Origin of the sequence: Luteimonas viscosa, assembly GCF_008244685.1 — a bacterium.
GTDB lineage: Bacteria > Pseudomonadota > Gammaproteobacteria > Xanthomonadales > Xanthomonadaceae > Luteimonas > Luteimonas viscosa.
This window is the reverse complement of the sequence record NZ_VTFT01000002.1, coordinates 54,068-111,413: the sequence shown is the minus strand read 5'-3', so window position 1 is coordinate 111,413 and position 57,346 is coordinate 54,068. Positions and strand designations below refer to the sequence as shown.

The 57,346-nt window shown below is 70.1% G+C and carries 46 protein-coding genes and 3 tRNA genes (2 of these 49 cut by a window edge); 23 read left to right on the top strand and 26 right to left on the bottom strand.

All coding sequences use genetic code 11. The features are described 5' to 3' along the window. The 9 genes in view from FZO89_RS15220 to FZO89_RS15180 are tightly spaced (at most 53 nt apart) and all read left to right on the top strand, a layout consistent with a single transcriptional unit that may run on beyond the window. Positions 1-61 carry the 3' end of an oligosaccharide flippase family protein gene (locus tag FZO89_RS15220; RefSeq protein ID WP_149104291.1) on the top strand. 1,490 nt of this gene lie to the left of the window's left edge, so the window shows 61 of its 1,551 coding nt (coding positions 1,491-1,551); its start codon lies off the left edge, out of view; its stop codon occupies positions 59-61. Further along, positions 58-1,413 (top strand): phenylacetate--CoA ligase family protein, encoded by a 1,356-nt coding sequence (locus tag FZO89_RS15215; RefSeq protein WP_149104290.1) that lies wholly within the window; start codon positions 58-60, stop codon positions 1,411-1,413. Before FZO89_RS15220 ends, FZO89_RS15215 begins: the two co-directional genes overlap by 4 nt. Further along, complete coding sequence (locus FZO89_RS15210; protein ID WP_149104289.1) at positions 1,410-2,519, top strand: glycosyltransferase; 1,110 nt, start codon at positions 1,410-1,412, stop codon at positions 2,517-2,519. Before FZO89_RS15215 ends, FZO89_RS15210 begins: the two co-directional genes overlap by 4 nt. Beyond that, positions 2,516-3,673: a glycosyltransferase family 4 protein gene (locus FZO89_RS15205; protein ID WP_149104288.1), complete on the top strand. Its 1,158-nt coding sequence runs from the start codon at positions 2,516-2,518 to the stop codon at positions 3,671-3,673. Before FZO89_RS15210 ends, FZO89_RS15205 begins: the two co-directional genes overlap by 4 nt. Continuing rightward, on the top strand, positions 3,670-4,323 hold the full coding sequence (locus FZO89_RS15200) for a polysaccharide deacetylase family protein (protein WP_222928160.1): 654 nt from the start codon (positions 3,670-3,672) through the stop codon (positions 4,321-4,323). The genes FZO89_RS15205 and FZO89_RS15200 overlap by 4 nt, the downstream gene beginning before the upstream one ends. Beyond that, the gene (locus FZO89_RS15195; protein ID WP_149104287.1) at positions 4,320-5,528 is read left to right on the top strand and encodes a glycosyltransferase family 4 protein; all 1,209 of its coding nucleotides are present in this window, start codon (positions 4,320-4,322) and stop codon (positions 5,526-5,528) included. Before FZO89_RS15200 ends, FZO89_RS15195 begins: the two co-directional genes overlap by 4 nt. After that, positions 5,525-6,727 (top strand): hypothetical protein, encoded by a 1,203-nt coding sequence (locus tag FZO89_RS15190; protein ID WP_262378733.1) that lies wholly within the window; start codon positions 5,525-5,527, stop codon positions 6,725-6,727. The genes FZO89_RS15195 and FZO89_RS15190 overlap by 4 nt, the downstream gene beginning before the upstream one ends. A 53-nt stretch (positions 6,728-6,780) precedes the next feature. After that, positions 6,781-7,560 (top strand): polysaccharide deacetylase family protein, encoded by a 780-nt coding sequence (locus FZO89_RS15185; RefSeq protein WP_149104286.1) that lies wholly within the window; start codon positions 6,781-6,783, stop codon positions 7,558-7,560. A 26-nt stretch (positions 7,561-7,586) separates the two neighbouring features. Further along, entirely contained in the window at positions 7,587-8,588 is a 1,002-nt protein-coding gene (locus FZO89_RS15180) for a glycosyltransferase family 2 protein (protein ID WP_187471212.1), read from the top strand. A gap of 33 nt (positions 8,589-8,621) precedes the next feature. On the opposite strand, the gene FZO89_RS15175 is transcribed toward FZO89_RS15180, so the two are convergent. From FZO89_RS15175 to FZO89_RS18565, 3 genes are all read right to left on the bottom strand, one after another. After that, a complete protein-coding gene (locus FZO89_RS15175; RefSeq protein ID WP_149104284.1) occupies positions 8,622-9,746 on the bottom strand; it encodes a glycosyltransferase family 2 protein in 1,125 nt (374 codons plus the stop codon). Positions 9,747-10,043: 297 nt separating this feature from the next. Next, the gene (locus FZO89_RS18570; RefSeq protein ID WP_187471211.1) at positions 10,044-11,855 is read right to left on the bottom strand and encodes an FG-GAP repeat domain-containing protein; all 1,812 of its coding nucleotides are present in this window, start codon (positions 11,853-11,855) and stop codon (positions 10,044-10,046) included. Continuing rightward, positions 11,852-13,501 (bottom strand): hypothetical protein, encoded by a 1,650-nt coding sequence (locus tag FZO89_RS18565; RefSeq protein ID WP_187471210.1) that lies wholly within the window; start codon positions 13,499-13,501, stop codon positions 11,852-11,854. Before FZO89_RS18565 ends, FZO89_RS18570 begins: the two co-directional genes overlap by 4 nt. Before the next feature lie 120 nt (positions 13,502-13,621). Between FZO89_RS18565 and FZO89_RS15165 the strand changes: the two genes are divergently transcribed. Continuing rightward, positions 13,622-15,010, top strand: coding sequence for a pyridoxal-dependent decarboxylase, exosortase A system-associated (locus FZO89_RS15165; protein ID WP_316247556.1), 1,389 nt, complete (start codon positions 13,622-13,624; stop codon positions 15,008-15,010). A 13-nt stretch (positions 15,011-15,023) separates the two neighbouring features. On the opposite strand, the gene FZO89_RS15160 is transcribed toward FZO89_RS15165, so the two are convergent. Further along, complete coding sequence (locus tag FZO89_RS15160) at positions 15,024-16,319, bottom strand: glycosyltransferase family 4 protein (protein WP_149104281.1); 1,296 nt, start codon at positions 16,317-16,319, stop codon at positions 15,024-15,026. 422 nt (positions 16,320-16,741) lie between these two features. Between FZO89_RS15160 and FZO89_RS15155 the strand changes: the two genes are divergently transcribed. Beyond that, positions 16,742-17,452 (top strand): class I SAM-dependent methyltransferase, encoded by a 711-nt coding sequence (locus tag FZO89_RS15155; protein ID WP_187471209.1) that lies wholly within the window; start codon positions 16,742-16,744, stop codon positions 17,450-17,452. A gap of 60 nt (positions 17,453-17,512) precedes the next feature. On the opposite strand, the gene FZO89_RS15150 is transcribed toward FZO89_RS15155, so the two are convergent. From FZO89_RS15150 to FZO89_RS15100, 11 genes are all read right to left on the bottom strand, one after another. Next, the gene (locus tag FZO89_RS15150; protein ID WP_149104279.1) at positions 17,513-19,168 is read right to left on the bottom strand and encodes a hypothetical protein; all 1,656 of its coding nucleotides are present in this window, start codon (positions 19,166-19,168) and stop codon (positions 17,513-17,515) included. A 389-nt stretch (positions 19,169-19,557) separates the two neighbouring features. Then, positions 19,558-19,634, bottom strand: a tRNA-Arg gene (locus FZO89_RS15145). Positions 19,635-19,712: 78 nt separating this feature from the next. After that, a tRNA-Ser gene (locus tag FZO89_RS15140) sits at positions 19,713-19,805 on the bottom strand. Positions 19,806-19,883: 78 nt separating this feature from the next. Then, on the bottom strand, positions 19,884-20,090 hold the full coding sequence (csrA, locus tag FZO89_RS15135) for a carbon storage regulator CsrA (protein WP_149104278.1): 207 nt from the start codon (positions 20,088-20,090) through the stop codon (positions 19,884-19,886). Positions 20,091-20,243: 153 nt separating this feature from the next. After that, on the bottom strand, positions 20,244-22,898 hold the full coding sequence (gene alaS / locus FZO89_RS15130; RefSeq protein WP_149104277.1) for an alanine--tRNA ligase: 2,655 nt from the start codon (positions 22,896-22,898) through the stop codon (positions 20,244-20,246). Between the two features lie 124 nt (positions 22,899-23,022). Further along, the gene (gene recX / locus FZO89_RS15125; protein WP_149104276.1) at positions 23,023-23,574 is read right to left on the bottom strand and encodes a recombination regulator RecX; all 552 of its coding nucleotides are present in this window, start codon (positions 23,572-23,574) and stop codon (positions 23,023-23,025) included. 333 nt (positions 23,575-23,907) lie between these two features. After that, the gene (gene recA / locus FZO89_RS15120) at positions 23,908-24,948 is read right to left on the bottom strand and encodes a recombinase RecA (protein WP_149104636.1); all 1,041 of its coding nucleotides are present in this window, start codon (positions 24,946-24,948) and stop codon (positions 23,908-23,910) included. Between the two features lie 160 nt (positions 24,949-25,108). After that, a complete protein-coding gene (gene lexA / locus FZO89_RS15115; protein ID WP_149104275.1) occupies positions 25,109-25,750 on the bottom strand; it encodes a transcriptional repressor LexA in 642 nt (213 codons plus the stop codon). A 176-nt stretch (positions 25,751-25,926) separates the two neighbouring features. Then, a complete protein-coding gene (locus FZO89_RS15110; RefSeq protein ID WP_149104274.1) occupies positions 25,927-27,609 on the bottom strand; it encodes an ABC1 kinase family protein in 1,683 nt (560 codons plus the stop codon). Positions 27,610-27,634: 25 nt separating this feature from the next. Continuing rightward, positions 27,635-28,138: a CinA family protein gene (locus FZO89_RS15105; RefSeq protein ID WP_149104273.1), complete on the bottom strand. Its 504-nt coding sequence runs from the start codon at positions 28,136-28,138 to the stop codon at positions 27,635-27,637. Between the two features lie 342 nt (positions 28,139-28,480). After that, positions 28,481-31,141, bottom strand: coding sequence for a TonB-dependent receptor (locus FZO89_RS15100; protein ID WP_262378731.1), 2,661 nt, complete (start codon positions 31,139-31,141; stop codon positions 28,481-28,483). A 427-nt stretch (positions 31,142-31,568) separates the two neighbouring features. Between FZO89_RS15100 and mutS the strand changes: the two genes are divergently transcribed. From mutS to katG, 5 genes are all read left to right on the top strand, one after another. Beyond that, entirely contained in the window at positions 31,569-34,124 is a 2,556-nt protein-coding gene (mutS, locus tag FZO89_RS15095; protein WP_149104634.1) for a DNA mismatch repair protein MutS, read from the top strand. Positions 34,125-34,174: 50 nt separating this feature from the next. Continuing rightward, positions 34,175-37,474: an AAA family ATPase gene (locus FZO89_RS15090; protein ID WP_149104272.1), complete on the top strand. Its 3,300-nt coding sequence runs from the start codon at positions 34,175-34,177 to the stop codon at positions 37,472-37,474. A 59-nt stretch (positions 37,475-37,533) separates the two neighbouring features. After that, a complete protein-coding gene (locus tag FZO89_RS15085; RefSeq protein ID WP_149104271.1) occupies positions 37,534-38,169 on the top strand; it encodes a DUF937 domain-containing protein in 636 nt (211 codons plus the stop codon). 169 nt (positions 38,170-38,338) lie between these two features. Then, a complete protein-coding gene (locus FZO89_RS15080; RefSeq protein WP_425480484.1) occupies positions 38,339-39,472 on the top strand; it encodes a BaiN/RdsA family NAD(P)/FAD-dependent oxidoreductase in 1,134 nt (377 codons plus the stop codon). A gap of 166 nt (positions 39,473-39,638) precedes the next feature. Further along, positions 39,639-41,894 (top strand): catalase/peroxidase HPI, encoded by a 2,256-nt coding sequence (gene katG / locus FZO89_RS15075; protein ID WP_149104269.1) that lies wholly within the window; start codon positions 39,639-39,641, stop codon positions 41,892-41,894. 66 nt (positions 41,895-41,960) lie between these two features. Here katG and FZO89_RS15070 read toward each other — a convergent pair whose 3' ends face one another. The 7 genes from FZO89_RS15070 to ffh form a co-directional block, all read right to left on the bottom strand. After that, on the bottom strand, positions 41,961-42,368 hold the full coding sequence (locus FZO89_RS15070; RefSeq protein ID WP_149104268.1) for an RNA-binding S4 domain-containing protein: 408 nt from the start codon (positions 42,366-42,368) through the stop codon (positions 41,961-41,963). 236 nt (positions 42,369-42,604) lie between these two features. Continuing rightward, positions 42,605-43,027: a 50S ribosomal protein L19 gene (gene rplS / locus FZO89_RS15065; protein WP_149104267.1), complete on the bottom strand. Its 423-nt coding sequence runs from the start codon at positions 43,025-43,027 to the stop codon at positions 42,605-42,607. 420 nt (positions 43,028-43,447) lie between these two features. Next, entirely contained in the window at positions 43,448-44,197 is a 750-nt protein-coding gene (gene trmD, locus FZO89_RS15060) for a tRNA (guanosine(37)-N1)-methyltransferase TrmD (protein WP_149104266.1), read from the bottom strand. 93 nt (positions 44,198-44,290) lie between these two features. Then, a complete protein-coding gene (gene rimM, locus FZO89_RS15055; RefSeq protein WP_425480473.1) occupies positions 44,291-44,803 on the bottom strand; it encodes a ribosome maturation factor RimM in 513 nt (170 codons plus the stop codon). A 35-nt stretch (positions 44,804-44,838) separates the two neighbouring features. Next, complete coding sequence (rpsP, locus tag FZO89_RS15050; RefSeq protein ID WP_149104264.1) at positions 44,839-45,099, bottom strand: 30S ribosomal protein S16; 261 nt, start codon at positions 45,097-45,099, stop codon at positions 44,839-44,841. Between the two features lie 90 nt (positions 45,100-45,189). Next, positions 45,190-45,996, bottom strand: a complete 807-nt coding sequence (locus tag FZO89_RS15045) for an aminotransferase class IV family protein (protein ID WP_149104263.1) — start codon at positions 45,994-45,996, stop codon at positions 45,190-45,192. Between the two features lie 211 nt (positions 45,997-46,207). Next, positions 46,208-47,578 carry a signal recognition particle protein gene (ffh, locus tag FZO89_RS15040; RefSeq protein WP_149104262.1) on the bottom strand — a complete coding sequence of 457 codons (1,371 nt, stop codon included), beginning with the start codon at positions 47,576-47,578 and terminating at the stop codon, positions 46,208-46,210. Between the two features lie 141 nt (positions 47,579-47,719). Here ffh and FZO89_RS15035 point away from each other — a divergent pair, with 141 nt between their 5' ends. After that, entirely contained in the window at positions 47,720-48,508 is a 789-nt protein-coding gene (locus FZO89_RS15035) for a cytochrome C assembly family protein (protein ID WP_149104261.1), read from the top strand. Positions 48,509-48,532: 24 nt separating this feature from the next. On the opposite strand, the gene FZO89_RS15030 is transcribed toward FZO89_RS15035, so the two are convergent. After that, on the bottom strand, positions 48,533-49,156 hold the full coding sequence (locus FZO89_RS15030; RefSeq protein ID WP_149104260.1) for a hypothetical protein: 624 nt from the start codon (positions 49,154-49,156) through the stop codon (positions 48,533-48,535). 207 nt (positions 49,157-49,363) lie between these two features. Between FZO89_RS15030 and FZO89_RS15025 the strand changes: the two genes are divergently transcribed. Further along, on the top strand, positions 49,364-50,524 hold the full coding sequence (locus tag FZO89_RS15025; RefSeq protein ID WP_149104259.1) for a PLP-dependent cysteine synthase family protein: 1,161 nt from the start codon (positions 49,364-49,366) through the stop codon (positions 50,522-50,524). A 59-nt stretch (positions 50,525-50,583) separates the two neighbouring features. Here FZO89_RS15025 and FZO89_RS15020 read toward each other — a convergent pair whose 3' ends face one another. After that, positions 50,584-51,165, bottom strand: coding sequence for a hypothetical protein (locus FZO89_RS15020; RefSeq protein WP_149104258.1), 582 nt, complete (start codon positions 51,163-51,165; stop codon positions 50,584-50,586). Next, positions 51,162-52,538, bottom strand: a complete 1,377-nt coding sequence (gene radA / locus FZO89_RS15015; protein WP_149104257.1) for a DNA repair protein RadA — start codon at positions 52,536-52,538, stop codon at positions 51,162-51,164. The genes FZO89_RS15020 and radA overlap by 4 nt, the downstream gene beginning before the upstream one ends. Before the next feature lie 131 nt (positions 52,539-52,669). Here radA and FZO89_RS15010 point away from each other — a divergent pair, with 131 nt between their 5' ends. The 3 genes from FZO89_RS15010 (at position 52,670) to FZO89_RS15000 (ending at position 55,913) form a co-directional block, all read left to right on the top strand. Further along, positions 52,670-53,749, top strand: a complete 1,080-nt coding sequence (locus FZO89_RS15010) for a glycerophosphodiester phosphodiesterase family protein (protein WP_149104256.1) — start codon at positions 52,670-52,672, stop codon at positions 53,747-53,749. 184 nt (positions 53,750-53,933) lie between these two features. Further along, positions 53,934-55,631, top strand: a complete 1,698-nt coding sequence (locus FZO89_RS15005) for a GMC oxidoreductase (protein ID WP_149104255.1) — start codon at positions 53,934-53,936, stop codon at positions 55,629-55,631. A 206-nt stretch (positions 55,632-55,837) separates the two neighbouring features. Further along, a tRNA-Thr gene (locus FZO89_RS15000) sits at positions 55,838-55,913 on the top strand. A 223-nt stretch (positions 55,914-56,136) separates the two neighbouring features. On the opposite strand, the gene FZO89_RS14995 is transcribed toward FZO89_RS15000, so the two are convergent. Continuing rightward, positions 56,137-56,403 (bottom strand): hypothetical protein, encoded by a 267-nt coding sequence (locus FZO89_RS14995; protein WP_149104254.1) that lies wholly within the window; start codon positions 56,401-56,403, stop codon positions 56,137-56,139. 213 nt (positions 56,404-56,616) lie between these two features. Here FZO89_RS14995 and FZO89_RS14990 point away from each other — a divergent pair, with 213 nt between their 5' ends. Beyond that, the gene (locus FZO89_RS14990; protein ID WP_149104253.1) at positions 56,617-57,279 is read left to right on the top strand and encodes a class I SAM-dependent methyltransferase; all 663 of its coding nucleotides are present in this window, start codon (positions 56,617-56,619) and stop codon (positions 57,277-57,279) included. Positions 57,280-57,290: 11 nt separating this feature from the next. Then, on the top strand, positions 57,291-57,346 hold the 5' end (the start) of the coding sequence (locus FZO89_RS14985; RefSeq protein ID WP_149104633.1) for a YkgJ family cysteine cluster protein. 247 nt of this gene lie beyond the right edge of the window; the window shows 56 of its 303 coding nt (coding positions 1-56); the start codon lies at positions 57,291-57,293; the stop codon falls past the right edge of the window.

The window sequence follows — 57,346 nt, the reverse complement described above, 5'->3', positions numbered from 1 at the left end:
TCCCGCGTTCTTGGCCCGGATCCTCGTCTGGGCGGTGCGCCGTGCGGAAGCCGCCCCATGAGCCTGTACGAACACGCCTTCCGGCGCGCCCTGTACCCGGCGTACGAATCGCTGCGGGGGCGCCGCATGCTGCGCCACCTGGCCGAGTACGACGCCAACCAGTGGCGGTCGCCGGAGGAGCTCTCGCAGATCCAGTGGCGCAAGCTGCAGGCGCTGGTGGCGCACTGCTGGCGCGAGGTGCCGTTCTACCGCGCGCGCTGGGAAGCGGAGGGATTCGAACCCGGCGACCTGAAGTCGATGCAGGATTACGCACGCCTGCCGGTGCTGACCAAGGCCGACATCCGCGCGCATTCCGGGGATCTCAAGGCGCGCTCGCTGCGCGAGGGCCTGCTGTACAAGGCCACCGGCGGGTCCACCGGCGAACCGCTGCGTTTCGGCTACACCCGCGAAAGCAACGAGCGCCGCTCCGCGGTGATGTGGCGCGGCTACGGCTGGACCGGCGCCAGGATGGGACGGCGCACGCTGTTCCTGTGGGGCGGCGCGGTCGGCGAACCGGGACGCGCGGCGCAGATGAAGGAGCGGCTGTACCACGCCGCATTCCATCGTCGCATGCTCAACAGTTTCCTGATGCGCGACGACAACATGGCCGCCTACGCCGACGCCATCGCGGCATACCGGCCGGAAGTGATCGTGTCCTATGTCGACCCTCTTGTCCGTCTATCGAGGTGGCTGCTCGAACAGGGCCGCAGCATCCCCGGGGTGGTGTCCGTTCTGGGCGCCGCCGAGGCGCTGCATGATTTCCAGCGCCCGATCATCGAAGCCGCGTTTCCGGGCGCCAGGGCCTACAACACCTACGGCTGCCGCGAATTCATGCTGATCGCCTGCGAAGCGGAGGATCGCGACGGGCTGCTGATCAACGCCGACCACCTGGTGGTGGAACTGGCGGAGGCATCGCAAGCCGGCGACGGCAACGAGACCGGGGAACTCGCCATTACCGACCTGCACAACTGGGGCATGCCCTTCATCCGTTACGTCAACGGCGACGTCGCCAGCCGCAAGGCCCCGTGGCACAGCGTCGGGCGGCGCGGGCTGCCGCGCCTGAGCCGCATCGAGGGACGCCGCCTCGACGCCATCCGCACGCCCGATGGCCGCGTGCTGCCCGGCGAGTTCTTCCCGCACATGCTCAAGGACGTGGCCGGCGTGCGCCGCTTCCAGGTGGTGCAGGAGAGCCTCGAACGCTTCACCCTGAAGGTGGTGCCGGGACCGGAGTTCGGCGCGCAGCAGGAAGCCTATGTGCGGCGCGAAATCTCGAAGGTGCTGGGCGACGACGCCAGCCTCGACCTGCAGCGGGTCGACGACATCCCGCTCACCGCGAGCGGCAAGCTGCGCGTGACCGTGTCGAGGCTGCCGTGAGGATCAGCCACGTGGTGGAGAACCTCAATCGCGGGGGTCTGGAGCGCGTGGTCATCGACCTGGCCCGGGCGCAGGCGGCCGCGGGTCACGACTGCCAGGTCGTCTGCCTGTTCGAGGCAGGGTCGCTGGCGCCGGAACTCCTGTCCCACGGGATCCGCGTGATCGCCTGCGGCAAGCGAGACGGCGCCGACCTGCGCGCGATCCTGCGCCTGCGCCGCGCGCTCACCTCGCAACGCACCGAGGTGCTGCACAGCCACAACGGCACACCTCACTACTACGCGAGGGTGGCCGCGCTCGGGCTCGGCCTGCGCCGGGTGGTGAACACGCGGCACGGCATGGGCGACTCGAGCCCGGCCAGCCGGCGCGAGTGGCTGTTCCGGCAGTCGATGCGCTGGACGGATGCCGCCGTTGCCGTCTCCGCCGCGGCCGGACGACGTCTGACCGATACCGGCCTGGTCCCCGCGCACAAACTGCACGTGCTGCCCAATGGCATCCATGCCGGCGACTTCCGCCAGCGCGACCCGCAGTTGCGCGCGCAGCTGGCCGCCAGTCTCGGGCTCGCGCCGGACACGCAACTGGTGGGCTTCGTCGGGCGGCTGAACTGGGCCAAGGACCTGGGCACCATGGTCGATGCCTTCGCCCGCGTGCACGCGCAGCGCAAGGACGTGGCGCTGGTGCTGGCCGGCGAAGGCAGCGAGCGCGGGGCGGTGGAAGCCGCGATCGCGCAGGCGGGCATCGGCGACAGGGTGTTCCTGCTCGGCGACCGCAACGACATCCCGCAGTTGCTGCCGGCGTTCTCGATGTTCGCGATGTCGTCGATCTCGGAGGGCTATTCGATCGCGCTGCTGGAAGCCTGCGCCTGCGCGCTGCCGATCGTGGCCACCCGGGTCGGCGGCAATGCCGAGATCGTCGCCGACGGCGTCAACGGCCTCGTCGTGCCGCCGCGCGACCCGGAAGCCCTCGCCGCCGCGATGGTCAGCCTGCTCGACGATCCGCAGCGCGCGGCCGACATGGGCCACGCCGGCCGCGCATGGCTGCTGGCGAACTCGACCTTCGAGGTCATGGCCTCGCGCTACCTCGACGTGTACGCGCACGGACGGACATGAGGATCCTCGCGCTCACCAACCTGTTCCCGACCGCCTGGGATCCGCTTCGCGCCAGCTTCAACCGGCAGCAGTTCGACAGGCTGGCGGAGTTCCACGAACTGGACGTGATGGTCGCGGTCGACTTCCGCGACCGCCTCCGCGGTCCGCGCGGCGAGGCGCCGGCGCTCCGGCACGCGCGCGCGTCGGACTTCACGTTCTGGTATCCGCCGCGCATCGGCCGCGGACTGCACGGGTTGGCGTGGTACGCCTCGCTGGTGTCGCAACGGCGGTCGATGCTGCGCGACGGCCGCTACGACCTGCTGCTGGCCAGCTGGGCGTACCCGGACGCAGTCGGCACCGCGCGGCTGGCCAGGCGCCTGGGCCTTCCCTACGTGGTCAAGGTCCACGGCAGCGACCTCAACGTCCAGGCCGACCAGCCGTCGCACCGCCCGCAGATCGCCGCGGCGCTGCGCGGCGCCCGCGCCGTGGTCGCGGTCAGCGACGCGCTTGCCGGCAAGGCGCGCGCGCTGGGCGTCGAGCCGGGACGCGTGCACCTGCTCTACAACGGCGTGGACGGCGAGCGGTTCCGGCCCGGCGACCGCACAGCCGCGCGGCAGGCGCTGGCCCTGTCGCCGGATGCACCGCTGGTGCTGTACGTGGGCAACCTGAAGCAAAGCAAGGGCTGCCTCGATCTGCTCGAGGCCTTCCCGGCCGTGCTCGCGCGCCAGCCGGACGCATGCCTGGCCTTCGTCGGCGCAGGCGCGGCGGCAGCGACCCTGTCGCGTCGTGCGCAGCAACTCGGGATCGCCGACCGGGTAATGCTCGCCGGCGCACGACCGCATGAACAACTGGCCCTGTGGATGCAGGCCGCGAACCTGCTCAGCCTGCCCAGCCATAACGAGGGCGTGCCCAACGTCGTGCTCGAGGCGATGGCCTGCGGCCTGCCGGTGGTCGCGACCGCGGTCGGCGGCATCCCCGAGGTCCTGCCCGGACAAGCCGGCATCCTGGTGCCGGCGCACGATCGCGCGGCGCTCGGGCAGGCGCTCGGCGAGGCGCTCGGACGCGACTGGTCGCGCGAGGCGATCCTCGAACACGCCGCAGGTTTCCGCTGGGACGATAATGTGCGCCGCCTCGATCGCATCCTGGTCGACGCCGCCCGGCCAACGAACGCATGAATCGAACCATCCAGCCCCGTTCCCGCAAGACCCGCGCGCTCGGCCTGCTGCCGTCGCGCCTGGTGACCACGCGCGTGCGCGCGAAGCGCAAGACCCTGTTCCTGACCTTCGACGACGGCCCGCACCCCGAGTTCACGCCGCCCGTGCTCGACCTGCTGCGCACGCACGGCGCGACGGCCACCTTCTTCCTGATCGGTGAGCGCATCGACCGGTATCCGGAGCTGGTGCGCCGGATCGTCGCCGACGGCCACGCGCTCGGCAACCACTCGTGGAGCCATCCGCGGATGCGCGACCTGCCGCTGCCGCAGCAGCTCGTCGAGATCGAGCGCACCGACGAAGCCCTGTCGCGCTACGACGGCAACCGCACCCATCCGTTCCGCCCGCCTTGCGGTGTGCTGCCAGCGAACCTGCTGCTGCATTTCGCGCGCATCGGCCGCACCGTCGCCTTCTGGTCCTACGACAGCCACGACTACCAGCAGTTGCCCGCGCCGACGCTGTTCGCGCAGATGCGGGCCGATCCGCCGCGCGACGGCGACACGGTGCTGATGCACGACGACACCGGGGCGACAGTGCAACTGCTGGCGGAACTGCTTCCGCAGTGGCGCGACGAGGGCTTCGAGCTTCGTGCCATGCCGGCAGGGCGCGGATGAAGGTCCTCTACCACCATCGCACCCAGGGCCGGCGGGTCGAAGGGGTCCACATCCGCGGCGTGGCCAACGCATTGCGCGAACTCGGCTGCGAGGTCCGCGTGATCTCGTTCCCCGGCGCGGATCCCGAAGCCGAGCCTGCGATGGCATCCGGTCCGGCAACGACGACGGAATCGACCGCGCCCGCGGCACCAGCGGGCGACGAAAAGGGCCGGCTGGCGACCCTCGTCAGCCGCCTGCCGGGCGTGCTGTTCGAGTTCGCCGAGATCGGCTACAACCTCGTCACCTGGTGGCGGATCCGCGCGGAGATCGCGCGCAACCGTCCCGACTTCATCTACGAACGCTACTCGCTGTTCCTGTTCATGACGGTCTGGCTGGCGCGCCGCCGCGGCATTCCGATCATCCTCGAGATCAACGACTCGGCGGTGGTACAGCGCCTGCGGCCGCTGTGGCTGAAGCCGCTGGCACGCCGGATCGAGGCCTGGTGCCTGACCCAGGCGACCGGCATCGTGTTCATCTCCACCTATTTCCGCGAGCTGCTGGCGAGCCACTACGGCCAGTTGCCGCCGTCGGTGGTATCGCCCAACGCGGTCGATGCCCGCTTCGATCCGCAGCGCTACGACCGCGACGCGCTGCGCCGGCGGCATGGGCTGGAGGGACGCGTGGTCTGCGGGCACATGGGCGTGTTCGCCCGCTGGCACGGCGTGCCCGGCTTCGTCGAGACGATCATCGACCGGCTGCAGGAGGCGCCCGCGCTGACCCTGCTGGTGGTCGGCGACGGCGCCGACCTGCCGGCGGTGCGGCGCGAAGTCCAGGCCCGCGGGCTCGAGGACCGCATCCGCCTGCCCGGGCGCGTGCCCCACCACCAGATCCCCGAGTGGGTGGCCTGCATGGACTATGCGTTCCTGCCCGACTCCAACGAGTACGGTTCGCCGATGAAGCTGTTCGAGCTGATGGCCATGGGCGTGGCGGTGGTCGCCCCCGACTACGAGCCCGTGGCCGAGGTGATCGAATCGGGCGCCACCGGCTGGCTGTTCCCGCGCAAGGACCTGGAAGCCTGCGTCGACCAGGTGATCGCTTTGTGCGATCGCGCGGAGGAGCGCCAGCGCGTCGGTGCCGCCGCGCGCGCCTACATCGAACGCGAACGGCGCTGGCGCAACAACGCCGAACAGCTGCTGTCGCTGCTGCCACGGGAGAGTCGGGCATGAACACCTCCGCCCTCTGGTGGCTCGTCGCCATCCTCGCCGCGATCGCCGCCGCCATCGCGCTGGTCGTGGCGCGCTTCATCCGCGCACGCAACATGCAGCTCTGGCTGCCGGACTACGTGCGTCGCAGGCCGCGCCCACAGCACGCTGGCCCGACCCATGTGATGTTCTGCTTCGTCGACCACTACGAACCGATGCACGGCCGCCCCGACCTCGAGGTGCAGCGCGCCCGCGTCGACCGCTGGTGCCGCGAGTACCGCGCGCTCGCCGACCGCCACCGCGACGCCGACGGCCGCCGGCCGCAGCACGGCTTCTTCTATCCCGAGGAGGAATACCTCAAGGAGCACCTGGCCAAGCTCGAAGCGCTGTGCCGCGATGGCTACGGCGAGCTGGAGGTGCACCTGCACCACGACAACGACACCGAAGCCAACTTCCGCGAATCGATCACCCGCTTCAAGCAACTGCTGCACGAACGGCACGGCGCCCTGCCCCGGCATCCCGACACCGGCGAGATCATGTTCGGCTTCATCCACGGCAACTGGTGCCTGGACAATTCGCGCCCCGACCGACGCTGGTGCGGGCTGGACAACGAACTGATCCTGCTGCGCGAACTCGGCTGCTACGCCGACTTCACCATGCCGTCGGCCCCGAGCGACACCCAGACCAGCACGATCAACTCGATCTACTACGCCACCGACGATCCCCTCCGCCCGAAATCGCACGATCGCGGCGTCCGGGTCCGTGCCGGCGGCACGCCGAGCGGCGACCTGCTGCTGGTGCAGGGCCCCGTCGGGCTGAACTGGCGCGACCGCCGGCACGGCTTCGTGCCGCGGGTGGAGAACGCCGACATCCGCGCCAACTACCCGCCGACGCCCGCACGGGTCGACGGCTGGGTGGAAACCGGCATCCACGTCGAAGGCCGGCCGGAGTGGATCTTCATCAAGATCCACACCCACGGCGCGCCGGAGAAGGAAGCCGAGGTCGTGCTCGGCCCGGCGGTGGACGCGATGTTCAGCCACCTCGAGCAGCACTACAACGACGGCGAGCGCCACGTGCTGCACTACGTCAACGCGCGCGAGGTCTTCAACATCGTCAAGGCGGCGGAGGCCGGCCACGGCGGCGACCCGAACCACTACCGCGACTTCATCCTGCCGCCGCCGCCCAACCGCAGCGCGCCGGGTACCGCGCGCGCGGCGTCGTGAGCAGCGGGTACGCCGGCACCGGGCATCCACCACCGCGGGCAGGAGGCGCGCCCTTGAAGATCGCCAGCCTGATGTACCACGACGTGGTCGCGCCCGGCGCCGACGACGAGAGCGGGTTCCCTGGACCCTCCGCCGCCTCCTACAAGCTCCACTGGCGCGAGTACGAAGCCCAGCTCGCGCGCCTGGCCGCCACCGGACTGCGGTTCCCGCGCGTGGATGCCCCGGACGCGTTCGCGCCCGGAGGCTGCCTGCTGACCTTCGACGACGGCGGCGCCAGCACCCTGCCGGCGGCACGCAGCCTCGACGCGCACGGCATGGTCGGGCATTTCCTCATCACCGGCGCCCGGATCGGCACCCCGGGTTTCGTCACCGAATCCGACCTGCGCGCGCTCGCCGCCGCCGGGCACGTCGTCGGCAGCCATTCCCACACCCATCCGGCCGACATCTCGCGCCTGCCCGCGGCGGCGATCAGGACGGAATGGCGCGACAGCGTCGAACGCCTGGCCGACGCGCTCGGCGCACCGGTCGACGTGGCCTCGATTCCCGGCGGCTTCTACTCGCACGAGGTCGCCGCGGCCGCCATCGCCTGCGGAATCCGTTATCTGTTCACGTCGGAACCCACCACGAACGTGGTCGTCCGGGGCCAGGCGCTGCTGATCGGCCGCTACGCGCTGCAGCGCGGCATGGATGCGGAGACGGTCGTGGCCTTCGCCCGGGGCACCGGCACCGCACGGCAGCGGCAATGGCTGCTGTGGAACGTCAAGAAGCCGGCCAAGCGCTGGGCCGGCCCGGCGTACCGGTGGCTGAGGCGGCGCAGCTTCGGCGGAACCTAGCGCGAACCGGAGACAGGAAACAGGCGATGGACCAGGCAGTCACCATCATCATCACCCCACGCGACCGCTATACCGGGCTCGGCGAGTGCGTCGATGCGGTGTACCGGCATACGCCGCAGCCGTTCCGGCTCTGGATCATGGACCTCGACTACCCGGCATCGGTCATCGAACCCGTGCGCAGGCAGTTGCAGGGCCGCCCGGAAGTCCGCTTCTTCGATCTCGGCCTGCGTACGCCGATGGACGCGCTGCGCGAGGCGCAGCCGCTGGTCGACACCGCAGCCGTGGTCCTGCTCGACAACGACTCGCGCGTGACCGAAGGCTGGCTGCCGCCGCTGCTCGAAGCCATGGCGGACGGCCACGCGGTGGTCACGCCGCTGATCCTGGAACGCGAGGGCGTGGACCGCGGCGCGCCGCTGCGCAACCACCTCTACAGCGGCGAGCTGCGCGTGGTCGACGTCGACGGCGCGCCATACCTGATCGAGCACAAGCATTTCCGTCGTACCGAAGTGCCCGACCTTCCCAAGGAGCGCGCCGCGACCGGAACCTTCGAGCTGCACTGCGTGCTGTTCGACGGCGACGTGTTCAGGCGCATCGAACTGCCGTCGATGGTGATCCGCGAGCACCTGGACATCTCGCTGCAGGTCGCGGCGATGGGCCGGACCATGGTGGTCGAGCCGAAGTCGGTGATCCATTTCGACAACCTCGGCACGCGCATGGCGCTGCCTGACATGCGGTTCTTCTTCTACCGCTGGGGGCCGAAGCTCACCCGCCCGTCCTCGCGCCTGTTCCAGCGCCGCTGGGGCTACAACTTCTATTCCGAGCAGTCGATGTACAACTGGGTGGTGCGCCGCAAGGCGTTCCTGGTGTCGCGCTGGCTGGGCGCGCCGATCGGAATCGCCAACCGCGCCACCCAGGTCGCGAAGAAGCTGTTCTGCAGGGACTGGGATCCACTGCCGGATCCGGTTGCGGCCTCGCGTCCCCTGCTCGCCGCCGGAGTCCCGCAGCAACGCAGCCACGAACTCGGTTGAGCCGCACCGCCCAGGCCGCGCCATGGGCGCGGCTCACCAGAGATGCAGTCTGCGGTTCCCGACCCAGGCGAAAAGCGCCTGCGCGGCATACAGGTTCATGTGCGCGAACGCGCCGGCGAGCCTGACCGGCAACAGCCGACCCATCGGCGGCACCAGCCGGGCCATCAGCAGCAATACCACGAACGCCCCCAGGGCGATGCTGGCGAGCATGTAGATGGCGTGCGACCGGGCCAGTGCCACGCTGGCCACCGCGAACGCCAGCAACAGCCACGGCGACAGCAGCCGTAGCAGCTTGTGGCTGACGAAGCGCAGCCACGCAGGGTTTACGCCGGGCACGAGCAGCCACGGCGCCAGCGCCACCAGCTGGAAGTTGCCGGCGAGCGTGCGCAGCTTGCGGCTGCGCTCCTGGGTGCTGCTGTGCGATGGGCGGTCCCATGCCACGGCGCCTTCTTCCAGCACCACGCGATGGCCGGCGCGCAGGACGTGCATCGGCACGTAGACATCGTCCAGCACCGTGCCCGCCGGCAGCGTCGGGAACAGCGCCCGCCGCACCGCATAGAGCGCACCGCTCACGCCGATCGCCGAGCCGCTCGCGCTTTCGGCCAGACGGATCGCCTTCTCGTATCTCCAGTACGCGTCGACGCTGGCCGCGAACCCGGTCTCCGGATCTTCGAAGCGCAACTCTCCGGCGGCGACGCCCACCGCCGGATCGTCGAGGCAGGCCGCCAGCCGCCGCAGCGCGTCCGGTTCCAGGCGCTGCCGCACGTCCACCATCAGCAGCAGCTCGCCGGTCGCCACGGCGACCGCGTCGTTGAGGCACGCCGCCTTGCCGCGCCGCTCGCCGAACTCCAGAACCGTCACCGGGCTTGCCGTGTGGCCGCGGGCGATCGCTGCCGAGGCATCGCTGCAGCCGTCGCAGGCCACGATGATGTCCACGCGTCCGGACGGGTAGTCGAGTGCCGACAGGTTGTCGAGTTTGGCAGCCAGGTCGGCGGCGCCGTTGTGCACCGTCATCACCACGGTCACCGGCGGACGCGAATCCCCGCGCCGGATCGGCCGCGGCCTGATCCGGGACACGGCGATCACCAGCGGCGGATAGCCCACATAGGTGTAGGCAAGCAGCAGCGCGGAGGTCCAGAACACGGCGATGGCGAGCATAGGGTCCGGACAACATCCGTTGTGGCTGGAAACGTGGCCGCCTCCATCGAAGGCGTGCAACCCGCGCGGGTCGACTGGCGGGCGACCGCCGTGTGCAGGTTCGAAGCTGCTTCGTCCCCTGTTGCAGAACGCGTAACGCCACGGAATCCGGACCTTGCCCGTGGCTCGTCAACCTTCAAATCGCCACAGGCAGACGGTTCGATGCCGGAGGCCAGGCCGCTCGCGGCAGGAATCCGGATGCGTGGGTGTGCCAACAAGAAGCGGCCGCAACCTTGCCTGCTTCGCGATCCCCGGCCGCTATTCCCGACTGGAGAAGCCGCTGTTCCACCAGCGCTGGAGCCTGCGCCAGAGCACCAGCGCGGCCGGCGTGATGCGCAACACCTGCGGCGCAGGGGACGAAGCCGGCGCCACCGCGGTGGCGACCGTCGGCTGTGCAGGGGCAGCAGGCGCGGCGACATCCCGCGGCGATGCAGCCGCGGCCTGCGCCGGAGCCGCCACCTGGGCATCGGCGGGCACCAGCGGCGCCCGGCCGTTGCGGCGGATCGGTGCGCTTGCGAAGGAACAGTTGGTCGGCGCCTGCATCGGCCAGCCGCTGCCGGGACGCCAGTTGTCCAGCTTGCAGCCGTTGCGGTAGACGATCACCTCCTGGTTGCTCGCGACGTTCGCGAAACGGTGCGTCGGGCCGCCGTTCGGGAAGCGCACTTCCAGGTCCACGGTCGCGTAGTTGCCGAGTCCGGTGTGCAGGTGGGTCTGCGGGTGCTGTTCGCCCACCAGCACCGGCATGTGCGCGACCAGCTGGCTGGTGCCCGGCCGGTACCAGCGCACGCTGGCGCCGACCCCGTCGCTGTTGCCGGCGGTGCCGCGCACGCGCACCTTCATCCAGCGGTTGCCGTCGGTGTTGGTGGTGTTGCGCCACAGGCCCAGGTTGCTCTGGAACTGGGTCTTGACGATGTCGAGCCGGCCGTCGTTGTCGAAGTCGGCGACGTCGGCGCGCGGCTTGCCCGATTCCCAGCCGCCTCCGGCGTCGCCCGACGCCTGGCCGAAATTGGTGTTGGTGGATGCGGTGAACGTCATGTTGCCGTTGTTGCGGTAGATCCGTACCGATTCGCCCACGCCCGACACCATCAGGTCCTGACGGCCGTCGTTGTCGAAATCGGCGGCGATGATGTTGCCGTAGTCGCTCGCGGCGACGCCAGACAGGCCCGAAGCGGACGAGACATCGGTGAAGCCACCCGAACCATTGTTGCGGTAAAGCAGCCCGCGGTTGCTGGGACTGAACTGCTCGCCGTCCAGGTAGAACAGGTCCAGGTCGCCGTCGTTGTCGAAATCGGCCAGCAGCATCTGCATGAGACTGCCGCCGACGAAGGCCGGGACTGCCACCCAGGTCAACGTGCCGCGGTCGTTGCGCCAGTAGCCACCATTGGCTGGCTGGACGATGTCTGGCCACCCGTCTCCGGTCACGTCGCCGACCAGTTGCTTGGCGCGGTTGCCCGCAGCCGGCCGCAGCCGCTGGCCCGCGATGTTCGCGACCTGCCGCGCATCGTCGACCACTTCCAGATTGCCGCTGCCGGTGATATCGCCGAACGCGCAATAGCCCTCGCAGCCATCTTCCTTGGCTGCGAAGCGCGGCACGAACGCACCATTGGTCGAGCCGTTGCGGTAACGCGCGCCAAGCGCCGAGCCGTGCCGACCCCAGAAATCCTGCTTGCCGTCGCCGTTGAAATCCAGCCGCGTGACCCAGCCGGAGATCAGCGGCTGGCCCGCGATGTAATGACGTGTCTCTTCGCTGGGTATGTGTTCGAACCTGCCCGTGCCGTCGCAACGGTTGTTCCACAAGCGCGTGGTCTGGCCCCAGTCCTCGTGCGAGACGATGAACGCGTCCGGACAACCGTCGCTGTTGAAGTCGACGAACAGCGCGTCGAAGCGGTACTGCGAGTCGGGGATCGAATCGATCCTCTGCGAAGCCTCGTTGACGAAGGTGAGCGGCCCGGCCGCCTTCTCCGCCGGGCCCGCAGCCGCGCGCGCAGGTATCGACTCGCGCTGGTCGGCCAGGCCGGCCCCGGCGACGGTGAGCAGCAGTGCCAGCGCCAGGGCGCGGGATCGGTTCATTGCGCGAGTAGCCATGCAAACTCCGGGTTGCGATTCTGCCAGTTGAACGCGCGCGGCGTATGCGAAACCGCGGCGCAGTCGGGATTGAGATAGAGGGCGAGCCGGTCGGCGCGCGCGGACAGCCTGTCGCGCCATGCGGGATCGGTTTCGAAATGGCGTGCCGCGGCAACCGCCATCAGCAGCTCCGGGTTGTGGGCGTCCGAGCCCCAGCCTTCGCTGTCCTGGATCGCCACGATGCGTTCGCGCGGGGCGATGCCCGAAGAGAAATACCAGCCGATCGTGCCGCCGCGATTGCAGGCCGACCGCCAGTTGCCGGCCAGATCGTCCGGCACGAAGCCGTGCTGTTCGAGATAGCGGCCGAAGTCGCGCAGCATCACCGGGATCCGCTCGTCCCGGGTGACCAGCCAGGCGCGCCACAACCCGCCGACGAGGTTCGCGCTCATCCATGGCGAGGCTCCGCGCACGTCGGTGGCCGGATCGTGGTCGCTGCCCTCGTGCGCCTGCCAGGAATGGGTCCAGGCGCCGGTCACCGGGTCGTCGCCCGGCGGGGTCTGCTGGTGCGCGTGCAGCCAGCCGATCAGGTCGAGGATGTGGCGCCGGGTGTCCGCTGCGCCGGTCAGCTCGTAGGACGACACCAGGTGTTCGAGTGCCAACCCGACCTGCCGCTCGGTCCACGCCTGGCCGCCACCGGTGTAGGGTCCCATGGGCGTGCTCCAGCCGCCCTTGACCTGGTTCACGACCATGTGCCCCACGGTGCCGGGATCGAGACGGGTGTCGTCTCCCGCCAGCGCCACCAGCAGCAGGTGCGGGGTCACGTAGCTGTACTTGGGGTCGCAGGCATTGACGCCGTCGAACTCCCAGCCGCCGGTGCAGTCCGGCCAGCCGCCGCCGTTGCCGCCGCGCTTGATCTTCGACAGATAGAACGTGGCCGAATTGTAGAACTCGGCGAACACGTCGGGACGACCGCTGCGCACGTACTGCCATCCGAGCACCGCCGCGCGGTCGAACAGGAACGAATGCGCGCCGGCGTATGGCGCATCCTTCGCCCAGGCCCACTGCCGGTCCACGTAACGGTCGTAGCGGTGTTCGGGATCGTGCGCCAGTTGCCGGCCGGCGATGCCCGAATGCACCAGCCAGGCCGGATCGAGCGTGGCCGCCAGGCGCGGCACCGGCGCGTCCATCTTGCCCGCACGCGTGCCGCGGTCGTAGGCAAGCTCCTCGATCGATCGGGTACGTGGACCGGCGGTGTCGAAGCGGTAGGACCCTTCCGGGTCCGCCACGAACTGGACCTTCACCGCGCGGATGCTGCCGTCGGTCCAGTGCCAGTGCAGCGTGGGCCGGACGAAGGCCGGCACTTCCTGGTCCGCGGCATCGAGGATGCGGACCCGCGTGGCGTCGGTCAGCGCGCCCTGCGGAAACGGGATGCCGAGGGTTACCTGTTCGGTGTCGGAAACATCGCCGGTGGGTGTCAGCCTGATCGCCGTCGGCAGCGCCGTCGTGGCCGCGGCCGGGGTGCCGGTGTTTGCGGCCATCGCGGCCGCGGCTGCCGGGGACGGCTCCGCGCACCCGCCCAGCGCGGGCAAGGCCAGCAGCACGCACGCCACGAAGACGGACGCACGGCAACGGGCAACGCGGAATGGGGGCATGGCGTGTCTCCGGCAGGCGTCTGAGGCGCCCTGGACAAAGCCGGCCGCTGGGTCGACCCGTGGGCACGGCTGTGTGGCATAGGGTCGCGTCTCCGGCCCCCTGTGGCAGCCAGCGGGGCAATGCGTCACATCCCGCGGTCAGGAACCGGACAGGTGGCGCGTGCCCGGCTGGCGCTCGCCACCCCGGATCCGGCGTATCCTATTGCAAATCAAGGGTTTGTTGTAGACATGTCCGAAACGTCTCCAATCGCGTCCGACAGCGGCGCAGTCGCGCCCACTGCCGCGAAAGGTGATGCAGGTCCGGCAGCGCGCTGGCCCCGCGGGCGCGACGGCGAATGGCTTGTGGCAGGACGGCCGCTGTCGCGCGTGGTCGACGAACTCGGTGCCACCCCCTGCTATCTCTACGATCGCAGCCGCCTCGCGGAACGCGCACGCAGCCTGCGCCAGGCGCTTCCGCCCGGCGTGCTGCTGCACTATGCGATCAAGGCCAACCCGATGCCGGCGCTGGTGGGGTTCATGGCCGGGCACGTCGACGGTTTCGACGTCGCCTCCGCCGGCGAGCTGCGGGTCGCGCTGGACGCGGGCATGGATCGGGAGCACGTGAGCTTCGCCGGCCCCGGCAAGCAGGAAGCCGAACTGCAGCGCGCACAGGCGGCCGGGATCGTGGTGAACCTCGAATCGTTCCGCGAGATCGACATCCTCGCGCGTGCGTCCGAGAGCAACGGCGCGCCGGCGCGGGTCGCGGTGCGCGTCAACCTGCCGTTCGAGCTGAAGTCATCCGGCATGAAGATGAGCGGCGGCGCCAGGCAGTTCGGCGTCGATGACGACCAGGTGCCCGCGCTGCTGCGGCGGATCGCCGCCGCCGGACTCGCATTCGAGGGCTTCCACTGCTTCGCGGGCTCGCAGAGCCTGCGCGCGGAGGCGATCGTGGAGGCGCAGCGGCTCAGCTACGCGCTGGTCAGGCAATGGCAGGCGCACTTCCCCGCGCCACTGCGCTGGCTCAACCTCGGGGGCGGCTTCGGCATCCCGTACAACACCCGCGACCAGCCGCTCGACACCGGCCCGGTGTTCGAATCGCTGCACGATCTCGCCGCGCGGTGCGCCGGCGACTTCGGGCCGCAGGCGCGCCTCGTGCTCGAACTGGGGCGCTATCTCGTCGGTGAGGCCGGCCTCTACGTGTGCCGCGTCGTCGACCGCAAGCTTTCGCGCGGCAAGGTGTTCCTCGTGACCGATGGCGGCATGCACCAGCACCTCGCGGCATCCGGCAATTTCGGCCAAGTGGTGCGGCGCAACTACCCGATCGCGGTCAATGCCGCTGGCGGCGAACGCGAACAGGCCACGGTCGTCGGCCCGTTGTGTACGCCACTGGACCTGCTGGGCGACGACGTCGAGCTGGACCATGCCGGGCCCGGGGACCTGGTGGTGGTATTCCAGTCGGGCGCCTACGGCCGTTCGGCCAGCCCGCGCCAGTTCCTGGGGCACCCGGACGTGGTCGAGGCGCTGGTCTGACGATCGGGCGCCGTCAGTCCAGGAGCCGGCGGTAGATCCGCAGGAATTCGCCGGCGTAGCGCTGCCGGCTGAACTGTTCGCGCGCGTGTTCGACCGCCTGCCTCGCCAGTTCCGCCCGGTAGGTAGTGCTGGCGCCCACCTGTTGCAGCGCATCGGCCAGCGAGTCGACCTCCGGGACCGGTGCGAGACGCCCCGTGCGCCGGTCCAGCACGACCTCCGGAATGCCGCCGACGCGGGCCGCGACGACCGGCACGCCACAGGCCTGCGCCTCCGCCAGCACCAGTCCGAACGCCTCGTCGCGCGCACCGTGCAGCAGCACGTCGAAGCCGGGGAACCAGTGCTGGGGATCGGCCTGGAAACCGCAGAAATGCACGCGGTCGGCGAGATCCTCCGCGACCAGCGAGCGCACCTGCGCTTCCTGCGCCGCATCGCCGCGGCCGAGCACCAGCAGCCGCGCATCGCGTCCCGGTTGGCGCCGCATGAACTCGTGGAACGCGCCGATGGCGAGATCGACGCCCTTCTCGGGGCCGAAATGCCCCACCGTACCGACCACCAGCGTGCCCTCGCCGGCACCGATGTGTCTTCGCGTGCGCGCGCGCAACACCGGATCGGGGCGGAATCGCTCCAGGTCGATGCCCAGGGGGATGCACGAGACCTTGGCCGGATCGAAGTAGTTGTTGTCGATGTAATGGCGCAGTCGTTCCTTCGATGCGGTCACCACGGCGCCAACCCGCAATCCCACCAGCGCGTTGCGCACGCGGTCCCGGAACCGGGCCGTCTCCAGGCCGCGCGTGCGATGGAAGCTCATCAACAGCGCGGGAGAATTGCGGCGCATCGCCAACGCGGCCATGGCCTCGCTGGCGGCGTCGTGCGCATGGATCACGTCGATGGCCTGCTCACGGCAATAGTCGCGCAGCCGCCGCCACGCACTGCGGTCGAACAGCCCGCGACGTTCGAGATCGAGACAGCCGTCGAACAGCGTGCGCTCGGCCGCCTCGGAGCCGAACGCATCGAGACATCCCAGGTGGCTCGCGACCCCCAGCTCGCGCAGTCCCAGCGCCAGGGCGGCGATCGCCTCGCGCCGGCCGCCGTGGCTGTAGGAAAGGGTCAGGTGCAGCACCTTCATGGCCGGATCCGTTCCGCTGCGGATACCGGCGGCGGGCGACGCCCCGCAGTCGGCGCCGTCGTGCCGCTGGCGCAGCTGCGGCCGCCAGCCGATGCGGGCGACCGGCGAACGGCGGTCGCCGGGCAGGACGGACGACCCGGCCTGGCGACCGGCGGCGTCGAGTTCACGACCGGTTCGACGCATCGAAGACGGACCCCGAAGGACCTGCGACGTGAACACGACCTGCGAAAACGACACTCATTCGTATGCGATCCAGTGGATTTGCGCCGTCGAACCGCTGCGGTATCCCGCGCGAGCACGGCGAACCCTAGCTGATACGGTGGATGGACCGCGCATCGGCCACGCTCCGACGAATCCTCCCCGGCCTCGTTCATCCGCGAGCGAGGCAACCACCGTGGGATTCCATGCCTCGACCGCGTCCGGACGAGGCCCGAGGCGGTCGCCCGACGACAGACACGCCGTACCCGCCTTCCACCGGTTCCACGCAGGAGGGCCGGGCATGTGGCCGAATCCCGTCGCTAGTGCCGTATCAGCCGGTGAACGAGAACCTTGCCATCCTCCGCATCACGGATCGGCGCGCAGAGACGAACCAACGAATCGACCCAATGGATGCAGTGATCGAACCCGTACGCGCAAGCAGCGACATTCCGCGCCATTTCTACCGCGATGCACCCCAGGACGCGCACCAGCGCCGACGCCACCGGGCCGTGCTCTCCCTGCTGCGCGAACTTCCACCGGGGCGCGTCCTCGACTACGGTTTCGGCTGGGGCGACATCGCCTGGGCTGCGGCGAAGACCCATCCCGACATCCATGCGGTGGATGTCGAACAACGACGGGTCGATTTCGCGCGCCAGCAGTACGCACCGATCCCGTTCGACCGGTGCCGGCCGGACGGCGTCGATTTCGCGGACGCCAGTTTCGACATCGCGCTGTCGATCGTGGTCCTGCCGTTCGTCCCGGACGACGAAGCCTACGTGGCCGAGCTCAGGCGCGTGCTGCGCCCCGGCGGGCACCTGATCGTCGCCACCAAGACCTCGCAGTTCCTGCCGCGGGTGTGGCGACGCCTGAGTGGCCAACGCGAACGCGACCGCAATCCCAACCGGGGCATCCGCCACCATGACGCGGCCGATGCCGCGGCCTTGCTCGAGCGACACGGATTCTCGATCCTGCGACGCAAGGCGTTCTACGATCCCCCGTTCGAGGCGCGTCGCAACGTCGTCGATGTCGTGAACGGATTCTTCGAAGTGGCCGGCGCAGCGCTCGGCCTGGTGGACACGGCGCCCTATCCGCTGTTCCTGGCGCGGCGCGAAGACTAGGGCGAACTGACGGGGCCCGGGGCGGGAGGCATGCTGAGCCGTGCGGGGCGCGGCGGCGACTCAGCGACGCGCGGCGTCGCGGCCGGCCACTTCTCCGAACCATGCGCTCATGCGCTGCCAGAGCAGCACGACCGGGGGCGTGATCCGCACGTCCATGCGTCGCGGATCCAGGCGCGTGGGCACGGGCCCCTGGTTGACCGGGGCTGGCGGCGCATCGCCGATGCGTCCCGCGGCCTGCGCCCGCGGCGCAGTAGCCCCGGCGTCGCGCGCTGCGGCAGGTGCAGCGGATGCCGACGTGCCCGGCGGCGCCAGCGGTGCCGAACCGTTGCGACGCAGGCGTGCACCGCCGCCTCCCCCCGCGCTTTCGAGCGCACCGATGTCGATCCGCGCCCCCGGCACACGCGCCACCTGGCCGCCGATGGCCAGTTTCGCGCGCAGCGGCGGATCGAACTGGGGCAGCTGCAGCGGCGAAGGGAACGGGAACGCCGAGGGCGACGGCGGCTGCGGGTTGCCCGCGGACACCAGCGGACTGTTCGTGGTCGGACGCAGCTGGAACTGGCCGATGCTGGTGAATCCGGGATCGGCGCCGCGCACGGTCCCGGTCAGCTCGGCAGGCACCAGCGTCGCCGAGGACTGGATCCAGTTGTTCGAACCGGCCACCTTGCGCCCGCTGGTCCAGGGTTCGCGGCTGGTGGGTGCGCAGTAGGGGGTTTCCACCTCCGAAGCCTCATGCACGCGCAGGACGTTCGGCGCCGCACCCGAACCGGTCTGGAAGACCACGTTGTTGTGCATCTCCAGCGATTCCTGGCCCAGTTGCACCAACACCGCGTTGGCGATGCCGGGCCGGTTGAAGACGATGGTGTTGTTGACCATGCGCAGGCGGCCCTGGCTGCGGCCGTTGAGGTCGCCACCGGTACGGATCGCGTTGCGCCAGGAGGACGTGTGCACGATCACGTTGCCGACCAGGTCGACGTCCTCGCGCCGCAGGTCCGGCGACCAGCCGGACTGCTGCGTCTCGCAGTCGGGACCGATCAGCTCGAGCTCCTGGTAGGCCGAGTCCTCGAACCAGTTGTAGTAGATCAGCGCGCGCTCGTGGCGGTTCTTGAGCAGGCTGCCGCCGTTGCCGTCGTGCACGTAGTTGTAGCGCATCAGGAACACCGAGCCCGGATACGCCACCTGGTCGGACTGCATGTAGATCGGATGCCGGTGCGTGCCCGAGCCGGAGTTGTACACCTCGCTGTATTCGAGGGTGAACGAGCCGGAATTGTTGTCGGCGCCGAGGATGCCGTGCGAGGGGCAGTCGCGGATGATCGTGTCGCGCACGGTGACGTCGTGAGCCTCGCTGAACAGGCACGACGAGGTTCCGCCGCGCACGTCGAAGCCTTCGAACACCACGTGGTTGGACTGCTGGAACTTGATCGTGTGCGAGCCGCCGCTCAGGACCGGCCGGGTCGAGCCGACGGAACGGTTCCAGCGGAACGTCACCGGATTGCCGGCAGAGCCGCCGTCGCCGCTGCGCACGACTATGTTGCCGTTGTAGGTCGCTCCACCGTCGACCAGGACGATGTCGCCGGGGCCGAGGTCGACGCTGTCGACCAGGGTCGACAACTGGGTGTACTGGCGGCCCGACGGGCCCACGGTGTACGTCGCCGCGTAGGCGAAGGAGGGCAGCGCCACACAGGCACAGGCGGCTGCGCGTAACAGGGCACGAGACATTCGGTCACTCCGGTCGAAACGAGGATCCCCTGTCCTGCCGCCGGGTCCATGGCCTGCAAGTCGGCATATTAGACACCCGCGCGCGGCGCGAAGCCGTCCGGGCCATGAACGCGCGCCGGTTCGCGCATTCGATCAAGCCGGGATCCGGACCCGCGTCGGCCCCAGGGCGTGACGGCGATCCGGGCCGGCGCAGACTGGCGCGAGCTCGCTTCTCCACCGCCAGGCAAAGCGCGCACGCGCGAGGTTGCGACCTGCGGGGAAAGCAGGGGCGCCCGGTCGGGTCGGCCGGCGCGGACCGCGGTACGCACAGCCGCGTCGATGTCGCGCTGCCGGGACCGGACACGGAAAAGGCCAGTGGGCGTACCCACTGGCCTTTCGAAATCATCCGCTGGCGCGCCCGGAAGGATTCGAACCTCCGACCCCCAAGTTCGTAGCCTGGTGCTCTATCCAGCTGAGCTACGGGCGCAGTGCAGAAGCGGAATTGTGCCCAAACCGCGGGGTCGTCGTCAATGCGGCTTCGACGATTGGCGGTGGAAGCGACAACTGGCGGAGACTGAGGGATTCGAACCCTCGATGGAGCTTTTGACCCCATACTCCCTTAGCAGGGGAGCCCCTTCGGCCACTCGGGCAAGTCTCCGGGAAGATCGCGCCGGATGCGGAACGCATCGTGCGCGACAGGCGCGAAGGATACCGGAGTCGCGACCGCCGCGGCAAATCAGCCGCTGCCGGTTTCCGGCTCGCGCGCGGGCTCCACCTCGTCTCCGCGGCGGATGCGCTGGTAGATCTCTTCGCGATGGACGGCAACGTCCTTGGGCGCGGTGATGCCGATGCGCACCTGGTTTCCCTTGACGCCGAGCACAGTCACGGTGACCGAATCGCCGATCATCAGGGTCTCGCCGACGCGGCGGGTCAGAATCAACATCTTGGGAATCTCCGTAGGCCGGTGGCCTGCTGTTGAAACGGCGCGACAGGCCTCGGACCGGCCGCCTTTCCGCTTCAAACTGAACAAACGTGAAGAATGTCGGGGACGGGACGCGTGGTCAACCGACGTTGGTCATGCAGCGAATACCCGGCGTCAGGCGGGACTCAGTTTGGCGGCGGCCCAGTTGGGGACCTCCGCGAGTGCATCCTGCAGCTCGGGTCCGTCCGGACCCCCACCCTGCGCCATGTCCGGACGTCCACCACCCTTGCCACCGATCCGACCGGCGACGAAGGCGACGAGTTCCCCCGCCCCCACGCGCCCGGTCGCGGTTCCCGAGACCCCGGCCACCAGCGCGGCCCTGCCGTCGCTGGTGCCGGCGAGCACGATCACCGCGTCACCGAGCTGTTGCCTGAGGCGATCCATCGCGTCGCGCAGCGCCTTGGCGTCCAGTCCCTCCACGCGCGCTGCCAGTACCTTGACGCCGTCGACCTCGACGGCCTGCTCCGCAAGATCCGCGGTCGCCCCACTGGCGGCCCTGGCCTTGTGCGCCTCCACTTCCCGCTCGAGCCGCCTTTGCCGCTCGAGCACCGCACGCAGTTTATCAGTGACTTCCAGTGTCGTGCCGCCCAGCAGGCCCGCGACTTCGCGCAGGCGCCGTTCCTCGGCCATCACGTGGTCCAGCGCCGCCTGCCCGGTCAGGGCCTCGACCCGGCGCACGCCGGCCGATACCCCCCCTTCCGAGACCAGCTTGAACAGGCCGATCTCGCCGGTGCCGCCCACATGGGTGCCGCCGCACAGCTCGACCGAATCCCCCATCTTCACGACCCGCACGCGCTCCCCGTACTTCTCGCCGAACAGGGCGATGGCGCCCGCATCCAGCGCTTCCTCCATCCCCATCTCGCGGATCGCGACCGGGTGATTGGCGCGGACCTCGACGTTGACCCGGCGCTCGATCTCGGCCAGCGCCTCGCCGTCGACCGGCTGGAAGTGCGAGAAATCGAAGCGCAGGCGGTCGGGCGCGACCAGCGAGCCCTTCTGCGCGACATGGGTGCCGAGCAGGCCACGCAGCGCGCCGTGCAGCAGGTGGGTGGCGCTGTGGTTGAGGACGATGTTGCCGCGGCGCTCGCCATCGACCACGCCGGCCAGCGTATCGCCGCGATGCAGGATGCCGGCCTCCAGCCTGCCGAAGTGGGCGTGGAACTGGCCCGCGAGCTTCTGCGTATCGGAGACCGCGAAGCGCGTGTCCAGGCCCTCGAGCGCGCCGGTGTCGCCGACCTGGCCGCCGGACTCGCCGTAGAACGGCGTGCGGTCGAGGATCACGATGGCCTCGTCGCCGGCATCGATGGCCTCGACCGGTCGCCCGCCCCTGAGCAGCGCCAGCACCTTCAGGCCATCGGCCTGCAGCGCGTCGTAGCCGAGGAAGCCCGTCGGCTGCAACTGCGCGACCAGGTCGGCCGGGAGCTGCACGCCGCCGCCGAACCGGCCCGCGGCGCGCGCGGTTTCGCGCTGCTTCTCCATCGCCACGTCGAAGCCGGCGGTGTCGACGGTCATGCCGCGTTCGCGCGCGATGTCCTGGGTGAGGTCGAGCGGAAAGCCGTAGGTGTCGTACAGGCGGAAGGCGTCCGCGCCCGGGATGGACCTGCCGCCCGACTTCGCGGCGACGTCGTCGAAGATCTTCATTCCCGCATCGAGCGTCTCGGCGAAGCGCTCTTCCTCCGCCAGCAGGGCCTTCTCGACGAGCCCGCGCTTCGCGCCCAGTTCCGGATAGGCCTCGCCCATCAGCGTATCGAGCGTGCCGACCAGCTTGTGGAAGAACGGTTCGCGCTTGCCGAGCATCCAGCCGTGGCGCAGCGCGCGGCGGATGATCCGGCGCAGCACGTAGCCGCGGCCCTCGTTCGAGGGCAGCACGCCGTCGACGACGAGGAAGCTGCAGGCGCGGATATGGTCGGCGATCACGCGCAGCGACTTGTTCTGCAGGTCCGCCGTGCCCGTGAGTTCCGAGGCTTTGCGGATCAGTGCGTCGAACAGGTCGATCTCGTAGTTGCTGTGGACGTGCTGCAGCACCGCGGCGAGGCGTTCCAGGCCCATGCCGGTGTCCACGCATGGCGCAGGCAGCGGCACCAGGGTGCCGTCGGGCTGCCTGTCGAACTGCATGAACACCAGGTTCCAGATCTCGATGTAGCGGTCGCCGTCCTCGTCCGGCGATCCAGGCGGTCCACCGGAATGTTCCGGGCCGTGGTCGTAGAAGATCTCGGTGCAGGGGCCGCAGGGCCCGGTGTCGGCCATCTGCCAGAAGTTGTCGGACGCATACGGCGCGCCCTTGTTGTCGCCGATGCGGACGATGCGTTCGGCCGGGATGCCGATCATGTCGTGCCACAGCGCGTAGGCCTCGTCGTCGGTTTGGTAGACCGTGACCAGCAGGCGATCTTCCGGCAGGCCCCAGACTCCGGTCAGCAGTTCCCAGGCCCAGGCGATGGCCTCCTTCTTGAAGTAGTCGCCGAACGACCAGTTGCCCAGCATTTCGAAGAAGGTGTGGTGGCGCGCCGTGTAGCCGACGGAGTCGAGGTCGTTGTGCTTGCCGCCGGCGCGCAGGCAGCGCTGGACGTCGGCCGCGCGCGGATTGGCGCGCTTCTCGGCACCGAGGAACACGTCCTTGAACTGGACCATGCCGGAGTTGGTGAACAGCAGGGTCGGATCATTCGCCGGGACGAGCGGCGCCGAGGGCACGATGTCGTGGCCCTTCCCGCGGAAGAACTCGAGGAAATCGCTGCGGATCCGCGCGGTCGTGTAGGCAGTGGGCTTGGTCATCGGTGGCCTGGCAACAAGCGGGCGGCCTGATCCCTCCCGCGCCTCCAAGATGAGGCGCCTGGCCAGAGCAGACAACCCAGCGAAGCCACCAGATTAACAAACCCGCAGGGCGCAGTCGCCGCTGTCAGTCGCCGCCACTGTCGGGATCCCCGATCTCGTCCGGCTCGTAGCGCGCGGCGGCCCGGATGTGCTCGCCTTCGAATCCCCGCCGCGCCAGGAGGTCGGCCGCCTTGCGCCGTTGCGCCTCGCGCGGTCCCGCGTCGCCGAAGCGGCGCCGGACCAGGTCGCGGGCCACCTCGGCCCAGTCGCCGTCGAAAGTGGCCAGCGCGGCGGTCACGACCTCCTGGTCGAGACCATGGGTGCCGAGTTCGGCACGGATGTGGCGCGGGCCGTAGCCGCCGCCCACCCGGGCGCGGACCAGGGACTCGGCGAAGCGGACATCGTCCTGCCAGCCCGCACCCGCCAGACGCTCCACGGCCGTTCGAGCCTCGTCGGCCTCCACGCCGCGCGCCGCCAGCTTGCGGAGCAGTTCCTTGCGCGAGTGTTCGCGCCGGGTGAGCAGCCCCAGCGCGCGCTGGGTGGCCGTGGCTGGCGGGCGGCGCTTCCTGCCCGACGGAGCATCGCCGTTCACGCCCCGGCTCCGCCCGCCCTGCGCGTCGCCAGTTGCGCCCGGCATGCCGCGAGGGCGCCATCGGGGAAACAGCACAACGCCATTCCGGCCGGCCCGCGGAGCACATGCCATGCCGCGGCCGCGACCGGGAGGCGCGTCGCCCGCTCCAGTGGACGGGCATCGACGTCGACGCCGCCGGTGGACCTGCGCGCCCGCTGGACGACCGCATCCGGCGCCGTCGCGCCCGAGGCGAATCCGCAGGTCATCCCGGCAGGCACCCAGGTGCCGGGGTTCGCATGGAGTCCATCGGAGCTTCCGGAAAAAAAGAACAACCTACCCCGGAACCGGAGAGGGTTGCCATGGAAAGGCCATCCCTGGCCGCGAAGCTCATGGGCCGGCTCAGTCGCCTGCGGCGACCGCATCCTCTTCGCCATCGCGCTTGGCCTCCGCCGGCTTGAACGTCTCGCGCAGCTGCGCTTCCAGGCGCTTGGACACCTCCGGGTTCTCCTTGAGGTAGTTCCGGGCGTTCTCCTTGCCCTGGCCGATGCGCTCGCTGCCGTAGCTGTACCAGGCGCCGGCCTTCTCGACGAGCTTGGCGTCGACGCCCATCTCGATCAGTTCGCCTTCGCGACTGATGCCCTCGCCGTACAGGATCTCGGTGATGACCTGCTTGAACGGGGGTGCCATCTTGTTCTTGACCACCTTGATCCGGGTCTGGTTGCCGATGATCTCGTCGCCCTTCTTGATCGCGCCGATGCGGCGGATGTCGAGGCGGATCGAGGCGTAGAACTTCAGCGCGTTGCCGCCGGTAGTGGTTTCCGGGCTCTGGCCGGGCATCATCACGCCGATCTTCATGCGCAGTTGGTTGATGAAGATCACCATGCAGTTGCTGCGCTTGATGTTGCCGGTCAGCTTGCGCAGCGCCTGGCTCATCAGGCGCGCCTGCAGGCCGGGGAGCTGGTCGCCCATCTCGCCCTCGATCTCGGCGCGGGGGGTGAGCGCGGCGACCGAGTCGACCACGACCATGTCCACCGCGTTCGAGCGCACCAGCATGTCGGCGATCTCCAGCGCCTGCTCGCCGGTGTCGGGCTGCGAGACCAGGAGGTCGTCGATGTTGACGCCCAGCTTCTGCGCGTAGCCCGGGTCGAGCGCATGCTCGGCGTCGATGAAGGCCGCGGTGCCGCCGGCCTTCTGGCATTCGGCGATGGTCTGCAGGGTGAGCGTGGTCTTGCCGGACGATTCCGGGCCGTAGATTTCCACCACCCGCCCCTTGGGCAGGCCGCCGATGCCCAGCGCGATGTCCAGCATCAGCGAGCCGGTGCCGATCACTTCCGCCGCCTCGACGCTGCCATCGCCCATGCGCATCACCGAACCCTTGCCGAACTGCTTCTCGATCTGGCTCAGGGCAGCGGAAAGGGCGCGCTTCTTGTTCTCGTCCATCGTGGTGGTCCTTGTCATGGTGAATTCGGGTTGGGTGCATCCTTGCAGGCGCCCATCGCACGGACTGCGACGGGGGCGCCGGGGCCAAGATTGCCGGATCGCCGGCGCCACGGATGCCGGGCGCCATCGGTGGCGGGTGTCGGAAAACTCCCCGCCAGGCTCACCGGTTGGGCCTCACCAGGCCGCAGTACAGGCCCTCGATGGCGAAATCCTGGCCGGGCTGCACCTCGATCGGCGCGTAGTCGGGGTTGCGCGGCAGCAGGCGGATGCGGTCCTTGCCGAGCTTGAGCAGCTTGACGGTGATGGCGTCGTCCACGCGCGCCACCACGATCTGGCCGCTGCGGGCGTCGCCGGTGCGGTGCACGCCGATCAGGTCGCCGTCGAAGATCCCCTCGTCGATCATCGAGTCGCCCTTGACCTTGAGCAGGTAGTCGGGCGAGGGTGAAAACAGCACGCGGTCGAGCACGACATAGGCGTCCGACCCGATGTCGGCCCCGATCGGCAGGCCCGCGGCGACCTGCCCCAGCACCGGCAGGCGCAGCGCATCGTCGTTGCCGGCCGGCAGGTCGAAGGCCTGCTGGGCCGACGGCACCGGCTGCAGCACGCGGATGCCACGCGCACGGCCCGGGACGCGTTCGATGGCACCCGCGGCCTCGAGCGCCTCGAGGTGGTATTGCGCGGCCCGCACCCCGCTGAAGCCGAAGGCGCGTGCGATCTCCGCCTGGGAGGGGGGAACGCCTTCGGCCTCGATCCGCTCGGCGATGAGCCCGAGAATGGCCTGCTGGGTGTCGGTGAGTTTCATGGTTAGTAGTAATACTACTAACCCTTCGGGTGGTCAACCCGCGCGGGCAGACTCGCGGCCGCGTCCGGTTCCCGGGACCACGGGCCTCTACCCGTCGCAAGCGGTGGCAGCCGCGTGATCCCGCCAATCCGTCCACCGCGGCGGCTGACGCATCCATCGGATGCGTCCGCATCCTCTCAGTGCTTCCCGCCCCGCCAGATCGAGAACAGCACCCAGAGCCCGCCCAGCGCGGCGCCGACGAAACCGACCGTGCCCAGCACGCGCAACGCGCCGCTGGTCACGCCGCCGGCGCTGTTGAGCACGATCGAGGAGCCCACGATCAGCGCCGCGGTCACCACCCCCATCGTCAGCCGGCTGACCGCCCGGTCCACCTGGTCGCCGAAGACCTTGAGCGCCTCGACCTCCACCTGCACCCGCAGCCTGCCGCGCCGCGCCGCCTGCAACAGGCGGTGCAGGTCCTTCGGCATGTCGCGCAACAGATCGAACACGCCCGTCATCGTGCGCCTGCCGCGCCGCGCCAGCGCCGAGGGCAGGTAGCGCTCGAGCATCGCGCGTTCGAGGAACGGGCGCGCCTCTCCGGCCATGTCGAAGCCGGGATCGAGCTGGCGGCCCATGCCCTCGAGCGTGAGGAAGGCCTTGATCATCAGCGCCAGGTCGGGCGGCAGGGTCAGGCCATGTTCGCGCAGGATCGCGGCGACGTCGCTGAGCATGGCGCCCATCCGCAGGTCCTTCAGCGGGACGCCGCGGTACTGGTCGACGAAGCGGTCGACCGATTCCTGCAGCCGCGCCTCTTCGATATCCGGGCTGTCCCCGGTCCAGTCGACCAGCACGTCGGTGACCGACGCCGGATCCTGGTCCACCAGCCCGTGCAGCAGTTGCACGATCTGGTGTCGACGCGGCTCGGAGACGCGTCCGACCATGCCGAAATCGATCACCCCGATCGCGCCGCCGGGCATGTAGAAGATGTTTCCCGGATGCGGATCGGCGTGGAAGAAGCCGTCCTCGAGCACCATCTTGAGCACGATGCCGGCGCCGGTGCGCGCCAGCCGCACCCGGTCGAGACCGGCGGCATCGACCGCGGCCAGGTCGCGGCCGGGGATGCCGTCGAGGCATTCCTGCACGTTGAGCCGTTCGCAGGTCCAGGTCCAGTAGACCTTCGGGATGACGATGTCCGCGCGTCCTTCGAAGTTGCGCGCGATGCGCTCGGCGTTGCGGCATTCGGCGGCGAAATCGAGCTCGCGCCGCAGCGAGGCGGCGAACTGCCGCAACATGTCGGAGGGGTGGTAGCGCCGCAGTTCCGGCATCTGCTTCTCGACGATCGTCGCCAGGTGCGCGAGCAGGCGCAGATCCGCCTCGACCACGTCGCGGATTCCGGGCCGGCGCACTTTCAGCACCACCGGCGTGCCGTCGTGGAGACGCGCGCGATGCGCCTGCGCCAGCGACGCGGCGGCCATCGGCACCTGCTCGAGCGCGGCGAAGACGGTCTCCGGGTCGGCGCCGAGGTCCTCGGCGAGTTGCGGCCGGATCGTCTCGAATCCGACCGCCGGCACCGCGTTCTGCAGCTCGGACAGTTCCTCGATCCAGCGCGGCGGCAGCAGGTCCACGCGCGTGGCCAGCACCTGGCCCAGCTTGACGAAGGTGGGTCCGAGGTCCTGCAGTGCGGCACGCACGCGCGCCGGCACGTCGAGCTGCAGCAGTCCGTCTTCCGCAGAGCGCCAGTGCACCAGGCGCCCCGCCCGCTCGAGCGCGCCGGCCAGGCCGACGCGGCGGACCATGTCGCCGAAGCCGTAGCGCACCAGGACGGTGGCGATGTCCTGCAGGCGGCCGAGGTCGCGGACCGTGCCGAGCGCTTCCCACATCACCCTGCCCTCCCTGCCGCGGCCGTCACCCCAGGGTACGTTCGAGGCCGCGCAGCGCCGCGGCCACGGTCTGGCGCCGCACTCCCTCCCGGTCGCCGTCGAACTGGAACAGTTCGGCGCGCGCATAGCCGCCGCGCCGTTTCCACGCGATCCAGACCGTGCCGACCGGCTTGTCGGCACTGCCGCCGCCCGGACCGGCGATGCCGGTCACCGCGACCGCCACGCTGGCGCCGGAGTGCACCAGCGCGCCGGACACCATCTCGATCACGGTCTCGCGGCTGACCGCGCCGTGCACCTCCAGCGTCTGCGGCTGCACGCCCAGCATCGCCTGCTTGGCCTCGTAGCTGTAGACCGCCATGCCGCAGTCGAACCACCCGGACGAACCGGCGATGTCGGTCACCACCTTGGCGATCCAGCCGCCGGTGCAGCTCTCGGCGGTGACCAGCATGTGGTGCCCGTCGCGCAGGCGTGCGCCTGTCGCGCTGGCGAGATGGTGCAGGTCTTGGTCGCTGGGGATCGCGTTCGGCATTCGGGGGACAAAGGGGAATCGTGCCGCCCTTTTTAACCCAATCCGCCGGATCGCGCTGCCGCTGCTTCGCGCGGGCCCGCGCATCGGCATGCGGATGGACCCGACCCGGGTCGACAGTGCCTCGAGCGAGGCGTTGTCGTTCAGGCCAAGGAAAAGGCTCTTCTCCCATGTGAGGGAGGTTGAGTCAGGACTGGACGCCGCGCCCTGACGCCCGGGGATCGCTTTCCGCCCGGTCGGGGCCGCTACCATCCCGGAGAAAACTTCCACTCCCCGCATCGCGGAACATCCAGACAAAAGGCCCGCGCCTCCGAAGATGCGCGGGCCAGGGCATCGCCGCCGGCCTCAGTAGCGGACGCGGAACGTGACGCCGTACATCCGCGGCGCGGCGGGGAACGCGTTGAACGTGTTCAGCGGATTGCCCGGATCCGGGAACAGGCCCTGCAGCGGCGCATCGAACCCCACCTGCACGTACTCGGTGTCGGTGATGTTGGTGCCCCAAAGTTCCACCATCCAGCGGTCGTCGCTGGCGCCGAAGCCGAAGCGGGCGTTGACCACCGTGTAGGACGACTGTTCCTTCTCCACGTCGAGGTCGGAACCGGTGTTGTAGTCGCCCATGTACTTGGCGCCGATGTTGAAGCGGCCGATCATGGCGTTGCTGAAGTCCCACTCGTAGGTCACGGCCATCGAACCCGACCACTCGGGCGCGAACGGCATGGTCGCGCCGGGCAGCTTGTAGAGCGCGCCGGAGGTGCTGAGCGGGGTGCGCTCGACGAAGTCGCCTCCGGGGATGTCGTCGCCGAAGGTGGTGTCGGCGTACATCAGGCCGCCCTGCAGCATCAGTCCCGTGACCGCCTGCGGCTGCCACAGGATCTCGGCGTCGATGCCGCTGGACGTGACGTCCGGGATCGAGCGGACCACGAAGCTGGTGCCGAGGAAGCTGTTGAGCTGGAAGTCCTCGTACTCCTGGTGGAACAGGGTCGCGTTCAGCAGCAGCGAGCCGCCGGCCCAGGTGGTCTTGGCGCCGAGCTCGTAGCTGTCGACGAACTCGCCACCGAACGAGGTGTCGGCGACCGGGGTGATGCCGGCACCGCTGGCCGAATCGCCGTCCGCGGACTGCACCCGGTCGAGGTTGAAACCGCCGCCCTTGTACCCGCGCGCGGCGGAGGCGTAGGTCATCACGTTCTCGTTCCAGCGATAGGCCGCCTTCAACGTGCCCGACCACTCTTTTTCATCGCTCTCCTGGAAGGTGTTGCGCCCGTTGTGCAGCGCATTGGCCCACGGCAGGCACATGTAGCCGGCGATCTGAGGGCCGGCCGACGCCATGACCGCGTTCTGCACCGGCGCGGGCAGCGAGGCGAACGTGCTGCTGCGCGAGGCCAGCGCGGCACGCAGCAGCGCATAGCGGTTGGGATTGAGCGGGTTCTGGTCGGTCAGCGCGCCGGTGCAGCCGAGGCTGCCGTTGGGGTTGCTGTAGGCCGACGACAGCTCCTTGTCCTCGCTCGTGTAGCGCAGGCCGACGGTGATATCGAGCGCGTCGGTGGCGCGCCAGGTGTTGTTGGTGAACAGCGCCAGGCTCTTCGCGTTCTGCTCGTAGCGGTCGAGCGCGCCGAGACCGGTGAAGCCGGTGCCATACGGCGTTCCGCCCACCTGCGACAGGAAGGCGGCCGGCGGAATGCCCATCGGATTGTCCAGCGGCACGCCCGCCGCGGCCAGGCTCTGGCCGACGAGCGTGTACACCAGGGTGGACACGTAGGGCTCGTAGTGCGAGCCGACCCGATAGCTCTCGTTGCGCGTGAGGTCTTCGTCGGAATAGAACATGCCGACCATCCAGTCCAGGCGGTCGGTCGCGCCGGTCAGCCGGAATTCCTGGCTGAAGGTCTCGAAGCCGGTGAACGACTCGTCCTCGGTGCCGTTGCGGTAGATCAGGTCGGCGGTGCTGAAGTCGTAGTCCAGGCCGTTGATCGCCTGCCACTCGCGCGCGGCCGTGATCGAGGTGAGGGTGGCGCCACCCAGGCCGGACATGTCCCAGTTGATCTCTGCCGAAACGCCCTTGTCCTTGATGTCCTGGTCGGTCGGCCGGTTGCTGTAGGCGACGCGGTCGAACGGATCGTCGCCGGGCGCGGCGACGGCCTGTCCGCCCGCCAGCGCGTTGAGGATCGCGGCGGTCCCGCCGACGGTGGTCTGCACCGCGGTGCAGCAGTTCTCCTCGCGGCTGGTGTAGTCGGCCGAGAGCAGGATGTCGAGCGTCTCTGTCGGTTCGAACAGCAGCTTGCCGCGGACGGTGTGGAAATTCTGGTCGTAGTCCTCGTCCTCGGTGCGCGGGCCGTTGCCGGTTTCGACGTCCATCCAGCCGTCGCGCTTGCGCTTGGCGGCATAGACGCTGAAGGCGGCGGTGTCGCTGAAGGCGTCGTTGTAGGCGCCCGACACTCCCATCGCCCCGTAGTTGCCCACGGTGACCTCGGCCTCGGCGCTCTGGGTGTAGCTGGGTCGCCGGGTGACCACGTTGATGACGCCGGCCGAGGTGTTCTTGCCGAACACGGTGCCCTGCGGACCCTTGAGCACCTCGATGCGCTCGAGCTGGCCGAGATCGCCGAAGCCGACGCTGTTGCGCGGGCGGTACACGCCGTCGATGACCACGCCGACGGAAGACTCGAGGCCGACGTTGTCGCCGACCGTGCCGATGCCGCGGATGCGGGCGGTGGTGATCGCCTCGTTCTGGGTGCTGGTGACGGTCAGGCCGGGCACCAGGATCTGCATGTCCTTGATGTCGCTGACGTTGTTGTCGCGCAGCAGCTGTTCGTCGAGCGCGGTGACCGAGATCGGCACGTCCTGCATCTGTTCTTCGCGCTTCTGCGCGGTGACCACCATCGTGGAGAGCGTCCTGGGCTCGTCCTCCGCGCCGGCGGGGGCAGCGTCCTGGGCAGCCACGGGTGCGGCCATGGAAACGATCGCCGAGAACAGGGCGATGGCGAGAACACTGCGCTGCGGATGGCCTGAAGCCATGGTATGTCCCCCCAAGAAAAACCAAAGAAGTGGTTGGTGTATCGACGGTCGAGCGTGCAACGGATCGCATTGCGACACCGCATGCGGATGGCATCGCAACGCCCGGGCGCGGGGCCTGTGTGGGGGGACTGGCCGGCGCCGCCGCGGACGTATGGCAACGAAAACCTAACATACTTTCGGAACATCCGTCCGCCCGCTGGCGCGGCGTCCTGCGCTGCCCCCGAAAGTCCCCGGCGCAGGGAGCTTGCCGGCGGCCGGCGCGCACCGCGAGCCGCCACACGTCCGGGCGGCGTCCGGTCGCCGCGCCGCACCCTGCCCCTGCCCTTCACCTACACTTTCCGTCCCCCCGTTGCCGAGGCTCCTCTTGCAGCGCCCCGATCCCGACCGCGCCGCCACTCCGGGCAAGGCGAGCGAACACACGCCGCTGATGAAGCAGTACTTCGCCGCCAAGGCAGAGCATCCCGACGTGCTGCTGTTCTTCCGGATGGGCGACTTCTACGAGCTGTTCCACGACGATGCGCGCAAGGCGGCGCGGCTGCTCGACATCACCCTGACCCAGCGGGGCAGCTCGGGGGGCCAGCCGATCCCCATGGCCGGCGTGCCCCACCATTCGGCCGAGGGCTACCTGGCGCGCCTGGTGGCGCTGGGCGAATCGGTGGCGATCTGCGAGCAGATCGGCGACCCGGCGACCAGCAAGGGCCTGGTCGAACGCAAGGTGGTCCGCATCGTCACTCCGGGCACGGTCACCGACGAGGCCCTGCTCAGCGAGCGTCGCGACACGCTGCTGCTGGCCGTCGCCCGCGGCAAGGCGGGCTACGGGCTGGCCTGGGCGGACCTCGCCGGCGGCAGGTTCCTGGTCAACGAGGTGGCTGGCGACGCGCAGTTGGAAGCCGAGCTCGCGCGCCTGGAGCCGGCCGAGGTGCTGCTGCCCGACGAGGAAGGCTGGCCCGGCTTCGTCGGCGAGCGCAGCGGCCTGCGGCGACGCGCACCGTGGCTGTTCGATGCCGATGTCGGGCGCCGCCAGCTGCTGCGGTTCTTCAACCTGCACGACCTGACCGGTTTCGGCATCGAGGACCGGCCGCTGGCGATCGCGGCGGCGGGCGCCCTGCTCGGCTACGTCGAGGAGACGCAGAAGCAGCGCCTGCCGCACCTGGCCTCGATCGCGGTGGAAAGCGGGGACGGCGCGATCGCGATGAACGCGGCCACCCGCCGCCACCTCGAACTCGACACGCGCGTCGACGGCGACACCCGCCACACCCTGCTCGGCGTGCTCGACACCACGGTGTCGCCGATGGGCGGGCGCCTGCTGCGGCGCTGGCTGCACCGGCCGCTGCGCGAGCAAGCGACCGTGCGCAAGCGCCACGCCGCCGTGGCGACCCTGATCGACCATCGCGGCGACGAGGCCTTGCGCGAACGCTTCCGCGCGCTCGGCGACCTCGAACGCATCCTCTCGCGCATCGCACTGCGTTCGGCGCGCCCGCGCGACCTGTCCACCCTGCGCGATGGCCTGGCGATGCTGCCGGCACTGCGCGAGGCGCTGGCGCCGCTGGATTCGCCGCGCCTGCGCGAGCTGTCGGACGAACTCGGCGATCACGCGGCCGAGGCGGCACTGCTGGCGCAGGCGCTGGTGGAGCAGCCGCCGGTGCTGGCGCGCGACGGCGGCGTCTTCGCCGACGGCCACGACGGCGAACTCGACGAACTGCGCCAGCTCAGCAGCAACGCCGACGGTTTCCTGGTCGAGCTCGAGGCGCGCGAGAGGCAGGCCACCGGCATCGCCACGCTCAAGGTCGGCTACAACCGCGTCCACGGCTACTTCATCGAGATCAGCAAGGGCCAGTCGTCGAAGGCGCCCGCGCACTACACCCGGCGGCAGACGCTGACCGGCGCCGAGCGCTACATCACCGAGGAACTCAAGCAGTTCGAGGACAAGGTGCTGTCCGCGCGCGAACGCGCCCTGGCGCGCGAGCGGCTGCTGTACGAACACCTGCTCGACGCGCTCGGCGAACGCCTCGAGCCGTTGCGGCGCTGCGCCGCCGCCCTCAGCGAGCTCGACGTGCTCGCGGCCTTCGCCGAACGCGCGCAGGTGCTGGACTGGTCGCGTCCGGAGCTGTCCAGCGAACCCGGCATCCGCATCGAACGCGGCCGCCACCCGGTGGTGGAGGCGGTGCGCGACGAACCGTTCGAACCCAACGACCTGGTGTTCGACGACGCGCGCCGGATGCTGGTGATCACCGGCCCGAACATGGGCGGCAAGAGCACCTACATGCGCCAGAACGCGCTGATCGTGCTGCTCGCGCACATCGGCAGCTTCGTGCCGGCGGCGAGCGCCGCGATCGGCCCGATCGACCGCATCCTCACCCGCATCGGCGCGGGCGACGACCTGGCGAAGGGGCAATCGACCTTCATGGTCGAAATGGCCGAGACCAGCTACATCCTGCACCATGCGACGGACTGCTCGCTGGTGCTGATGGACGAGATCGGACGCGGCACCTCGACCTACGACGGCCTGGCGCTGGCCGAGGGCTGCGCGCGCCACCTGGCGATGCACAACCGCAGCTACACCCTGTTCGCCACGCACTACTTCGAACTGACCGCGCTCGCCGAACCCGGCAGCGGCATCGCCAACGTGCATCTGGACGCGGTGGAACACCACGACGGCCAGGGCAACGACACCCTGGTGTTCATGCACGCGGTGAAGGACGGCCCGGCCAACCGCAGCTTCGGCCTGCAGGTGGCCGCGCTCGCCGGCCTGCCCCGGGCCGTGATCCGCGACGCGCGCGCACGCCTGGCCGAACTCGAACGGCGCAGCCACGACGCGCCGGCGCCGGCGCCGATGTCGGCCGAGCGCATCGGACAGCCGCAGCAGTTCGGCCTGTTCGTGCCGTCCTCGGCGGCGCTCGAGGCGCTGGCCTCGCTCGATCCGGACGAGCTCACGCCGAAACAGGCGCTGGAGGCGTTGTACCGGCTCAAGGCGCTGTCGTGAGTCGCGCCGGCCTCGTCTAGACTTGCGGCCGGGCCAGGCAGGGAGCATCCATGGAGTTTCTGCTCTTCGCCGCCGGCGTGGTCGCCGGGGCGCTGGCCATGTCCGTGTGGTCGCGACGCGCGCGTCGCATGGCCGCTCCCACGCGCGCGGCGGAGGCCGCGCCCGGCGGGGCGGTGGCCGCCGACCCGGCCCCCACGGACGTCGCGGCCGAAGACCGGCTGCAGGCGCTCAAGCAGGCGATCGAAGCGAACGACGACGCCATCCAGCGCCCTGCCGACCTGCTGCAACAGCCGGGATTCGAGGAGGGCGTGGCATTGCTCGCAGGGCCGGCCTTCGGCGCTTCGCGCGTGCTCGAATGCCTCACCAGCCAGGGTTACGTACTGCCCTCGTTGGCCGGCGCCGCCCTGCGCCGGCGCGAGGATATCGACCCGCACGCGGTCGCCGCGACCATCCCGCAGCTGGGCGCCTACGCCCTGCACTTCGTGCTCGACTACCTGCAGACGCTGCCGGATGCGGGCACCCTGCCCGAGGTCGCGATGGCCGCGCGCGAATGGTGGTGGGACTACGGCGGCATCCGCGAGGATATCCGCCGCTACCTGCGCCGGGTGTCCGCGCTGCCGGCGGGCGACGCGACGCCCACCGCGCCTGCGGATGCCGAAGAGTCGCGCCTGGAGGAGATCAGCACCACGCTCGGGCGCTTCCGCGAACCGGTCCTGCAGCCATCGATCGATGCGGTCGCGGCGGCGCTGGCCGGGCTGCGCGAGCGGCGCGTGCTCGGCGGCATCGGCCGGCTCGATGCGCGCGCGGCTCCGGCGCCCCGGTTCTGGCACGACGCGCTGCGCGATGCGATCGACGAACTGCACGAACGGCTCACCGGCCCGTCGCCTCGACCGCAACTGCTGGTCGGCGAGCCGGGCATCGGCAAGTCCGTCCTGCTCGACCTGCTGTGCACGCGCCTGCACGACGAGGGCTGGCTGGTGTTCGAAGCGTCCGCCGCCGACGTGCTGGCCGGGCAGAAATACATCGGAGAGCTCGAAGGGCGGCTGCGCGAGATGCTCGCAGTGCTGCAGCGCCAGCGCGCGCTGTGGCGCGTGCCGGACTTCTTCGACCTGCTGCACAAGGGCAGCCATTCCAACGACCCGCGGGGCATCCTCGACCTGGTGTTGCCCGCGGTCGAACGCGGCGAGCTGCTGCTGATCGGCGAACTGACGCCGCAGCAGCAGGCGCGCCTGCTGCTCTCCCGGCCGGCGGTGGCGCGGCTGTTCGACGTCCAGCCGATGGCGCCCGCCAGCGAGGCCGCGCTCGCGGACATCGCCGGGCAGTGGGCGCAGGCCGCGCGCGCGAGCTGCGGGCAGGACGCGATCGAGGCCGGCACGCTGGCAGAGGCCTTGCGCGTCGCCGCCCAGTACTTTCCCGACCAGCACGAACCCGGTCGCAGCCTGCGGCTGCTCGACGACGCGCTTGCGCTCGCACGCCAGCAGCAGCCGCCCGCCCTGCCGATCGACGGCAACACGCTGCTGCTCGCCGTCGGCCAGCGCAGCGGCCTGCCGATGGAAGTGATCGACCAGCGCCAGCGACTTTCGCTCGACGGACTGCGCGACGTCTTCCGCAGGCGCGTCGTGGGCCAGGACGAGGCAGTCGAGTGCCTGGTCGACCGCATCGCGATGCTCAAGGCCGGCCTGACCGACAGCCGCCGTCCGATCGGGGTGTTCCTGTTCGCCGGCCCCACCGGTACCGGCAAGACCGAACTGGCCAAGACCCTGGGTGAGCTGCTGTTCGGCAGCGACGAGCGGCTGCTGCGGCTGGACATGAGCGAGTTCCAGTCGCCCGATTCGGCCCACCGGCTGATCGCAGGCGGCCGCGGCGACGACGGCGCGCGCTCGCTGGTGTCGCGGATCCGCGAGCAGCCGTTCTCGGTGGTGCTGCTCGACGAGTTCGAGAAGGCGCATCCCAACGTGTGGGACCTGTTCCTGCAGGTATTCGACGACGGCCGGCTCAGCGACCAGCACGGCAACACCGCCGATTTCCGCCACAGCATCATCATCCTCACCAGCAACGTCGGCTCGACCATCGCCCGCGGCGCAGGTCCCGGGTTCACCGCCAGTGCCGGCGGCTACTCGCGCGGCACGGTGGAAAAGGCCCTGTACGAGACCTTCCGCCGCGAATTCCTCAACCGGCTCGACCGGGTGGTGCTGTTCCGCCCGCTCGACCGCGCTGCGATGCGCGGCATCCTGCACAAGGAGCTGGCGCGCGCGCTCGAGCGCCGCGGCCTGCGCAGCCGCGACTGGGCGGTGGAGTGGGAACCTTCGGCAGTCGAGTTCCTGCTCGACCGCGGTTTCACTCCCGACCTCGGCGCACGTCCCCTGCGCCGCGCGATCGAGGACCACCTGCTGGCGCCACTGGCGCGCAGCATCGTCGAACATCGCGCTCCGGAAGGCGGACAGTTCCTGTTCGTGCGCGGCGCCGGCGACCGGCTGGACGTGGAGTTCATCGATCCGGATGCGCCGGCCGCCGGAGTGGCAACGGCCGCGGCGGCATCCGACCTGCGCGCGCTGGTGGATGCGGCCCAGGATGCCGCGCTCCCCGCCGCCACGCTGGAGCCGCACCTGCTCGCGCTGTCCGCACGCGTCGAGGACGGCAGCTGGAACGAAGCGCGCGACGCGGATTTCGGCGCGATGAACGATGCCGGCTTCTGGACCGACCCCGGCCGGTTCCCGATCCTCGACCGCATCGAGCGCCGCGACCGCATCGAAAGCGCGCTCGCAGGCGCGGCACGCATGCTCGATCGGCTGCGACGTGGTGCCGACCGCACGCTCCCGGCCCGGCTGGCCCAGTTGCTGTTCCTGCTCGAGATCGCGATCGATGACCTCGTACAGGGACGCCCGCAGGATGCCGAGCTGGTCCTGAGCGCCGGCGATGCGGAGCTCTCGCGTCATGCCGCGGACGTCCGGACATGGTGGCAGCGCCTGCTGGGCATGTACCTGGCCTGGGGCGAGCGGCGCGGCATGCAGGTCGAGGTCCTGGAGCAGGACCCGCAGCGTTGCCGGGCGCGGCTTTCGGTCTCCGGGTTCGGCGCGTTCCACCTGCTCGCAGCCGAAGCCGGCCTGCACGTGCTGGAGATCGACGACGAGCGCGGCGCGACCGAGCGCCTGTCGATCCAGGTCGCGGTGACGCCGGCCGGCCCCGGCGGCGCGGACCCGGCACCGGCGCCGTCGTCGGCCCCGGCGGCGCCACCGATCTGCCGCCGCTATCGCGGCGAACCCGCTCCGCTGGTGCGCGACACCCGGCGCGGCTGGCGCAGCGGCCGGCTCGATCGCGTGCTCGCCGGCGACTTCGACCTCATTCACTAGGGCCCGTGGCGCTACAGTAGTCGTCCGTGCCGACCGCCCATCCCCCGAGGGGACAGATCATGGCAAGTTCATTGACCGACCAGTTGTTCGAGCAGCTCAGCGGCGCGCCGTTGCAGCAGATCTCCAGCCAGCTCGGCGTCGGCCAGGCGCAGACCGCGGGCGCGATCAGCGCGGCCCTTCCCCTGCTGCTCGGCGCGCTCGGGCGCAACGCCAGCCAGCCGCAGGGAGCGGAGGCGCTGTTCGGCGCGCTGCAGAAGGATTTCGCCGGCGCCGGCGATCTCGGCGGCCTGCTCGGCGCGGTGCTCGGCGGTGCGCAGTCGCGCCAGACCAACGGCGCAGGCATCCTCGACCATGTCTTTGGCGGGCAACAGCCGCGCGCCGAGGCCGGCCTCGGCCAGGCCACCGGGCTGGGCGGCGACAAGGCCGGGCAGCTGATGAAGATCCTCGCGCCGATCGTGCTCGCATTCCTCGCACGGCAGATGTTCCAGAACAAGGGCGCGGGTACCCTGGCGGAGAGCGACCCCAGCGCGCAGCTGCTCGGCTCGATCCTCGGCCAGGAACAGCAGCAGGTGCGCCAGCAGGGTGGAGTGGGCGGCGGCCTGCTCGGTGCGGTGCTCGACCAGGATGGCGACGGACAGCTCGGCCTTGGCGATCTGCTCAGGATCGGCGGCGGGCTGCTGGGAGGCAAGCGCTGACCGAGCCGCGTTCCGGTTCCGCAACGCACACGGCGGGCACGGCCCGCCGTGTTCGCGTCCGGTGCTTACGTGCGACACGCCCGTTCGCAAGGGGGCGGGTGTGACGCCTGATCTCCCGCCCCCGTCGGATGCGGACGTCGTCGTCCTCGGCGCCGGCGCCGCGGGACTGATGTGCGCGATCACCGCAGGCGGGCGCGGGCGGCGCGTGCTGGTGCTGGACCACGCCAACAAGGTCGGCAAGAAGATCCTGATGTCCGGCGGCGGGCGCTGCAATTTCACCAATACCGGCACCACGCCGGAGAATTTCCTCTCGGCCAATCCCCATTTCTGCAAGTCCGCGCTCGCCCGCTACACGCCGGCGGACTTCATCGCGATGGTCGAACGCCACCGCATCGCCTGGCACGAGAAGGAACTGGGCCAGCTGTTCTGCAACGACTCGTCGAAGCAGATCGTGCGCATGCTGCTCGAGGAAGCGGCGGCCGTCGGCGCCGACGTGCGTACCCACTGCAGCATCGACGCGATCGAACGCCCCGACGAGGGCCGGTTCCGCCTGCATACCCGCTTGGGCACGATCGAATGCGAATCCCTGGTGGTCGCCACCGGCGGCCTCTCGATCCCGAGCATGGGCGCGACCGGGTTCGGCTATGAGCTCGCGCGCAAGTTCGGCCATGCGCTGCTGCCGACGCGCGCGGGCCTGGTGCCGCTGACCTTGAGCGGCAAGCACCTCGACCGTTTGCAGGACCTTTCGGGCGTCGCGTTCGAGGTCGAGGCCCGTTGCAACGGCGCGAGCTTCCGCAATTCACTGCTGCTCACCCACCGCGGGGTCAGCGGCCCGGCGATCCTGCAGATCTCCTCGTTCTGGCAGCCGGGCGACGAATTGCGGCTCGACCTGCTGCCCGGCCACGACCTTCCCGGCTGGCTGGGCGCACAGCAACGCGATCGCCCCGCCGCCGAGCTGCGCACGGTACTGGGGGACGTGCTGCCGCGCCGCTTCGCGCAGCGCCTGTGCGAGGCCTGGTTGCCGAGTCGCCCGATGCGCCAGTACACGCCGACGCAATTGCGGCAGGTCGCCGACCTGCTCGGCGCCTGGCCGCTGGTGGCCAGCGGCACCGAGGGCTACCGCACGGCCGAAGTGACGCTGGGTGGCGTCGACACCGCCGGCCTGTCCTCCAGCACCATGATGTCCAGGCACGTCCCCGGCCTGTACTTCATCGGCGAAGTGGTCGATGTCACCGGCTGGCTCGGCGGCTACAACTTCCAGTGGGCCTGGGCATCGGGCCACGCAGCGGGACTTGTGGCCTGAGCCTGCCGCGGGTCGGATGCGCCGGCTGATCGATGCGATGCATCAGAAGCAGGCGTCGATAGTCAGTGGCTATGCATGCCTTTGCTTAATTCGATTTCATCTATTCATCGCGGGGGCGTAGGGTGGGGGTTCGTCCCGCATCACCAACCGAGGGAGCGCTCCAGCGATGTCCAGCGAAGCCAAGTGCCCGATCCGTCACGCCACCGCCGGAGGCGGCACCAGCAACCGTGACTGGTGGCCCCAGCAACTGCGTCTCGACCTGCTGAACCAGCATTCGAACCGCTCCAATCCCCTGGGTGAAGACTTCGATTACGCGGACGCGTTCAGCAGGCTCGACTACCACGCGTTGAAGAAGGACCTGCGCGCGCTGATGACCGATTCGCAGGACTGGTGGCCGGCGGACTTCGGACACTACGGCGGCCTGTTCATCCGCATGGCCTGGCACAGCGCCGGCACCTACCGGATCGGCGACGGCCGCGGCGGCGGCGGGCGCGGTCAGCAGCGCTTCGCCCCGCTCAACAGCTGGCCCGACAACGTCAGCCTCGACAAGGCGCGTCGGCTGCTGTGGCCGATCAAGCAGAAGTACGGACAGGCCATTTCCTGGGCCGACCTGCTGATCCTCACCGGCAACGTCGCCCTGGAGACGATGGGTTTCCGCACCTTCGGTTTCGGCGCGGGCCGGGAGGACACCTGGGAACCGGACCTCGACGTGTACTGGGGCCGCGAGACCACCTGGCTCGGCGGCGACGTGCGCTATGCGCATGGCTCCGAGGGTGTGGAAAAACCGGCCGACGAAGGCGTGCTGGTGTCCGACGACGACGCCGACGGCGACGTGCATACGCGCCGGCTCGAGAATCCTCTGGCCGCGGTGCAGATGGGTCTGATCTACGTCAACCCCGAGGGCCCGGACGGCAATCCCGATCCGCTGCTCGCCGCGAAGGACATCCGCGACACCTTCGGCCGCATGGCCATGGACGACGAGGAAACCGTCGCGCTGATCGCCGGTGGCCACAGCTTCGGCAAGACCCACGGCGCCGGCCCGGCCGACAACGTCGGCCCCGAACCGGAAGCCACGGACGTCGACGCGCAGGGCCTGGGCTGGCACAACCGCTACGGGACCGGAAAGGGCGGCGACACCATCACCTCGGGCCTGGAGGTCACCTGGACCCAGACCCCGGCGCTGTGGAGCAACAAGTTCTTCGAGAACCTGTTCGGATTCGAATGGGAACTGGAGAAATCGCCCGCGGGCGCCCACCAGTGGGTGGCCAAGGACGCACCGGACGACATTCCCGACGCGCACGATCCGTCGAAGAAGCATCGACCGCGCATGCTCACCACCGATCTGTCGCTGCGCTTCGATCCGGTCTACGGACCGATTTCCCGGCGCTTCCTCGAGAACCCGCAGGCGTTCGCGGAAGCGTTCGCCCGCGCCTGGTTCAAGCTCACCCACCGAGACATGGGCCCGCGCTCGCGCTACCTCGGCCCGGAAGTGCCGAAGGAGGAACTGGTCTGGCAGGACCCGGTGCCCGCTGTCGACCACCCGCTGGTGGACGCGGCCGGCATCGATGCGTTGAAGCGGAAGATCGCGGGCTCCGGGCTGTCCGTCGCCGAACTGGTCTCGACCGCGTGGGCCTCGGCGTCGACCTTCCGCGGCGGCGACAAGCGCGGCGGCGCCAACGGCGCGCGCATCCGCCTGGCGCCGCAGAAGGACTGGGAGGTCAACCAGCCCGCGCAGTTGGCGAAGGTGCTCAAGGCACTCGAGCGCATCCAGATGGAGTTCAATCTGGACGCGGAAGGCGGCACGAAGATCTCGCTGGCCGACCTGATCGTGCTCGCCGGCGGCGTCGGCGTCGAACAGGCGGCGAAGGCCGCGGGCTTCGAGGTCGCCGTGCCGTTCCGCCCGGGGCGCACCGACGCGCGCCAGGACCAGACCGATGTCGAATCGTTCGCGGTGATGGAGCCGTTCGCCGACGGCTTCCGCAACTACAGCAAGGGCGCCTCGGCGGTGCCGGCAGAGCACATGCTCGTGGACCGCGCCCAGCTGCTGACCCTGACCGCGCCGGAAATGACCGCGCTGGTCGGCGGCCTGCGCGTGCTCGGCGTGAGCCACGACGGCGCCGCGCACGGCGTGTTCACCGACCGGCCCGGCACGCTGAGCAACGACTTCTTCCGCAACCTGCTCGACATGGGTACGCAGTGGCAGGCGACGTCGAAAGCGGCCGACCTGTTCGAGGGGCGCGACCGCCGCAGCGGCGACAAGAAGTGGACCGGCACCCGGGTGGACCTGGTGTTCGGTTCCAATTCCGTGCTGCGCGCCCTGGCCGAGGTCTACGCCAGCGAAGACGGCAAGCGGAAGCTCGTCGACGATTTCGTCGCCGCCTGGACCCGGGTCATGGAACTGGATCGCTTCGACCTCGCCTGAGGCGCTCGCTTCGTCGAACAGGAGGACGCCGGCCGGACGCCGGCGTCTTCCTTTCCGCAGTCCCGCCTAGCTCGCGTCGATATCGCCCAGCGCGCGGATCAGGCGGCGGGCGCGCTTGTCGGGCTTCGTTTCCGGCGGGCGGTAGCCGTTGCGCCCGGCGCGGGCAAGCTCGCGCGCCGCCTCGCGCCGCGTGCGCGAGGCTTCCGACTCGAGGTAGAGGCCCTGCGCCACCGTCGCCGGCCCGCGGACGTCCGACACGTCGCGCACCTGGATCTCGAAGATCTCGCCGGAGCGCTCGATCCGCATGGTGTCGCCAACCCGCACCGGGCGCGCGGGCTTGGCGCGTTGACCATCGACCTCGACCTTGCCGGTGTCCACTGCCTGCCGGGCCAGCGCGCGGGTCCGATAGAAGCGCGCGGCCCACAGCCAGATGTCGAGCCGGATACGCGGTGCGGGATCGTGCGCGGATGTCATCGCCATCGATTGTAGCGGCCGGCATGCGGGGCGCCGGCCGCACCGCGCGGACACCACGGAAGCAGCCGGGCCACGCCACCATGCCGGGAGTCCGGTCGAAGCCGGATACGACCGCCCCCGAAGACGGTTTGGCCGATGGCCGCCTGCGCGTCCCTGCATCGACGCGCGAACCCGGCGTCCCACAAACGCAAACGGCCGCCCTGCGGCGGCCGTCGCGGAACAGCGCCGGGCGCGGCCTACTCGGTGGCTTCGGCAGCCGCAGCCACGGCCGCAGCGGCCTTGGCCTTGGCGTGCGCGGACAGGTCTTCCTTGATGCGCGCCTTCTTGCCTTCCAGGCCACGCAGGTAGTACAGCTTGCCGGCGCGCACCGCGCCGCGGCGCTTCACGTCGACCGAATCGATGGTGGCGCTGTGGGTCTGGAACACGCGCTCGACGCCGTAGCCGTGCGAAATCTTGCGCACGGTGAACGAGGAGTTCAGGCCGGCGTTCTTCTTGCCGATGACCACGCCCTCGTAGGCCTGGATGCGCTCGCGGTTGCCTTCCTTGACCTTGACGTTGACGACGATGGTGTCGCCCGGGCCGAAGTCGGGAAGCTTGCGCTGCACCTGTTCGCTCTCGAACTGCTGCAGCAGGGTGTTCAGGGACGGCTTGGTGGTCATGGCGGTATCTCGGCGGAGCCTGTTGGAGTCGTTGTAGGCGTGGTGCACGTGGACGCACGCTCTCGGCATGTGCCCTGCTCAGGGCAGGTCAGCCGCGCATTATAGCCGGAAGATCGATCGCGGGCCATGGGGCCGGTGCCACGCGCCCTCCCCTGACCCCGTACGCCCCACGCCGTCCCGACGGACCCGGCCGGAGACCATCGTCCCTCGCGGTCGGCGCCGCTACCCCGTCCACCGACTCCTCACCCCCGTGCGGCCACCCATCCCGTAGCCCGGGTAAGCGAAGCGCACCCGGGGCTCGCAAGCCATGTCCCGCGCCCGCGACTCCGGCACGGCTCCCCTCGCAGGGACTCGCCAACCCCTGCCCACCTGGCACTGCCGCCCCCTGCGGGAAAAGGGACGATGGATCAGCTCCCGGAGTCAGCCCGCCTCGTCCCCGACCCAGTCCTGCGCATCGAGCCACCGCACCTCTTCCGCACTCAGACCGGCGGCGGCCAGCAGGTCCGGGCGCCGCTCGCGCGTGCGCAGCAGCGCCTGTCGGCGGCGCCAGCGGGCGATCTCGGCATGGTTGCCCGACAGCAGCACCTCGGGGACCATGCCGGTCTCATGTTCCACCGGTCGGGTGTAGTGCGGGCAGTCGAGGAGTCCGTCGGCCTCGAAGCTGTCCTGGGCTGCCGACTCGGCATCGTTCAGCGCTCCCTCCTGGAGGCGGGCGACGGCATCCACCACCACGGCCGCGGCCAGCTCGCCGCCGGACAGCACGTAGTCGCCGATCGACAGTTCCTCGTCGACCTCGGAGGCGATCAGGCGCTCGTCCACGCCTTCGTAGCGGCCGCAGAGCAGGATCATCCGCTCCCGGGTCGCCAGTTCGCGCACGATCGCCTGGGTCAGCGGGCGCCCCTGGGGGCTGAGGTAGATCACCTTGGCCGGCGTCGGATCGGCGCCGCGGGCGGCGCGGATCGCGGCGCGCAAAGGATCGACCAGCATAACCATGCCCGGCCCGCCGCCGAACGGGCGGTCGTCGACCCGGCGGTAGTTGCCCTGAGCGTAGTCGCGCGGATTCCAGCCCCGGAGCGCCAGCAGCCCGCGCTCCTGCGCGCGCCCGACCACGCCGAAGCCGGCGCACTGGGCGACGAACTCGGGGAACAGGCTGATAATGTCGATGCGCATTGAGGCGGGAATTGGTAATTCGTGATTGGTGATTCGAAAGAGCAGGAGCCTATGCTCTTCGCTACTTCAAATCACCAATCACCAATCACGGTCTCAGAAGTCCGCATCCCAGTCGACCATGACCACGCCGGTGTCGAAATCCACCGACACGATGTAGTCCGGCTCGACGAACGGGATCATCCGCTCGCGTTCGCCACGCGCGACCAGCACGTCGTTGGCGCCGGTGGAGAACAGGTGCGACACCCTGCCGAAATCGACGCCTTCGGTGTTCACCACGCGCAGGCCTTCGAGGTCGACCCAGTAGTATTCGCCCGGCTTCGGCGGCGGCAGCGCCGCGCGCGGAACGAGGATCTCGCTGCCTCGCATCGCCTCGGCGGCGTCGCGGTCCTCGACCCCCGGCAGCCGCATGACGATGCCCTTGGCGGTGCTGCGCCCGTGCCCGCCTTCGAGCTCACGCTCGCCGCCGTCGGCGTCGCGCAGGATCCAGGGGCGGTAGCGGAAGATCGCTTCGGGTGGGTCGCTGAAGGATTCGAGCTTGAGTTCTCCACGCACGCCGAACGCGCCGTGGATCCTGCCCATGAGGATACGGCGCGTCGGTGCGTTCACGGTGTCGCCGGCCACGCGGATCGCGCAGCCGGGCCTCAGGCGGCCGGGGCGGCGGCCTTGGCGGCTTCGCGGTACAGGTTGCGGACCTTGTCGGTCAGCTGCGCGCCCTGCGAAACCCAATGGTCGACGCGCGCGGTGTCCAGCACGATGCGCTGCTCGGCACCCTGCGCGACCGGGTTGTAGTAACCCACACGCTCGATGTTGCGGCCGTCGCGCGCGCTGCGCGAGTCGGTGACGATGATGTGGTAGAAGGGGCGCTTCTTCGCGCCGCCGCGGGTGAGGCGGATCTTGACCATGGTGCGTTCCCGGTATTGCCCAGTCGCCAGGATGGCGAGGTAAGCCGGATATTGTAAGCCATTGATCGGGGGCGCGAAACCCACCCCGCCCTAGCCCGGGCCCAGGGGCTGCCATGGTTGCGTCGCCCGGGCGGCGGCAAGTCGCTCCATCAGCGCCGGATCGGGCCGCAGCGCGAGATCGTCGATCCCCGCGATCGGCCAGATGCCGGTGGCGTTGGCCGCGAAGGCGGCCCGCAGGCCGCCCAGGGCGCGCGCTTCCACCGGCGTGTGGCGCTGCGTCACGCCGATCTCCGCCAGCCCCAGCTGCAGCAGCCGCTCCTCGGTGCCGCGCAGGGCCTCCGCCTGCGGCCAGATGACCTGCGTGCCGTCCCAGAATCCGATGTTCCAGACCGAGCCCTCGCTGATCCGGCCCTTCGGGTCGACGAACAGCGCGTCGTCGAAGCCGTCGCGCCGCGCCTGCCGCCGCGACTGGAACAGGGGGAAGGTGCCGACGTGCTTGAGCTGCGGCAGCGGGCGCTGGAACGGGTAGGTCTTCACCCAGGCCGGCTTCGGATCGGCCTCGCGCGGCGCCGTGAGCGAGACCAGCACGTCGACCGGCACGACGGCGTCCGGCCGGGTGTAGTCGAAGGCGCGCGAGAACACGGTGACCCGCACGCTGGCATCGTCCACGCCGTCGGCATCGAGCGCGGCGAGGATGGCGATGCGGATGCGTGCCTCCTCGAGCGGGGAGTCGAACAGTTCGCGCGTTCCCGCCTTCAACCGCTGCAGGTGCAGGTCGAGGCCGCGTACCGCGCGTGCGCGCACCTGCATCGAGGTGAAGTGGCCGTAGTTGGCCAATGCCAGGGGCTGCAGTTCGGCGGCGGCGGCGGGCTGGCCGTTAAAAAAGGCTCGGGTCACGGGTCACTCCAGAGCGTATCGCCGGCGCGAGCCCCGAAGCTGCCATCCCGAGCCCGGCGAGGGATCCTGTTTCCGATGGCCATGAGGCAAGGTCCCTCGCTGCGCTCGGGATGACATCTCGCGCCCGGATGACATCTCGAGCCCGGATGACATCTCGAGCCCGGACGATATTCGGACAAGCCGGGACACGCGAAACGCCCTCCGGATGTGATCAGCGGAACGGCATCCGGCCCATCCCGCCCATCATGCCCTGCAGGCCGCGCATCATGCCCTTCATGCCGCCGCGGGCCATCTTGCCCATCATCTTTTCCATCTGCTGGTACTGCTTCATCAGCTTGTTGACGTCCGACGGGTGCATGCCGGAACCGGCGGCGATGCGCGCGCGGCGCGAGCCGTTGAGCAGGGCCGGGTTGCGCCGTTCCTTCTTGGTCATCGAATTGATGATGGCGATCATGCGCGGCACCTCCCTGCCCTGCGAAACCTGCTGCTTGAGGTGGTCCGGCACCTGGCCCAGGCCCGGCAGCTTCTCCATTAGGCTGCCGATGCCGCCCATGCTCTGCATCTGCTCGAGCTGGTCGCGCATGTCGTTGAGGTCGAACTTCTTGCCCTTGGCGACCTTCTCGGCCAGCTTCTGCGCCTTGTCCTTGTCGACCTGCTGTTCGACCTGCTCGACCAGCGACAGCACGTCGCCCATGTCGAGGATGCGGCTGGCGACGCGGTCGGGGTGGAACACGTCCAGGCCGTCGGACTTCTCGCTGGTGCCGATGAACTTGATCGGCTTGCCGGTGATGTAGCGCACCGAGAGCGCCGCGCCGCCGCGGGCATCGCCGTCGGTCTTGGTCAGCACCACGCCGGTGAGCGGCAGCGCCTCGCCGAAGGCCTTCGCGGTGTTGGCCGCGTCCTGGCCGGTCATCGAGTCGACCACGAACAGCGTCTCGACCGGGTTCACGGCGGCATGCAGCGCCTTGATCTCGGCCATCATCGCCTCGTCGACGGCGAGGCGGCCGGCGGTGTCGACGATCAGCACGTCGGCGAACGACTTGCGCGCATCTGCGATCGCGGCACGCACGATGTCTTCCGGCTTCTGCCCCGCATCGGAGGGGAAGAACAGCACGCCCACCTGCTGCGAAAGCGTCCTGAGCTGCTCGATCGCGGCAGGCCGGTAGACGTCGGCGCTGACCACCATCACTTTCTTCTTGCGCTTGTCCTTGAGCAGCTTGGCCAGCTTGCCGACGGTGGTGGTCTTGCCCGCGCCCTGCAGGCCGGCCATCAGGATCACCGCCGGCGCAGGCACGTTGAGGTTCAGCTCGCTCGCCTGCGCGCCCATCACCGCGGTCAGTTCGTCGCGGACGACCTTGATCAGGGCCTGTCCGGGGGTCAGCGAGCGGATCACTTCCTGCCCGACCGCGCGCACCTTGATCCGCTCCACCAGCGCCTGCACCACCGGCAGCGCGACGTCGGCCTCGAGCAGGGCGATGCGCACCTCGCGCGTGGCCTCGCGGATGTTCTCCTCGGTCAGCCGCCCGCGCCCGCGCAGGCGCTCGATGGTGCCGGACAGGCGCTGGGTGAGCGATTCGAACATGGGGAAAACACCGTACGGAGCGGCCCACGATTATAACGGGCCGCCTGCCCCGTCCCGCTGCGGCCGACAGCGGCGCACGTTTGCGTCCGGCCGGGGACGGACAGGCGCGCCGCGCATGCGACCGTGTGCGACACTTTCCCGATGTCAATCGTTCTCATTGCCGCGGCGCTGTACCTGCTGGCCGCCTGGCTGGTCATGCGCCGCCTGCTGGCCGACGGCGGCGCCGGCGCCGGCTTCTGGCTGCTGACCGCGGTGAGCGCGGTGGCGCTGCACGGCCTGTTCCATTACCTGCGCTGGCGCCACGGGGGCGGGCTCGACCTGCACTTCTTCGCCGCGCTGTCCCTGGTGGGCCTCGGCATGGCGACGCTGACCAGCGCCTACGCCGCCACCGGCCGGCTCGGCGCGCTCGGCGTGCTGGTCTACCCGATCGCGGCCGCGGCCCTGACCGGCTATGCGTTCGCGGGCAACCACGTGGCCCGGGACCTGGACTGGCGGCTGGAACTGCACGCCTGGCTGGCGCTGCTGGCCTACGCGACGCTGGCGATCGCGGCACTGCTCGCGATCATGCTCTGGCTGCAGGAACGAGCGCTGCGCCGCCACGAGTTCCGCGGCTGGGTGCGGGTCCTGCCACCGTTGACCGAACTCGAGACGCTGCTGTTCCGCACGATCGCGGTGGGCTTCGTCCTGCTGACCGCGACCCTGCTGACGGGGGCGCTGTTCGTCGAGGACTTCTTCGCCCAGCGGTTGTCGCACAAGACCGTGCTCAGCCTGATGTCGTGGCTGGTGTTCGGCGCCCTGCTGTTCGGTCGCTGGCGCTACGGCTGGCGCGGGACGAAGGCGGTGCGCTGGACGCTGACCGCGATGGCACTGCTGGTGCTGGCCTTCTTCGGCAGCAAGTTCGTCTACGAGCTGGTGCTGCGGCGCGGCTGAGGCCGGCGACGCGCCTGCCGGCCGTCAGGGCCGCGCGCGCGGCTGGAGGGCGACCGCGGGCATCGCGAGCCCGGCGATCTCGTCGATCCAGCGCGAGCGGTTCTGCTTGAGTTCCTCGCCCAGGAAGCGGCGCGCGTCCTCGTCGCCGTAGGCGCGCCGGCTGATGCCGAACAGCAGCACGCCCTCCGGCATGGCCTGGTAGCGGTAGGCGTTCCATTCCACGACCAGGTTGCCCTGCGCGTCCCTTGCCGACAGCACGAAATCCAGCAGCGCGGCGGAACCGTCCTGCTTGAGGACGAGATCGTGGTTGACCAGCGGATCGGTCTGCTTGCGCGCACCCAGTTCCCCGATCTTCGCCGTCGCGAGCTGGGCCGGAGTCGCTTCGATGGTCAGCAGGTCGAGCACCAGCATCTGCCGGTAGCGTTCGAGCGTCTGTCCGGCCGGCAGGTATTCCTGCTTGTAGAAGTCAGGGGTCGGGTGGCTGCTCCACGCGAAGTGGTACTGCTGACCATCCAGGTGCAGCGGACCGGGCACCGAGAGGCGCTCGATCGGGTCCGGCCCACGGGCGGCCAACGGGGACCCGGCCAGGACCAGGGCGACCAGCAGCCACGAGCATGCATGCACGACGCGCGCGATTCCCTTCGACATGTGCAATCTCCTTTTGCAGTGCGGGTGCAGTGTGCCGCGCCCGGCGGCCGACGACAACTTTCGCGACGCCGGGGTCGCTCGGGTGCACGACCGGGTTGCGGCAGGGCCGGACGTACCCGCGCCGCCCCCGGCGACCCGGAGGCGCGCGAGCGGAGGATCCCCCGGATCGGCGAGAATGCCGGATCCGCCCGCTTCGCCCCGCAGCCCATGCCCTTCCACGACGACGCCAGCCGCATCGCCTGCGCCCGCCAGCACGCCTGGACGGCCGCGGCGATCCGCCGGATCGAGGCGGATTTCAACCGCTCCGCCGATACCCACCTGATCCCGCTGGCGCTGCCGGGATTCCCCGGCATCGACATCTATTTCAAGGACGAATCGAGCCATCCCACCGGCAGCCTCAAGCACCGGCTGGCACGCTCGCTGTTCCTGTACGCGCTGGCCAACGGCTGGCTGCATGCGGGCAGCACCGTGGTGGAGGCCTCCAGCGGCTCGACCGCGGTGTCGGAGGCGTACTTCGCGCGGCTGCTGGGCCTGCCGTTCGTCGCGGTGATGCCGGCCTCAACCTCGCCGGAAAAGATCGCCGCGATCGAGTTCCATGGGGGCCGCTGCCACCTGGTCCGCAACGCCTGCGACATCGCGGCCGAGTCGGAGCGGCTTGCGCGCGGCACCGGCGGCCATTTCATGGACCAGTTCACCTACGCCGAGCGCGCCACCGACTGGCGCGCCAACAACAACATCGCCGAATCGATCTTCCGGCAGATGGAGCAGGAGCCGCATCCGGTGCCGGCGTGGATCGTGTGCAGCGCGGGCACCGGCGGCACCAGTGCCACCATCGGCCGCTATGCGCGCTACCGCGGCCTGGCCACGCGCGTGTTGTGCGTCGATCCGGAATACTCGGCCTTCCATGCGCACTATGCCGCGCTGTCGCAGGGCCGGACGCCGCCGGAGGCCACGGTGCCCGGGTCGCGCATCGAAGGCATCGGTCGTCCCACCATCGAACGCAGCTTCATCCCCGGCTGCGTCGATGCCATGGTCAGGGTGCCCGACGCACTCAGCCTCGCGGCGATGCGCCATGTCAATGCGCGCCTGGGGCGGCGCGTCGGCGGCTCGACCGGCACCAACTTCGTCGGCGTGCTGCGGCTCGCGCAGGCGATGCGTGCGCGCGGCGAGCAGGGCTCGATCGTCACCATCCTCTGCGACGGCGGCGAGCGCTACGCCCACAGCTACTACGACCCGGAGTGGTACGCCGCGCAGGGCATCGACGTCGCGAATGCCGACCGCATCATCGCGCTCGCCGCCGACGGCGAGGACGCGCTGCCGGACCTGGAACCGGTATCGCGGCACGTCGACGGCGTACCCGATCGATAGCGGCTGCCCGCGGACCAGAAACCCCAGGACGAAAGCGCCGGGGCGCCAGCCGCGCGGCGCTAGCGGAGCACCATCGGCAAAGCGCCGAATCCCAACCCCAGCAGCGCACCGCCTGCGACTTCCGGCAGGGTATGCCGCGCCATCCGCAAGCGTGCCCAGCCAAGCAGCGGCAGCAGCGCGAGCACGCCGCCAGCGGCGAGCGGCCAGGTCGCCAGCAGCACCCCCGCGAACGCCAGGCTCGCCATGTGCAACGACAGCTTGATCCGGCGGTTGGCCACGGCGGCCACGCACAGCATCGCCATCGCCGCGAGCACCCCGGTCGACGTCGGCGACGCGTGTCCGCCCGTCCACCCCCAGAAGATGCCGGCCACGACCAGCGCCAGCAGGTACAACAGTGGTCGTTCGTGCGGGCGCGAGGCGTCGACCGTCTGCCAGTGCCCTGCACGGCGGCGCTGCAGCACGAAGGTCCAGACGATGGCGATGGCCACGCCGATCCCGATCGCGGTGCGCGGCAACCCGGCCGGATCCAGCCGCAAGGCCATCAGCAGCACGAGCGCGCCCAGGACCGCGAACGGATGCAACGCCACGGACAGCGCGCGCGCGAAACGCCAGCGCGGATCCTCGGCCGGTCCGCGACTCACGCCTGTTCCAGCGCGTCCGCCAGGCGCTCGACCGCCACCACCTCCATGCCCTTGTAACTGCCCGCCTTCGGCGCGTTCGCCTTGGGCACGATCGCGCGACGGAAGCCGTGCGTCGCCGCTTCCTTCAGCCGTTCCTCGCCGTTGGGGACCGGGCGGATCTCGCCCGCCAGACCCACCTCGCCGAACGCCACCGTCTTCTCCGGCAGCGGCACGTCGCGCAGCGACGACAGCACCGACAGCAGCACCGGCAGGTCGGCCGCGGTTTCCTGCACGCGGATGCCGCCGACCACATTGACGAACACGTCCTGGTCGCCGGTCACCACGCCGCCGTGCCGGTGCAGCACCGCCAGCAACATCGCCAGGCGATTGCCCTCCAGGCCCACCGCGACCCGTCGCGGATTCGACAGCGGCGAGGCATCCACCAGCGCCTGCACTTCCACCAGCAGCGGGCGCGTGCCCTCGCGCGTGACCATCACGCAACTGCCCGGCTGCGGCGTGGTGCCGCCCGAGAGGAAGATCGCCGACGGATTCGGCACTTCCTTCAGGCCACGATCGCCCATCGCGAACACGCCCAGTTCGTTGACTGCGCCGAAGCGGTTCTTGAACGCCCGCAACACGCGGAAGCGGCTGCCCGAATCGCCCTCGAAATACAGCACCGCATCGACCATGTGTTCGAGCACGCGCGGGCCGGCGATGCCGCCTTCCTTGGTGACGTGGCCCACCAGGAACACCGCGGTCCCGGTCTCCTTGGCGTAGCGCACCAGCCGCGCCGCACTTTCGCGTACCTGGCTCACCGAGCCCGGCGCGGCGGTCAGCGAATCGGTCCACAGCGTCTGCACCGAATCGGCGACGATGATCCGCGGGCGCAGTTGCGCGGCCTGTTCGAGGATGCGCTCGATCCCGGTTTCGGCCAGCGCGTTCAGGCCCTCCAGCGGCAGGCCGAGGCGCGCTGCGCGCCCCGCCACCTGCGCCAGCGATTCCTCGCCGGTGACGTACAGCCCCGGCAGGCTCGCCGCCATCGACGCCACCGCCTGCAGCAGCAGGGTCGACTTGCCGATGCCCGGATCGCCGCCCACCAGCACCACCGCGCCCTGCACCAGTCCGCCACCGAGCACGCGGTCGAATTCGCCGATGCCGGTCGACACGCGCACGTCCTCGCCCTGCTGCACGTCGCGCAGCGCGGTGACCTTCGGCGGATCGACCTTGCCGGCCCAGCCGCCGCGCCGCGCCGCCGGCGACTTCGCCGCGGCCGCCGTCTCCAGCACGATTTCCGACAGCGTGTCCCAGGCGCCGCAGGCACCGCACTGTCCCTGCCACTTGCTGAAATCGGCGCCGCAATCGCTGCAGACGTACGCCGTGCGGGTCTTCGCCATGATCCGGGGGTGTTTCGGCCAGCGGCTACTCTATCCGCTCGCCGTCGCGGGTGACGAGACGGGATCCGGCGGGCTGTCACGTGCGGCCCCTACAATCGCGCGATGTCCGGCCAACCCCGCCAACCCGCCCGATGCATATCATCCTGCTGCCGATCCTGCTGCTGGCCGCCTCGGCGGGTGCCGCTCCGCCGCCTTCCGGTCCTGCGCCGCCAGCGATGACGCCCGCCACCCGTCCGCTGCTCATCGCCCACCGCGGCGCCAGCGCGTTGTTGCCCGAACACACGCTGGCAGCGTATCGGCGGGCGATCGACGACGGCGCCGATGCGATCGAGCCCGACCTGGTGATGACCCGGGACGGCGTCCTGGTAGCCCGCCACGAGAACGAGATCGGCGGCACCACCGACGTCGCCACGCACCCGGATTTCGCCGCGCGCCGGACCCGCAGGCGGATCGACGGCGAATGGGTGGAAGGCTGGTTCACCGAAGACTTCACCCTCGCCGAACTGAAGACCCTGCGCGCCCGCGAGCGATTGCCCGGCTTGCGCTCGACCGCGCATGACGGCCACTACCCGGTCGCCACGCTCGAAGAGGTCATCGCACTTGCGGACGAGGCTTCCGCGCGGCTCGGCCGCGACATCGCGCTGGTGCCGGAAACCAAGCACCCGTCCCATTTCGCCTCGATCGGGCTGGCGATGGAGGACCGGCTGCTGGCGGTGCTCGACGCGCACGCCTACACGCGGCGCGCACCGGTGATCATCCAGTCGTTCGAGAGCGGCAACCTGCGCTACCTGCGCGAACGCATCGGCAGCCGGCCGAACATCCGGCTGCTGCAGCTCATGCTGCACGTCCCCGCCGGACCGGCCGGAAAAAAGCGTGGCGGCCACTACGCCGAGATGCAGACGCCGGCGGGACTGCGCGAGGTCGCCACCTATGCGGACATCATCGGCCCTTCCCTGCGCTCGCTCGGCGTGTCCGGGGAGCGCCCGCGCAGCACCCTGGTAGACGATGCCCATGCGGCCGGCCTGCGGGTGATGCCATGGACCTACCGCCCCGAGAACAGGTTCCTGCCCCCCGGCCATCGCGCCGGCGATCCCGGTGCGCGCAACGAGGCCGGTTCCATCCGCCAGATCCGCGAACACGTGGCCGCCGGCATCGATGGCCTGTTCGCCGATGACCCTGCCGTGGCCCGGCGCGCGATCGACCCGCCTTGAGCCGCGGCGGGTCGCCGGCGGTCCCGCGGGCCCCTCCCCGAGGCGGCGCCGGCCCGCTTGCCCTGTCCGGCCTCCGCCCCCGGTCACGTACACACCCTCTGATCCGGTCGACAGCCTGCCGGAGGCCCGGCCGGCGACGTTCGGGCGGAGGTTCCCCCGGCTGCAGGCATCCAGGGACGACCGGATGATCAAGGATTTTCGCACGCCCGACTGCCCCGACAGGTTCGATGCGGACCTGTGCATCGTCGGGGCCGGCCCGGCCGGCCTCACCATCGCCGCCGAGTTCGCCAACACCCGCTGGAAGGTCTGCGTTCTCGAGAGCGGCGGCCTGCGCAGCGAGCGCGCCAGCCAGGCCCTGAGCGAAGGCGAGTCGGTCGGCCCCTGCACGCTCGACCCCGGAATCAGCCGCCTGCGCGCCTTCGGCGGTGCCGCGCGGCTCTGGGGCGGTGGTTGCATCCCGCTCAGTTCGCTCGAGATGGTCGCGCGCGACTGGGTGCCCGACAGCGGCTGGCCGATCGGCTGGAACGAGCTGGCCCCGTACTATGCGCGCGCAAGCAAGGCCTGCCGGATCGAGCCGCACGGGATCGAGGATGGCAGCTTCGTACTGCCAGGCGCGGACGGGCGGGCGTCGCCATTCCGCAACCTGGACAACCGGACGTTCCGCATCAGTCCGGTGGACTACGGCAGTACGCACCTGGACCTGCTGCGTGGCGCGCCCAACCTGGAACTGCTGCTGCATGCCAACCTCATGCGGCTGGACGTGACCGAAGATGCATCGGCGGTTCGCGGCGCGGAGATCGGGAGCCTGGACGGTCGCCGCGGAATGGTCAGCGCGCGCTTCTTCGTGCTTGCCGCAGGCGGGCTGGAGAACGCGCGCCTGCTGCTGCTGTCCGACGGGGTCGCGCGCAACGGGCTCGGCAACGACCGCGACCTGGTGGGGCGCTATTTCATGGACCACCCGCGTTGCGGCCTGGGCACCCTGCACGGTGGCGAACTGGACCGGCTGGCCAGGGGCTACGCCCGGCCGGTGGACCATGCGCCTGCGCGGGCGCACCGCCAGCTGAGCCTCTCGGACCAGGCCCAGCGGACCCACCGGCTGCTCGCGGCCCGGGCATGGCCGTTCGCGGTGGAACGCCCGTCGCCGCAGGGCGTGCAGTCGCTGCGATCCCTGCGGGCCTCGTTGCGCAGGCCGGTCGATCCGGGCGACGAAAGCCCGCGGGTGGAACGCGCGTTGCTCGATGCACTGGCCCGGGATCTTCCCGCCCGGTTTCCCGTGCCCGCGCCACACCCGGGCCCGGGCCGGCTCGCGCTGAGCACCCTCAGGCATGGCGGCCAACTCCTGCACGCCGGGTGCCGCAGGTTGGCCAGGCGCCCGACGGTCGCTACCGACCGGATCGAAATGGTGGGCTACTTCGAACAGGCGCCCAGTCGCGACAGCCGGGTCGGCTTGTCCGACCAGCAAGACGCGCTGGGGCTGCGCAAGGTCAAGGTGGACTGGCGACTGGGCGAACTCGACAAGGCCAGTCTCCGGACGGCCGCCGACCTGATGGCGCGCGACGTGGCCACGCACTTCAGGTGCGAATTCGAACCGGCCGACTGGCTGCGCGACGCCGGCGCGACGCCGCCGGTGCACGGCACGGCGCACCACATGGGCACGACCCGGATGGCCGCGTCCCCCGCCAACGGCGTGGTCGACCCGCAGTGCCGGGTCCATGGCGTCGACAACCTCTACGTCGCGGGCAGTTCGGTGTTCCCGACCGGAGGCTGGAGCTTCCCGACCCTGACCGTGGTCGCCCTGGCGACGCGCCTGGCCGACGAGTTGCATGTCCGGATGGGGATGGTGACGACCCTGGTCACCTCCTGGCCGTCCGGCATGGCGTGAGCTTCGCCTGCCGGGCTCCCGGGCGTCGCCCGCGCCCGCGGGCACATGGTGCCGCCCGCTTGCGACGGACCACGCGCTACGCCACGGCGCGTCGTTCCTGCGCTGACGGGAACGTCTCTCCCCAGGCGCCCCGCCGCCGGTCGACCGCACGCCTTGCCCGTTCCCTTTGACCGCACCGGCCCCAGCCCCTAGAATTTGCGGCCCTTGCCGGAATAGCTCAGTTGGTAGAGCGGCGCATTCGTAATGCGTAGGTCGTAGGTTCGATTCCTATTTCCGGCACCAAGTCGTTCCGGCACCGAGATCGGTCGGGCGCGCGTGCTGCCCGGGCCGCACTCGCACGGGTGCCCAGGGCCTGCAAGCCGGATCGGCATCGCCTGCAGTGTCGATGTGCGCGACCACAACCGGTTTCGCGCGAACCCGCCCACGGGGCGGCGCACGGCATGACCGCGATGCTTGTCGGCTTCCGCCTGGGATCACGTCGATGCGTTCGCGTCGCGCCTTGCAGTCAACGGTAGACGGGGCTGATCGAGGCGTTCAGGTGCGCGGACTCCAGCAACGTGCGCAGGCGTGTCTCCACACCCTGCAGATCGGCCAGGTTCCGGGATGCATAGAGCGTGTAGACCGGCCGCCCCTCGCGATGCGACTCCTTGCGATCGACGCCGACATCGCTCGTCCCGCACGCGCGCATCCACAGTTCCGTCAACGCCGTCGGCCCGATGCTGCGGTCGCCGGACAGCGTGAACGTGAACAGCGCGATCTGGTAGTTCGCCATGCGGACTCCTTGGTGGAGTTTCGAGTATGCGCCCAAAGCCGGGGCCGCGGGCGGGCCCGTGCATTCACGGCAGCCGCAGGTCCGTTCGCGTAAGATGGCCATCGTTCAACGCTTTCTCGTGCGTCCCGTCCGACCGCCGTCGCCGTCGCTCGCTGCGCTTGTCTCCACGCGTTACCGCCCAAGCTGTGTGGCGACGCCGTTGCGGGAGCGCCCATGCCGGGTTACCAGATCCGCGAAACCAGGCACGCCATCGGCGGCCACGTGTACCGGCTGCGCGTCCTGAGCGACACGCAGCAATTCGCCGATCCCGACGGACACAGCGCGCGCATCGGAATCTCCTCCGCGCAATGGAGCCTGTTCGGGCAGGTCTGGCCGGCCAGCCGCCTGCTGGCGCAGGCCATGCAGCGCTTCGACATCGAAGGCAAGCGCATGCTGGAACTCGGCTGCGGCATCGGCCTGGCGAGCCTGGTGCTGCAGCAGCGAGGCGCCCACATCGTGGCGTCGGACGCGCATCCGCTCACCGAGGTCTTCCTCGCCTACAACGCCGCGCTCAACAGCCTGCCTGCCCTGCGCTACCGCGAGCTTCGCTGGGACACGCCGCTGCCGGCGCTCGGTCGCTTCGACGCGATCATCGCCAGCGACGTGCTGTACGAGCGCGGCCACGCCGAACTGCTCGCGGCCGTGGTCGAAAGGCACGCGTTGCCCGAGGCGGAGGTGGTGGTCACCGATCCCGGGCGCGGCAACAGCGCACGCTTCAGCAAGCTGCTCGAAAGCCAGGGATTCGAGGTGCGACAGGAGCACTGCCCGATGAACGACGGCGACGAGCCGCCGCACCGCGGTCGCCTGCTGCACTATCGCCGTGGAAACCGGCCGTAGTGGCTTCGACGATGGAGAACCAGGCTCCCCTGTGCGGGAGATGCGACGCGGTGTGTTGCCGCCTGAC

Excerpts from the sequence above, each read along its gene's own strand:
- FZO89_RS15215 (WP_149104290.1), top strand. The coding sequence starts at position 58 with ATGAGCCTGTACGAACACGCCTTCCGGCGCGCCCTGTACCCGGCGTAC.
- FZO89_RS15205 (WP_149104288.1), top strand. The coding sequence starts at position 2,516 with ATGAGGATCCTCGCGCTCACCAACCTGTTCCCGACCGCCTGGGATCCG.
- FZO89_RS15200 (WP_222928160.1), top strand. The coding sequence starts at position 3,670 with ATGAATCGAACCATCCAGCCCCGTTCCCGCAAGACCCGCGCGCTCGGC.
- FZO89_RS15195 (WP_149104287.1), top strand. The coding sequence starts at position 4,320 with ATGAAGGTCCTCTACCACCATCGCACCCAGGGCCGGCGGGTCGAAGGG.
- FZO89_RS15190 (WP_262378733.1), top strand. The coding sequence starts at position 5,525 with ATGAACACCTCCGCCCTCTGGTGGCTCGTCGCCATCCTCGCCGCGATC.
- FZO89_RS15180 (WP_187471212.1), top strand. The coding sequence starts at position 7,587 with ATGGACCAGGCAGTCACCATCATCATCACCCCACGCGACCGCTATACC.
- FZO89_RS15175 (WP_149104284.1), bottom strand. The coding sequence starts at position 9,746 with ATGCTCGCCATCGCCGTGTTCTGGACCTCCGCGCTGCTGCTTGCCTAC.
- FZO89_RS18570 (WP_187471211.1), bottom strand. The coding sequence starts at position 11,855 with ATGAACCGATCCCGCGCCCTGGCGCTGGCACTGCTGCTCACCGTCGCC.
- FZO89_RS18565 (WP_187471210.1), bottom strand. The coding sequence starts at position 13,501 with ATGCCCCCATTCCGCGTTGCCCGTTGCCGTGCGTCCGTCTTCGTGGCG.
- FZO89_RS15165 (WP_316247556.1), top strand. The coding sequence starts at position 13,622 with ATGCGTCACATCCCGCGGTCAGGAACCGGACAGGTGGCGCGTGCCCGG.
- FZO89_RS15160 (WP_149104281.1), bottom strand. The coding sequence starts at position 16,319 with ATGCGTCGAACCGGTCGTGAACTCGACGCCGCCGGTCGCCAGGCCGGG.
- FZO89_RS15155 (WP_187471209.1), top strand. The coding sequence starts at position 16,742 with ATGGATGCAGTGATCGAACCCGTACGCGCAAGCAGCGACATTCCGCGC.
- FZO89_RS15150 (WP_149104279.1), bottom strand. The coding sequence starts at position 19,168 with ATGTCTCGTGCCCTGTTACGCGCAGCCGCCTGTGCCTGTGTGGCGCTG.
- csrA (WP_149104278.1), bottom strand. The coding sequence starts at position 20,090 with ATGTTGATTCTGACCCGCCGCGTCGGCGAGACCCTGATGATCGGCGAT.
- alaS (WP_149104277.1), bottom strand. The coding sequence starts at position 22,898 with ATGACCAAGCCCACTGCCTACACGACCGCGCGGATCCGCAGCGATTTC.
- recX (WP_149104276.1), bottom strand. The coding sequence starts at position 23,574 with ATGCCGGGCGCAACTGGCGACGCGCAGGGCGGGCGGAGCCGGGGCGTG.
- recA (WP_149104636.1), bottom strand. The coding sequence starts at position 24,948 with ATGGACGAGAACAAGAAGCGCGCCCTTTCCGCTGCCCTGAGCCAGATC.
- lexA (WP_149104275.1), bottom strand. The coding sequence starts at position 25,750 with ATGAAACTCACCGACACCCAGCAGGCCATTCTCGGGCTCATCGCCGAG.
- FZO89_RS15110 (WP_149104274.1), bottom strand. The coding sequence starts at position 27,609 with ATGTGGGAAGCGCTCGGCACGGTCCGCGACCTCGGCCGCCTGCAGGAC.
- FZO89_RS15105 (WP_149104273.1), bottom strand. The coding sequence starts at position 28,138 with ATGCCGAACGCGATCCCCAGCGACCAAGACCTGCACCATCTCGCCAGC.
- FZO89_RS15100 (WP_262378731.1), bottom strand. The coding sequence starts at position 31,141 with ATGGCTTCAGGCCATCCGCAGCGCAGTGTTCTCGCCATCGCCCTGTTC.
- mutS (WP_149104634.1), top strand. The coding sequence starts at position 31,569 with ATGAAGCAGTACTTCGCCGCCAAGGCAGAGCATCCCGACGTGCTGCTG.
- FZO89_RS15090 (WP_149104272.1), top strand. The coding sequence starts at position 34,175 with ATGGAGTTTCTGCTCTTCGCCGCCGGCGTGGTCGCCGGGGCGCTGGCC.
- FZO89_RS15085 (WP_149104271.1), top strand. The coding sequence starts at position 37,534 with ATGGCAAGTTCATTGACCGACCAGTTGTTCGAGCAGCTCAGCGGCGCG.
- FZO89_RS15080 (WP_425480484.1), top strand. The coding sequence starts at position 38,339 with ATGTGCGCGATCACCGCAGGCGGGCGCGGGCGGCGCGTGCTGGTGCTG.
- katG (WP_149104269.1), top strand. The coding sequence starts at position 39,639 with ATGTCCAGCGAAGCCAAGTGCCCGATCCGTCACGCCACCGCCGGAGGC.
- FZO89_RS15070 (WP_149104268.1), bottom strand. The coding sequence starts at position 42,368 with ATGACATCCGCGCACGATCCCGCACCGCGTATCCGGCTCGACATCTGG.
- rplS (WP_149104267.1), bottom strand. The coding sequence starts at position 43,027 with ATGACCACCAAGCCGTCCCTGAACACCCTGCTGCAGCAGTTCGAGAGC.
- trmD (WP_149104266.1), bottom strand. The coding sequence starts at position 44,197 with ATGCGCATCGACATTATCAGCCTGTTCCCCGAGTTCGTCGCCCAGTGC.
- rpsP (WP_149104264.1), bottom strand. The coding sequence starts at position 45,099 with ATGGTCAAGATCCGCCTCACCCGCGGCGGCGCGAAGAAGCGCCCCTTC.
- ffh (WP_149104262.1), bottom strand. The coding sequence starts at position 47,578 with ATGTTCGAATCGCTCACCCAGCGCCTGTCCGGCACCATCGAGCGCCTG.
- FZO89_RS15035 (WP_149104261.1), top strand. The coding sequence starts at position 47,720 with ATGTCAATCGTTCTCATTGCCGCGGCGCTGTACCTGCTGGCCGCCTGG.
- FZO89_RS15030 (WP_149104260.1), bottom strand. The coding sequence starts at position 49,156 with ATGTCGAAGGGAATCGCGCGCGTCGTGCATGCATGCTCGTGGCTGCTG.
- FZO89_RS15025 (WP_149104259.1), top strand. The coding sequence starts at position 49,364 with ATGCCCTTCCACGACGACGCCAGCCGCATCGCCTGCGCCCGCCAGCAC.
- radA (WP_149104257.1), bottom strand. The coding sequence starts at position 52,538 with ATGGCGAAGACCCGCACGGCGTACGTCTGCAGCGATTGCGGCGCCGAT.
- FZO89_RS15010 (WP_149104256.1), top strand. The coding sequence starts at position 52,670 with ATGCATATCATCCTGCTGCCGATCCTGCTGCTGGCCGCCTCGGCGGGT.
- FZO89_RS15005 (WP_149104255.1), top strand. The coding sequence starts at position 53,934 with ATGATCAAGGATTTTCGCACGCCCGACTGCCCCGACAGGTTCGATGCG.
- FZO89_RS14995 (WP_149104254.1), bottom strand. The coding sequence starts at position 56,403 with ATGGCGAACTACCAGATCGCGCTGTTCACGTTCACGCTGTCCGGCGAC.
- FZO89_RS14990 (WP_149104253.1), top strand. The coding sequence starts at position 56,617 with ATGCCGGGTTACCAGATCCGCGAAACCAGGCACGCCATCGGCGGCCAC.